The sequence below is a fragment of the Pseudomonas sp. PONIH3 genome, assembly GCF_002934345.1.
Lineage (GTDB): Bacteria > Pseudomonadota > Gammaproteobacteria > Pseudomonadales > Pseudomonadaceae > Aquipseudomonas > Aquipseudomonas soli.
Genome location: NZ_CP026386.1, coordinates 3027396 through 3084523 on the forward strand (window position 1 = coordinate 3027396; position 57128 = coordinate 3084523).

Here is a 57128-nt window from a genome sequence, read left to right on the forward strand (position 1 = left end):
GACAGCCGCCGGATACACTTGCTGCGCCTGACACCGATCAACCGTTAAGGACGAACATGCGCTGGATCACCCGCCCCGGCTGGCCCGGTAACCTGCTGGCCATGGCGGCCGGCGCTTCCACCCTGCTGGCCCTGGCCCCCTTCGACATCTGGCCGCTGGCCCTGCTGTCCCTCGCGCTGTTCTATGCAGGGCTGCGCGAACTGAGCCCGCGCCAGGCGCTGGGCCGGGGCTGGTGCTTCGGCTTCGGCCTCTACGGTGCCGGCACCTGGTGGATCTACGTCAGCATGAACACCTATGGCGGCGCCTCGCCGCTGCTGGCAATCCTGCTGCTGCTGGCGTTTTTCGCCTGCCTGGCCTTCTTCTTCGCCCTGCCCGCCTGGCTTTGGGCACGCTGGTTGCGGCGTGACGAGGCGCCACTGGCCGACGCCTTGTGCTTTGCCGCCCTGTGGTTGCTGCAAGAAGCTTTCCGAGGCTGGTTCCTCACCGGTTTCCCGTGGCTCTACGCAGGTTACAGCCAGCTCGACGGCCCCCTCGCGGGCCTGGCGCCGCTGGGCGGTGTGTGGCTGATCTCGTTCGCTCTGGCGTTGACCGCGGCCCTGCTGTGCAACATCCATCGCCTTCGCGAGCGCCGCTCGTTCTTGGCCGTTGGTGTAGCACTGTTGGTGGCGCCTTGGATTATTGGCCTGGCTCTGAAGGATCATGCCTGGACGCAACCGGCGGGCGATCCACTGAAGGTCGCTGCCCTGCAAGGCAACGTCGAACAGGATCTGAAGTGGGACCCGGCACACGTGAATGCGCAACTGGCGCTGTATCGTGACATGAGCTTCAGCTCGAAGCCCGTCGATCTGCTGATCTGGCCGGAAACCGCCGTGCCGGTACTCAAGGACCAGGCCCAGGGCTACATCGACATGATGGGCACCTTCGCCGCCGAACGGCATTCGGCGTTGATCACCGGGGTGCCGGTGCGGCAGATGGTTCACCACCAACGCCGCTACTTCAACGGCATCACTGTGGCCGGCGAAGGCGACGGCACCTACCTCAAGCAGAAGCTGGTGCCCTTCGGTGAGTATGTGCCCTTGCAGGACATGCTGCGCGGCCTGATCGAGTTCTTCAACTTGCCGATGTCGGATTTCGCCCGTGGCCCCGCGGACCAGCCACTGCTGCAGGCCAAGGGGTACCAGGTCGCCCCGTACATCTGCTACGAAGTGGTCTATCCCGAGTTCGCTGCGAGCCTGGCCGCACGCAGCGACCTGCTGCTGACCATCAGCAACGACACTTGGTTCGGCACCTCGATCGGCCCGCTGCAGCACCTGCAGATGGCCCAGATGCGCGCGCTGGAGGCCGGCCGCTGGATGATCCGCGCCACCAACAACGGTGTGACCGCGCTGATCGACCCGTTCGGCAGGATCACCGCGCAGGTCCCGCAGTTCCAGCGGGCAGTCCTGTATGGCGAGGTGGTACCGATGCAGCAACTGACGCCGTACCTGCAATGGCGCTCGTGGCCGCTGGCGATCGTCTGCGTGCTGCTACTGGGCTGGGCCTTGCTGGCCGGACGCATCGCGCGAACCGTCTGAGGCACCCCTGGGGCTGCTACGCAGCCCCAGTCCTTAGTAGAACAGGCGATACCCCACCAAGCCCGCCGCCTCGTTGAGCAACTGCCCGCTCTGCCACATTGCCCGGGTTTCCGGCAGCAATCCCGCGAACGGCCGCGCATGATCCCTCCCCAGGAACCCCACCGGTGCCGGTACCACTTCGAACCCGGCCCGCTCGAAACTCCAGCGCGAGCGCTGCATGTGCCAGGCCTGTGTCACCACCACCACCCGCTTGATACCCAGCGGCTGCAACACCTTGGCGCTGAACTCGGCGTTTTCCCAGGTGGTGCGGCTGGCTTCCTCCTTCCAGGAAACCTTTACCGCAAAATCCGCCTCCAGGCGGTCAGCCATCAGCTGGGCCTCACTGGGCGGCGTGCCATAGTGCAAGCCACCGCTGGTCAGCACCGGCAGCCCTGAGGCCTTGGCCAGTTGCGCGGCGTAGCGCATGCGCTCGAGGGCGACGTAGGTTGGCTGATCAAGACCACCCCAAGCCGGATCGCCGCGCTCCCGCCCGGCACCCAGGACCACGATGGCGTCGGCCCTGGAGGCCAGGCCTGCCCACCCCTCGAGCGCCAACGCAGGCTCTGTTTCAAGGGTTCGGGCAACTTGCTCGACCGTCAGTGGCAAGCTCATCAGCCACAAGCCACCCAACCCCAGGGTGAAACAGGCCGCGGCCAGGCGTGGACAGCGACGGCGCCACCACCAAGCGGCAAGCAGCAACAGGAACAGGACGCCGGGCGGCATCAACCATTGTTTGATGAAAAAGCGCAGCGGCATCACACACCTCCATGGAAGGCGTGCAGCCTAAGAGGATCGGCGCCGGGCCTCAAGGGCAACCGGCGCCGATCGATGCGTGCATTGCGAAAACCGGCGCGTCGCCGCGCCTGCAACCCTGAACGGCTATCGGGACGGCAATGTCCTGGAGCTGGCTGGGGCGCCGGGGCGCCTGCGGTCCTTGAGCCAGACGATCCTGGCCGAGGACGGCTCCGGTTGCGGGTAGGCAACGGCACTGGCAAAGCGGCCGTCCGGGAGGGATTCCAGGTAGGCCTTGATGACTTCGAACTCGGCATGGCTCAGGCCACGCAACTCCAGTTCGGCAGGCATCTCGTCGCGCAATCGCACCGAGGTCCTGGCCACTTCCAGTGCCAGGCCCAGCCGGTCGATCAGGCGTTCGTATAGCTCCGGTTTGCTTGCGGTTAGTTGCGACTCTCCCATCCGTTCACCTCATTGAAGGTAAGAATATCTCCCCCCACAAATGAGCTTAGCGTCACTCGTAAAAGCGGCCGGGCGCCGCGACCAACGGCCCGCGCGGCGGGCGATGCAATCAGGGTTTCCCACGATGCGCGGCGCTCATGTATGCTACGGCGTTCACTCTTGCAGATCCCGGAGTGCCGGACGCAGCAAGCCCGAGCTGCCTGGAACATGTCTCTTATCTCTCAATACAAAGTAGCCATGCACGAACAATACACGCCCCGTGATGTAGAAGCCGCCGCCCAGAATGCCTGGGACGAGCAACAATCGTTCGCTGTCACCGAACAGCCAGGCAAAGACACCTACTATTGCCTATCGATGTTCCCGTACCCGAGCGGCAAGCTACACATGGGCCACGTGCGCAACTACACCATCGGTGACGTGATCGCCCGCTACCAGCGCATGCTGGGCAAGAACGTCCTGCAACCGATGGGCTGGGACGCCTTCGGCATGCCGGCGGAAAACGCCGCGATGAAAAACAACGTCGCCCCGGCCAAGTGGACCTACGAGAACATCGACTACATGAAGACCCAGCTCAAGAGCCTGGGTCTGGCCATCGACTGGTCGCGTGAAGTCACCACCTGCAAACCGGACTACTACCGTTGGGAGCAGTGGCTGTTCACCCGCCTGTTCGAAAAAGGCATCATCTACCGCAAGAACGGCACCGTGAACTGGGACCCGGCGGACCAGACCGTACTGGCCAATGAACAAGTCATCGACGGCCGCGGCTGGCGCTCGGGCGCGCTGATCGAAAAGCGCGAAATCCCGATGTACTACTTCCGCATCACCGACTATGCCGACGAGCTGCTGGAAAGCCTCGACGAGCTGCCGGGCTGGCCCGAGCAGGTCAAGACCATGCAGCGCAACTGGATCGGCAAGTCCCGCGGCATGGAAGTGCAGTTCCCCTATGACCAGGCGAGCATCGGTCATGAGGGCACCCTGAAAGTCTTCACCACCCGTCCGGACACCCTGATGGGCGCGACCTACGTGGCCGTCGCCGCCGAACACCCGCTGGCCACCCAGGCCGCCCAGGGCAATCCGGCGCTGCAGGCGTTCATCGACGAGTGCAAGAGCGGCAGCGTCGCCGAGGCCGACATGGCCACGCAGGAGAAGAAGGGCATGGCCACTTCCCTGTTCGTCGAGCACCCGCTGACCGGCGAGAAGCTGCCGGTATGGGTCGCCAACTACGTGCTGATGCACTACGGCGATGGCGCGGTCATGGCCGTGCCGGCGCACGACGAGCGCGACTTCGAATTCGCCCACAAGTACAACCTGCCGGTCAAGGCGGTGGTACGCACCAGCGTCGGCGACGAAGTCGGCAGCGAGTGGCTGGCCGCCTACGGCGAGCATGGCCAGCTGATCAACTCCGGCGAATTCGACGGCCTGGATTTCCAGGGTGCCTTCGACGCCATCGAGGCCGCGCTGATCCGCAAGGACCTCGGCAAGTCGCGCACCCAGTTCCGCCTGCGCGACTGGGGCATCAGCCGTCAGCGCTACTGGGGCTGCCCGATCCCGATCATCCACTGCCCATCCTGCGGCGACGTGCCGGTGCCGGAAGACCAGCTGCCGGTCACCCTGCCGGAAAACGTGGTTCCGGACGGTGCCGGTTCGCCCCTGGCACGCATGCCCGAGTTCTACGAGTGCACCTGCCCGAAATGCGGCACCGCGGCCAAGCGCGAAACCGACACCATGGACACCTTCGTCGAGTCGTCCTGGTACTTCGCCCGCTACGCTTCGCCGAACTACGACAAGGGCCTGGTCGATCCGAAAGCCGCCAACCACTGGCTGCCGGTTGACCAATACATCGGCGGCATCGAGCACGCCATCCTGCACCTGCTGTATGCGCGCTTCTTCCACAAGCTGATGCGCGACGAAGGCCTGGTCACCTCCAACGAGCCGTTCAAGAACCTGCTGACCCAGGGCATGGTCGTCGCCGAAACCTATTACCGCGTAGCCAGCAACGGCGGCAAGGACTGGTTCAACCCGGCCGACGTCGAGATCGAGCGTGATGCCAAGGCCAAGATTATCGGCGCTCGCTTGAAGACCGACGGCCTGCCGGTGGAAATCGGCGGCACCGAAAAGATGTCCAAGTCGAAGAACAACGGCGTCGACCCACAGTCGATGATCGAGCAGTACGGCGCCGATACCTGCCGCCTGTTCATGATGTTTGCCTCGCCACCCGACATGAGCCTGGAGTGGTCCGACTCCGGCGTCGAAGGCGCCAGCCGTTTCCTGCGCCGCGTTTGGCGCCTGGCCCAGGCCCACGTGGCCCAGGGCCTGCCGGGCACGCTGGACATCGCCGCCCTGAGCGACGAGCAGAAGGTCATCCGTCGCGCCATCCATGCTGCGATCAAGCAGGCCAGCACCGACGTGGGCCAGTACCACAAGTTCAACACCGCCATCGCCCAGGTGATGACCGTGATGAACGTGCTGGAGAAGGCGCCACAGGCCACCGCCCAGGACCGCGCCCTGCTGCAGGAGGGCCTCGAGGCCGTGACCCTGCTGCTGGCACCGATCACCCCGCACATCTCCCATGAGCTGTGGAAAGCACTGGGCCACGACCAGGCGGCGATCGACGCGGCCTGGCCGACGGTCGACGAGAACGCACTGGTGCAGGACACCGTGACGCTGGTGGTTCAGGTCAACGGCAAGCTGCGTGGCCAGGTAGAGATGCCGGCCGCTGCCAGTCGCGAGGAAGTCGAAGCCGCCGCTCGCAACAACGAGAATGTCCTGCGCTTCACCGACGGCCTGACCATCCGCAAGGTCATCGTCGTTCCGGGCAAACTGGTCAACATCGTCGCCAACTGATGGCAACGCCCGCCTGCATATCCTGCCGGCGGGCGTAATCGGTCCACGAGGGAGCAACACACATGATCAAACGCAATCTGCTGGTAATGGGCCTGGCTGTGCTGCTCAGCGCCTGCGGTTTCCAGCTGCGCGGCACCGGCACTACCGAACTGACCATCAAGGAGCTGGACCTCAGCGCCCGCAACGCCTATGGCGAGACCATTACCCAACTGCGCCGTACGCTGCAGAACAGTGGTGTCAAAGTGTACAACGGCGCCCCCTACAAGCTCGTGCTCACCAATGAGCAGGAGAGCCAGCGCGCCGCGACCTATACAGGTGGCAGCCGCTCAGCCGAGTACGAGCTGACCACTGTGCTGAATTACACAGTCGAGGGCCAGAACGACACGGTACTGCTGGAAGACAAGCTGCAGGTACAGAAGTACTACGTCTACGATGGCAACAACATCAACGGCTCGGGCCAGGAAGCCGTCCAGGTCCGTCAGGAAATGCGCCGTGACCTGGTCCAAGGCATGATGGTCCGCCTTCAGCAACTGACTCCGGTGCGCCTGCAAGACCTTCAGCACAAGGCCGACGAACGCGCCAAGGCTGAAGCCCGCGCCCTCCAGGAGGCACAGCGTATCCAGGACGAGACGCCCCAGCAGTCGCCGCTGGAAGTCCCGGCTCCCTGAGCCTGAACGGGGCACCTGAGGTGCCCCGCCCTTCGCCATGAAGCTCTCCCCCGCTCAACTCAACAAGCACCTGCAAGGCCAACTGGCGCCCGTCTACATCGTCAGCGGTGACGACCCGCTGCTGTGCCAGGAGGCCGCCGACGCCATCCGCAGCGCCGCGCGCCAGCAGGGCTACGACGAACGCCAGGTGTTCAGCGCCGATGCCAACTTCGACTGGGGCAATCTGCTGCTGGCCGGGGCAAGCCTGTCGTTGTTCGCCCAGCGCCGGCTGCTGGAGCTGCGCCTGCCCTCGGGCAAGCCCGGCGACAAAGGCGCTGCCGCGCTGATGGAATACTGCGCCAACCCGGCCGAGGACACGCTACTGCTGATCAGCCTGCCCAAGCTCGATGGCAGCGCGCAGAAAACCAAGTGGGGCAAGGCCTTGATCGAAGGCGCGCACTGCCAGTTCATCCAGATCTGGCCAGTGGACGCCCAGCAATTGCCGCAGTGGATCAACCAGCGCCTGTCCCAGGCCGGGCTGTCGGCCCAGCGTGACGCCATCGACCTGATCGCCGCTCGGGTCGAGGGCAACCTGCTGGCCGCCGCCCAGGAGATCGAGAAGCTCAAGTTGCTCGCCGAGGGCAACCAGATCACCGTCGAGACCGTCCAGGCCGCTGTTGCCGACAGCGCCCGCTTCGATGTGTTCGGGTTGGTCGATGCCATTCTAAATGGCGAAGCGGCCCATGCCCTGCGCATGCTCGAGGGGCTACGCGGCGAAGGTGTCGAGCCGCCGGTCATTCTCTGGGCCCTTGCCCGCGAACTGCGCCTGCTGGCCGGCCTCGCGCAGCAGTTCAGCCAGGGCGTGCCACTGGACAAGGCGTTCAGCCAGGCCCGACCGCCGGTGTGGGACAAGCGCCGTCCGCTGGTGAGCAAAGCCTTGCAGCGCCTCTCTGCGCAGCGCTGGGCCATGCTCCTGCAGGATGCCCAGCGTATCGATGCACAGATCAAGGGCCAGGCCGAGGGCTCGCCATGGACCAGTCTGGCGCGCTTGTCGCTGCTCATGGCCGGGCAGCGCCTGGCGCTGCCCGCCGAGTAAGGCTCATCGTGGGTCACGCCCGCGATGAGCCCTGACGCCATAAACACAATCAATTGGCTCACATAGCGCTACAGGCCTAGAGTGCGCCCGCAATCCACACAGATCGGGGATCCACCATGAGCAAGAAGCCGAAGAAGCACGGCCCCAACAAGGCCAAGTCGATCATCGCCCAACCACTGTTCCGCTGCCGCCAGGAACAGGCAGGAAAAGGCAAAGGCAGCTACCGCCGCGAAGCCTTCCAATCGAGAGATTGGGAGGCTTCCTGCTTTATGGCCGCCTGAAAAGGCATGAAATGCGCAGGCATGGTATGGTCGGCACCTGACCTGCAATTCTGGATCTGTGCATGCCCTCTCGTCTCACTCTCCGCTGGCAACCCCGCCAGCTGATCGCGGCCACAAGCTTCATCCTGCTCGTCGCCTGCGCCGAGAAACCCACCGCCGCCGATGCCCTGCCGCTGGCACCCGCCCAGCCTGCACCCGTCGTTACGCTACCCGGCGCCACGCCCGATAGCAGCAGCGAAATCCAGCCCCTGCAGACCTTCGCCCAATGGCAGGCCGGTTTCCGCGAGCAAGCCCTGCAAGCCGGGATCAGCGTCAGCCTGTTCGACCGCGCCTTCCTCGGCGTCACTCCGGACATGGACGTGATCAAGGCCGACCGCAGCCAACCGGAGTTCAGCCGCCCGGTCTGGGAATACCTGGACGGTGCCCTGTCGCCGCTGCGCGTACGCAACGGCAAGAAACTGCTCGAACAGAATGCCGAGCTGTTGACCCGCATCGAGCAACGCTACGGCGTCGACCGCCAGGTGCTGGTTTCGGTGTGGGGCATGGAGAGCAACTTCGGCCAGTTTCAGGGCAGCAAGTCGGTGATCCGTTCGCTGGCCACCCTGGCCTATGAAGGCCGCCGCCCACAGTTCGCCCAGGACCAGCTGATCGCCGCCCTGCAGATCCTGCAAAACGGCGACATCCAGCCTGACGCGATGCGCGGTTCCTGGGCCGGCGCCATGGGCCAGACCCAGTTCATCCCGACCACCTACCTCACTCACGCGGTGGATTTCGACGGTGATGGTCGCCGTGACATCTGGAACAGCACCGCTGACGCCCTGGCATCCACCGCGCACTACCTGCAGGCCTCCGGCTGGAAGCGTGGCCAACCTTGGGGCTTCGAGGTACAGGTACCTGCCGGTTTCGACTGGTGGCTGGCCGATGGCAGCCAGCGCAAGAGCGTCAGCGAATGGTTGCAGCTGGGCGTGAAACTGCCCGCCGGCACCGCATTGCCCGCTGGCAGCAACCAGCTGTCCGCTGCCCTGCTGCTTCCCGCTGGTGCCCGTGGGCCGGCGTTCCTGGTGCTGGACAACTTCCGCGCGATCCTCAAGTACAACAACTCGTCCTCCTACGCGCTGGCGGTGAGCCTGCTGGGGGATCGCTTCTACGGTTGGGGGTTCATTGCCGGCAGCTGGCCGAAAGAAGACCTGCCGCTAAGCCGCAGCGAACGTATCGAGCTGCAGACCTTGCTCAACGCCAGTGGCCATGAGGCAGGCAATCCCGACGGGATCATCGGTGCCAATACCCGCAAGGCCATTCGCAATGCGCAGCAGGCGCAGGGCTGGCCGGCGGATGGTTATCCGACGCACAAGCTGCTCGACAGCCTGCGTCGCTAGAACGTATCGGGGCCGCAAAGCGGCCCCAACTGTTTCAGGCTTTGAACAAGGCCTGTTCGAGCACCAGCCGCTTTTCTCCCGCTTCAAGCCTGACCCTCGCCCCCAACGGCAGGCACACATTCGGGTCACAATGCCCGCTACGCCACCCCGCCAGCACCGGCACCCCGAGCGGGCCGAAGATATCCAGCAGCAAGGGCGTCATGGCCGCGACCGTGATCCCGGCAAAATCCCCCACCAGTACACCACGCACGCCCGCGAGCTTGCCGGCCAGGCGCAATTGGGTCAGCAGGCGGTCGACACGATAGAGCGGCTCGTTGACGTCCTCGATGAACAGGATGCTGCCCTGAGTGTCGACTTCGCCCAAGGTCGCCAATGTTGCCCCAAGCACCGACAGGTTGCCGCCAACCAACCTGCCACTGGCCACTCCGGGAATGATTCCGGTCAGCGCAAAAGCCGCCGGATGGGCAATCTCGTCCCCCGCCACTACCTGCCCGCCAAGCTGGTCGAACAATGAGCGTACGGTCGGCTCCAGCTTCGCTCCCAGCAAGTCGGCATTGAGCATCGCCCCATGGAAGGTCACCAACCCCGCATGCCGGTTGATCGCCGTATGCAAGGCGGTGATATCGCTGTAGCCCACCAGTGGCTTGGGGTGACGGCGGATCAGGTCGAAGTCGATACGGTCCAGCAGGCGCATGCTGCCGTAGCCCCCGCGCATGCACAGGATCGCGTCGATGTCCGGGTCACGGAACGCGTCATGCAGGTCTCGCAGGCGCTGCTCATCGCTGCCCGCCAGGTAGCCGTCCGCCTGCAGCACCCCGGGGTAGATCCGGCACTGGTGCCCACGCTTCTCGAACCATTGGCGAGCCTTGTCGGTATCGAGCCGCGCCGGGCCAGCCGGGGCGATGATGGCGAAACGGGCGTTGCCAGGCAGTGCCTTGGGCAACAGGGGGTCAGCGGTCTCCAGGCAATTCATCGCGCCACTCCTTGCAGCTCGTCGCTTGAAACATGCAGCTCAAAAAAATGCCGATGCCGCCTTCCGGCGCGCATCGGCATATCCCGCTCAAGCCCGACTCAGAGCTTGATCTTGGCTTCGTGAGCCTGCTGGTCGGCGTGGTACGACGAGCGTACCAGAGGACCGGAGGCGACGTTCTTGAAGCCCATCTTGTAACCTTCCTCGGCGAACCAGGCGAAGGTGTCCGGGTGCACGAAGCGCTGTACTGGCAAGTGGTTGCGCGACGGCTGCAGGTACTGGCCGAGGGTGAGCATGTCGATATCGTGCTCGCGCATGCGGTGCATCACCTCGATGACCTCCTCGTCGGTCTCGCCCAGCCCCAGCATCAGGCCGGACTTGGTCGGTACGTGCGGGACCATTTGCTTGAACTTCTGCAGCAGGTCCAGCGACCAGTCGTAGTCCGAGCCCGGGCGTGCCGCCTTGTACAGGCGCGGCACTGTCTCGAGGTTGTGGTTGAATACGTCCGGCGGGGTCTGTGCGGTAATTTCCAGCGCCACGTCCATACGGCCGCGATAGTCCGGCACCAGGGTCTCAAGCTGCACGCCCGGCGACAGCGCGCGGATCTCGCGGATGCAGTCGGCGAAGTGCTGGGCACCGCCATCACGCAGGTCGTCGCGGTCCACCGAGGTGATCACCACGTACTTCAGGCGCAGGTCGGCGATGGCCACGGCAAGGTTCTTCGGCTCGTCGACATCCAGCGGCTTCGGCCGGCCGTGACCGACGTCGCAGAACGGGCAGCGGCGGGTGCAGATGTCGCCCATGATCATGAAGGTGGCGGTACCGCCAGAGAAGCACTCACCCAGGTTCGGGCAGGAAGCTTCTTCGCATACGCTGTGCAGCTTGTGCTTGCGCAGCAGTTGCTTGATGCGGTCGACTTCCGGGGAAACCGGAATGCGCACGCGGATCCAGTCGGGCTTTTTCGGCAGCTCTTCGGTGGGGATGATCTTCACCGGGATACGTGCCACCTTGTCGGCACCACGCAGCTTCACGCCGGCTTCCACTTTCTTGGGAGCAGGGCGCGGGGTGACGTCTTGCGTCGAGATCAGGTTCGGCACGGTTTCTTGCACAGTTGTCATAATCAGTCGATTCCGCCCGTCAGGGTCGTCTGCTCAGCATAGTCGAGGTGCTTGACCAGCTGTCCGCGCAGCCTTGTCCTGACCTCAGTGAGTTCGATCGGACCTGCCAGGTCGCGCAGCTGGGTCATGGCCAGCCCCGCATACCCACAGGGGTTGATTCGGCGGAATGGCGCAAGGTCCATGTCCACGTTCAGGGCAAGGCCGTGGAACGAACGGCCATTGCGGATTCGAAGGCCAAGGGACGCGATCTTCGCGCCATCGACATAGACGCCCGGAGCGTCGGGTTTGGCCACCGCTTGCACGCCATAGCTGGCGAGCAGGTCTATGAGGGTCTGCTCGATGCGACTGACCAGCTCGCGTACGCCGATACTCAGGCGGCGCACATCCAGCAGCAGGTAGGCCACCAGCTGGCCGGGGCCATGGTAGGTGACCTGTCCGCCGCGGTCGGTCTGCACCACCGGTATCTCGCCGGGCACCAGTAGGTGTTCGGCCTTGCCGGCCTGGCCCTGGGTGAACACCGGAGGATGCTCGACCAGCCAGACTTCGTCCAGGCTGTCCGGGCCGCGCTGCTCGGTAAAGCGACGCATGGCCTCCAGCACCGGTTCATAGGGCTGCAGGCCAAGATCGCGAAAACCGAGGCAAGCGGGCATCACAGCACCATTTTCACGATGCCGGTAGCGCGCAAGGCGCTGTTGATGTCGTGCAACTGGTCCTCACCGGTGGCAACGATATGCAGTTGCACCGTGGTGTACTTGCCTTCCTTGCTCTGGCGTTCGGCCAGCGTCGAGAGGTCGACCTTGGCGTACTTGCTGAGAATTTCGATTACCGTGTCCTTGAAACCGACAACGGTGTCACCGATCACCTTGATCGGGTAATCCTCGCAGGGGAATTCGATCTTGTGCGACTTGACGTCTTCTTCGCTCATGGCGGAAACGGCCTCGTAAGCCGTGGCAGCAGCGCCCCCGCCTGGTTCACGGGGGCGTGCAAGTCACGTATCAGTTGAACAAACCGTAGAAGAACAGGCGGATGCTGTCCCACATGCGGCCGAAGAAACCTGCTTCCTCGACGCCGTCCAGGGCGATGAGGTCGGCACTGTGAACCACTTTCTCATCCAGTTTGACTTCCACTTTGCCGATGACGTCACCTTTGGCAATCGGAGCGGTCAGTTGCGGGTTCATGGTCATCGACGCCTGGAGGCGTTTCAATTGGCCTTTAGGCATGGTCATGGTCAGGTCGTTGGCCAGGCCGGCCTTGACCTGGTTGGTCGCGCCTTTCCAAACCTGGGCTTGAGTCAGCTCGGTACCCTTCTGGTAGAAGGTCTGGGTTTCAAAGAAGCGGAAACCGTAGGTCAGCAGCTTCTGGGTCTCGGCGGCGCGGGACTGCTCGCTGTTGGTGCCAAATACCACGGCGATCAGGCGCTGGCCGTCACGCACAGCCGAGGCGACCATGCAGTAGCCGGCTTCGTCGGTGTGGCCGGTCTTCAGGCCGTCGACGGTCTTGTCGCGCCACAGCAGCAGGTTGCGGTTAGGCTGCTTGATGTTGTTCCAGAAGAACTCTTTCTGCGAATAGATGGCGTAGTGCGCCGGATCTTCGTTGATGATCGCGCGCGCCAGCAGGGCCATGTCGTGGGCCGAGGAGTAGTGCTCCGGGTTCGGCAGGCCGGTGGGGTTCATGAAGTGGCTGTTGGCCATGCCCAGGTCGGTGGCGGTCTTGTTCATCATGTCGGCGAAGGCATCTTCGCTGCCGGCGATGTGCTCGGACAGGGCGACCGATGCGTCATTGCCGGACTGGATGATGATGCCGTGCAGCAGGTCGCTGACGGTCACCTGGCTGCCAACCTTGATGAACATGCGCGAACCGCCGGTGCGCCAGGCGTTCTCACTGACGGTCACCGGGTCGTTCTCGCCAATCTGGCCACGACGAATGTCCAGGGTGGCGATGTAGGCGGTCATCAGCTTGGTCAGGCTGGCTGGCGGCAGGCGCTCGTCACCGTTGTTCTCGACCAGCACGTTGCCGCTGGACGCGTCCATGAGTACGTAGGACTTGGCGGCCAGTTGCGGTGGTGCCGGCATCATCTGCTCCGCTGCGAAGGCAGCAGGCGTGATCATCAGCAGAACAGGCAGGCAAAGTCGTTTGGCAAGGTTGGTGATGTTCATCCGTCTCTCGTAAATCGCTAATGGTCTGATGTTCCGTGGGCAAGTTCATTTGCCCAGCGCCCCGTCAGTCTAGTTTTATGGCCTGTGGCCTGGCCCAGAAAGTGCGGCGTAATGCCGCTGCGGGCAAAAGCGGCATTGTACATACCTACGACCGGCAATTCATGAACAAACCGACAGGTCGGTGTGCTGATTCATTGCGGGGCATACCCGCTCCCACGCCGTTCGGACCACCTGGCATGGGCGCGGGTTCGCTGCGCGATGCCGCTCAGTCAGTCACGACTTTCGCCTGGCCTAGATTGGCCAGGCGAATGCTGTCCTGTGCCTGCTGGATCTCGCCCTGGCTGTTGATCGGCCCCAGGCGCACTCGATGCAGGGTCTGCTGGTTACGCACCACGGAGCTGATGAATACTGGTGCGCTGACCATGGTGCTCAGCTTCGAGCGGAGCAATTCAGCGGCGTCCGGGTTGGCGAACGCGCCCACTTGCAAGATGCTGCCGCCGCTGGCATTCGGCACATTGTTTCCGCCCACCTGCACCGGCACCACGGGCGCCGCGTGTTGCTGCGGCGGCGGGGTCCACTGCTCGACACGCCCGGTGCTGGCGGGAATCGGCTGGGCCTGAGCGACCTGCGGCTCCTTGAGCACCATCGGCGGCTGCTGGCCACGCTGGGCCCACCATTGTTGCGGGTCGATGCCCTCGACGCGCACGTGGGCGGTGCCGATCTCGGCATAGCCAAGCTTCTTCGCCGCCGCGTAGGACAGATCGATGATCCGGTCGGAGTAGAACGGACCACGGTCGTTGACTCGCAGAATCACACTACGCCCGTTGGCCAGGTTGGTCACCCGCACGTAGGCCGGCAGCGGCAGGGTCTTGTGCGCCGCGCTCATGCCGTAGAGGTCATAGAGCTCGCCGTTGGCAGTGTTCTGGCCATGGAACTTGGTGCCATACCACGACGCGGTACCCTCGGCGCGGTAGTTGCGCGAGTCCTGCATCGGGTAGTAGGTCTTGCCCAGCACCGTATACGGGTTGGCCTTGTAGTTGCCGGTGTGCACGGTCGGCGTGGCGTCGGGGATCTTGTTGACGTCCACGTCCCACCAGGGCGCGCCATCCTTGTGGGCACGGTTGATGTCCAGGCCCGGTTGCGCACGCACGGTGTTGCCGCTCTGCGGGGTGGAGGGCCGGCTCGACGAGCAACTGGCCAGCACCAGGCCGACGGCGACGCAGGTCAGCAGTTTTGCGGTATTTACAGTGAAGATTTCGCGCATTTACTTGACGCCCCGTGCCAGAACCAGCTGTTCCGAAAGCTGATGCACCGCCATGGCATACATCACGCTGCGGTTGTAGCGAGTGATCGCGTAGAAATTCTTCAGGCCCATCCAATACTCAGGGCCGTATTCACCTTCCAGGCGGAAGGCGGTGACCGGCAGATCATCGCGCAGCGCATCATGACTCGACCAGCCCAGCGCCCGCAACTGCGCGACCGTCTTCACCGGCTCGATGCCGCTGGTCAGGCCTTCGTCGGCGCGCTCGCCACGCACGGTGGCACGGCTGACCACAGGCTCCCCGGCCACCCAGCCGTGGCGCTTGAAGTAGCTGGCGACACTGCCGATGGCATCGTCCGGGTTGTTCCAGATATTGATGTGCCCGTCGCCGTCGAAGTCCACGGCATAGGCTCGGAAGCTGCTCGGCATGAACTGCGGCAGGCCCATGGCGCCGGCGTAGGAGCCCTTGAGCGTGAGCGGGTCAAGTTGCTCTTCGCGGGCCAGCAGAAGGAATTCGCGCAGCTCCTTGCGGAAGAATTCGGCGCGTGGCGGGTAATCGAAGCCCAGCGTGGACAGCGCGTCGATGACGCGATAGTTGCCGGTATTGCGGCCGAAGAAGGTTTCCACCCCGATGATCGAGACAATCACCTGCGCCGGCACGCCGTATTCCTGCTCGGCGCGGGCCAGCACGGCCTCGTGCTGGCGCCAGAAGTCCACGCCACGGGCGATGCGCGCATCGGTGATGAACATCGGGCGGTATTCCTTCCACGGCTTGACCCGTTCGGCCGGCCGCGAGATCGCGTCGAGGATCGCCTGCTTGCGCTGCACCTCACGGAACACATCCATCAGTTGCTCGCCGGCAAAGCCGTAGTCGCGAGTCATCTCGCCAACGAACTCGGCCACTTGTGGCGAACCATCATAGTCACCGGCATTGGCCTGCTGGACTGCGCCGAGCAGACCCAACGCGCCGAACCACGGCGCCAGGCGGGCAGCCCAGCCACGCACTGCTTGCATGAAATTCTTCACCTTTTTCAAACCTGTGCGATCCATTTGCGGTGCGTATGGATCGACATCAGAACGCCAAACGCTGACAGCAGCGTCACCAACGAAGTTCCGCCATAGCTGATAAAGGGCAGCGGCACGCCCACCACGGGCAGAAGGCCGCTGACCATACCGATATTGACGAACACATAAACAAAGAAGGTCATGGTCAGGCTGCCCGCGAGCAGCTTGCCGAACAGGGTTTGGGCCTGGGCGGTGATCATCAGCCCGCGGCCGATCAACAGGATGTAGATCAGCAGCAGCAGGCAGATGCCAACCAGGCCGAACTCCTCGCCGAGCACGGCGATGATAAAGTCGGTGTGGCTCTCGGGCAGGAAGTCCAGGTGCGACTGGGTGCCCAGCAGCCAGCCCTTGCCGAACACGCCGCCCGAACCGATGGCCGCCTTCGACTGGATGATGTTCCAGCCGGTGCCCAGCGGGTCGCTTTCCGGATCGAGGAAGGTCAGCACGCGCTGTTTCTGGTAGTCATGCATGACGAAGAACCACATTGCCACCGCCACCGGCACCGCCGCCGCGATCACGCTGACGATCCAGCGCCAGCGCAGCCCGCCCATGAACAGGACGAAGGCGCCGGAGGCGAGGATCAGCAGCGCCGTGCCCAGGTCGGGCTGACGCACGATGAGGATGAATGGCACGCCGATCAGGATCAGGCTGATCGCCACATGCTTGAGGTGCGGCGGCAAGGTGCGCTTGGACAGGTACCAGGCGATGGTCGCCGGCATGATGATCTTCATGAATTCCGAGGGCTGGAAGCGGATCACCCCGGGAATGTTGATCCACCGCGTGGCGCCCATGGCGTTGTGGCCCATGACGTCAACCACGATCAACAGGAATACCCCGGCCAGGTACGCCAGCGGCACCCAACGCGCCATGAAGCGCGGCTCGAGTTGGGCGATGATGAACATCGACACCAGGCCGATGCCGAATGAGCTGGCCTGCTTCATCAGCAGGTCCCAGTTCTTGCCGCTGGCCGAATACAGCACGAACAGGCTGCCGGCGGCGAGCGTCAGCAGGATAAGCAGCAAGGGACCGTCGATATGGATGCGCTGCAGGAAGCTGGCGCGCCTGCGCATCACGTCCTCGCTGGAGAGCATGCGGTCGAAGTTGTTCTTCACGGGGCCGATTCCTGGGCGACTGTGGCGGGGGCGAACTCGGGCTTGAGCCGGCCATTCTCGTCAAGCAGCCAGGCATCCATGACCTGACGTACCACGGGGGCAGCGACGCCGGATCCGGACTCGCCGTTCTCGACCATCACCGAGACCACGATCCTGGGGGCGTCGGCCGGGGCGAAGGCGACAAACAGGGCGTGGTCGCGGTGGCGTTCCTGGAGTTTGTTGCGGTCGTACTTCTCGCCCTGCTTGATCGCCACTACCTGGGCGGTACCGCTCTTGCCAGCGATGCGGTACTGAGAGCCGATTGCGGCCTTGCGGGCGGTGCCGCGGGCGCCGTGCATCACCTGCTCCATGCCATGGGTGACCCGGGCCCAGTCGGACTTGTCGCGCAGTACGATGTTTTCCATGGGGTTCTCGTCCACCGGCGGTTGGCCTTCGATGGTCTTGGCCAGGTGCGGGCGGTTCCACACGCCCTTGTTGGCGATCAGCGCGGTGGCCTGGGCCAACTGCAGCGGCGTGGTCTGCATATAGCCCTGGCCGATGCCGAGGATCAGCGTTTCGCCGGGGAACCAGGCCTGGCGGCGGGTCGCGCGTTTCCACTCACGAGACGGCATCAAGCCGGGCGACTCCTCGAACATGTCCAGGGCGACCTTCTGCCCGATACCAAACTTGTTCATATAGCTGGACAGCCGATCGATGCCCATTTTGTGTGCAAGATCGTAGAAATATGTGTCATTTGACCGCATGATCGCCACATCCAGGTCAACCCAGCCATCGCCGGTACGGTTCCAGTTGCGGTATTTGTGATCGTAGTTGGGCAGTTGGTAGTAACCCGGGTCGAACACCCGGCTGCCCGCCGTCACCACGCCACTGTCGAGCCCGGCGATCGCCACCGCCGGCTTGATGGTCGAGCCCGGCGGGTAGAGGCCGCGCAGCACGCGGTTGAACAGCGGCCGGTCGATCGAGTCGCGCAGTTCGGCGTAGGCCTTGAAACCGATGCCGGTAACGAACAGGTTGGGGTCGAAACTCGGCTGGCTGACCATCGCCAACACTTCGCCGGTGCGCGGATCGAGGGCGACGATGGCGCCACGGCGCCCGCCCAACGCCTGCTCGGCGGCCTCCTGCAGCTTGATGTCGAGGCTCAGGACAATATCCTTGCCCGGCTTCGGATCGGTGCGTTTGAGCACCCGCAGCACCCGGCCCCGAGCGTTGGTCTCGACTTCCTCGTAGCCCACCTGGCCATGCAGTTCGTCTTCGTAGAAGCGCTCGATGCCGGTCTTGCCGATATGGTGGGTGCCGCTGTAGTTCACCGGGTCGAGGGTCTTGAGTTCCTTCTCGTTGATTCGCCCGACATAGCCCACCGAATGGGCGAAGTGCGCGCCCTGGGGATAGTGACGAACCAACTGCGCCGCCACCTCTACCCCAGGCAGGCGGAACTGGTTGACCGCGATGCGGGCGATCTGCTCTTCATTGAGCTCGAACAGGATCGGCACCGGCTCGAACGGCCTGCGCCCCTGCTTCATGCGCTTCTCGAACAGGGCACGGTCGTCAGGGGTGAGCTCGAGCACCTCGACGATCACGTCCAGCACATCCTGCCATTTGCCCGCGTTGCCAGCGCGTTCGCGGGTCATCACCAGGCTGAAGCTGGGGCGGTTGTCGGCCACCACCACGCCGTTGCGGTCGAAGATCAGCCCGCGTGTCGGCGGGATCGGCTGCACATGCACCCGGTTGTTCTCCGACAGCGTCGAGTGATAGTCGTACTGGATGACCTGCAGGTAATACAGCCGGGCGATCAATACGCAGACGAGCAGCACCACCGCCACGGCGCCCACGACGACGCGGTTGCGCACCAGGCGGGCGTCTTTCTCGTGGTCCTTGAGGCGGATCTGCTGCGGCATCGGACAGGCTTACAGGTTCATTTGTGGTAGGGATGCCCGGACAACACGGTCCAGGCGCGGTAGATCTGCTCGCCGATGAGTATCCTTACCAACGGGTGCGGCAATGTCAGCGGCGACAACGACCAGCGCTGCTCGCTGCGTGCGCAGACTTCCGGCGCCAGCCCTTCCGGGCCGCCCACCATCAGGTTGACCGTACGCGCATCCAGGCGCCAACGGTCCAGCTCGCCCGCCAGTTGCTCGGTACTCCAGGGCTTGCCATGGACCTCGAGGGTGACGATGCGTTCCCCGGGCTGCACCTTGCTCAGCATCGCCTCGCCCTCCTGACGGATCAGGCGGGCGACATCGGCGTTCTTGCCGCGGGTGTTCAGCGGGATTTCCACCAGCTCCAGCGCAAGCTCCGGGGGCAGGCGCTTGGCATATTCATGCCAGCCTTCCTCGACCCACTTGGGCATGCGCGAGCCGACCGCGATCAGGCGCAGACGCACGACGCTTCCTTATTCCCGGTCCTTGAGCTTGTCGGAGTACTCGTGAGCGTGCTCCGGGCTGTGGTGCTTGCCGTCGTTGGCGCGGCTCTGCTCGGCGCCCAGCCACAGGCGTTCCAGATCGTAGAACTGGCGGGCGGCGGCGGTCATCATGTGCACGATGACGTCGTTCAGGTCCAGCAGCACCCAGTCGCTGTCGCCCTTGCCTTCTTCGCCCAGTGGCTGTGCGCCCTTGGCCTTGACCGCTTCACGGACCTTTTCCAGCATCGCGTTGATCTGGCGGTTGGAAGTACCGGTGGCGATGATCATGTAGTCGGTCAGGCTGTGCTTTTCACGCACGTCGATGACCTGGATGTCCTGGGCCTTGACGTCTTCCAGCGCGGCCTTGGTCAGTTCGACCAGTTCTTCGCCGCTGATGCCGTTGATTTTCTGCTTGGTCATATAAAACTCGTTCAACTCATTGATTGAGGCGCCCATGGGCGCCGTCAGTTGGACGCACGATACAGGTCGTGCGCCTCGATATAGGCCAGTACTGCGTCCGGCACCAGAAACCGCACCGACTTGCCGCTGGCCAGCAGCTGTCGGATCTGCGTGGCGGACACCGCGAGCGGGGTCTGCCAGACGAACGAAATATGCCCCGCCGGGCCGGACATGGCGGTGGGATCGCTCTCCGAGCGCGCCGCCAGAAGGTTGCGCAGCTCGTCAGGGGGTTCGACATCGGCATCCGGGCGTTGCAGCACCAGGATGTGACAGTGTTGCAGCAGCTCTTCCCAGCGATGCCAGCTGGGCAGGCCGCAGAATGCGTCCCAGCCCAGCACCAGGAACAACTGGTCGTGCGCGTTCAGTTCGCCGCGGATCGACTCCAGCGTGTCGATGGTGTACGACGGTTTGTCGCGGGCCAGCTCGCGGGCATCCACGCTCAGGCGCTCGACGCCCTGCACGGCGCCGCGCACCATGGCCAGGCGATCCTGCGCAGCCACCAGCGGAGTGTCGCGGTGCGGCGGCCGGGCGTTGGGCAGCAGGCGCAGTTCGTCCAGGCACATGAATTCGGCCACTTCCAGCGCACTGCGCAGGTGACCGATATGCACCGGGTCGAAGGTGCCGCCGAGAATGCCGACGCGCCGGACTGCGACAGGGTTGCTCAACTCAGCACGGCTCCTGGCCGCGCAGCTGGCCATCGCCGATCACCACGTACTTCTCGCAGGTCAGGCCTTCCAGGCCGACCGGGCCGCGGGCATGCAGCTTGTCGGTGGAGATACCGATTTCCGCGCCCAGACCGTATTCGAAGCCGTCGGCGAAGCAGGTCGGGGTGTTGAGCATGACCGACGCCGAGTCGACCTCGGCCATGAAGCGCCGGGCCTGGCCCTGGTGCTCGGTGATGATCGAATCGGTGTGGTGCGAGCCATAGTGGTTGATGTGCTCGATGGCCTGTTCCAGGCCGTCGACCACGCGAATCGACAGGATCGCGTCGAGGTATTCGGTGTGCCAGTCGTCTTCGCTGGCCGGCTTGGCGTCGATGAACGCCCGGGTGCGCTCGCAACCGCGCAGTTCGACGCCCTTGTCCTGGAAACGGCGGGCCATTTCCGGCAGGAAGCGCTCGGCCACCGACTGGTCCACCAGCAGCGTCTCCATGGCGCCGCAGATACCGTAACGGTAGGTCTTGGCATTGAAGGCAACGCGCCAGGCCTTGTCCAGGTCGGCGTGGGCATCGACGAAGATGTGGCAGATACCGTCCAGGTGCTTGATCACCGGTACACGGGCATCGCGGCTGATGCGTTCGATCAGGCCGCGGCCGCCACGAGGCACGATGACATCGACGAATTCCGGCATGCTGATCAGCGCGCCCACGGCTTCACGGTCGGTGGTCTCGACCACCTGCACCACTGCCGGCGGCAGGCCGGCCTCGGCCAGGCCGCGCTGGATGCAGGTGGCGATGGCACGGTTGGAATGGATGGCTTCGGAGCCGCCGCGCAGGATGGTGGCGTTCCCCGACTTCAGGCACAGGCTTGCGGCGTCGATGGTCACGTTGGGGCGCGACTCGTAGATGATGCCGATCACCCCCAGCGGCACGCGCATCTTGCCGACCTGGATCCCCGACGGGCGGTGGCTCATGTCGCGGATGGCGCCGACCGGGTCCGGCAGGCTGGCCACCTGGCGCAAGCCAGTGATCATGCCGTCGATGCGTGCCGGGGTCAGCGCCAGGCGCTCGAGCAGCGCGGGTTCCAGGCCGTTCTTGCGGCCATTGGCCAGGTCCTGTTCGTTGGCTGCGGTGAGCGCGTCGCGGGCCGCGTCGAGAGCGTCGGCGGCGGCCTGCAGGGCGCGGTTCTTCTGCGCGGTGCTGGCACGGCCGATCACCCGCGAGGCCTCACGGGCGGCGCGACCCAGGCGGGTCATGTAGTCAAGAACGGACTCGGTCATGGGTTCGGTGTCTTGGCAAAGGGGAAATCGGCTGATTATAACTGGAGCGCTCGGGTACGCCCAGCGGCGGGTGGCGGATGGTAGAAAATGGCTGCCGCCAATACGTAGGAAAGATGTAACCACCCGTATCGAAACACACCTCAGCGTCATCGCGGTGCAAACCCGCTCCCACGCCCTACGGGGCATGCAGCCATTTCCGTGGGAGCGGGCTTGCCCCGCGACAGCGTCAACTTGATTCAGCCTCGATTAAGCCATTCATTGCTATCATCCCCGCCTTCACAGCCACGAACCGCCCGTATGTCCGCCCCAGCCCCCTGCCCGGCCCGCGCCCTGCCCGACAGTTTCTTCGATCGCGATGCGCAGACCCTCGCCCGCGACCTGCTGGGCAAGGTCATCCGTCACCGCCAGGGCGACCTATGGCTGGCGGCGCGCATCATCGAAACCGAGGCCTACTACCTCACCGACAAGGGCAGCCATGCGTCCCTGGGTTTCACCGAGAAGCGCAAGGCGCTGTTCCTCGATGGCGGGCATATCTACATGTACTACGCCCGCGGCGGCGACTCACTGAACTTCAGCGCCCAGGGCCCGGGCAACGCGGTGCTGATCAAGTCCGCCTACCCCTGGATCGACACCATCTCTGATGCCAACAGCCTGGCCCGGATGCAACTGAACAACCCCGACGCCAGCGGCAACCTGCGCCCGCCCGAACGCCTGTGCAACGGCCAGACCCTGCTGTGCCGCGCCATGGGCCTGAAGGTGCCGCACTGGGATGCCCGGCGTTTCGACCCCGAGCGCCTGTACGTCGAGGATTGCGGCATCGCGGTCCCCCGGGTGATCCAGACCACCCGCCTGGGCATACCCCATGGCCGCGACGAACATTTGCCCTACCGCTTCGTCGATGCCGATTACGCCCGCCACTGCACCCGAAACCCGCTGCGACGCGGCCAGGTCGAAGGGCAAGACTTCTTCATGCTTGAACAAGGAAACTGAACCATGGGCCAATGGCTGGACAGCCTGACCACCTGGCTTGGCGCCAACCCTCAGTGGCTGGGCCTGGCAATCTTCCTCGTGGCCTGCGTCGAATGCCTGGCCATCGCCGGCATCATCGTGCCCGGCACCGTACTGTTGTTCGCGGTCGCCGTGCTGGCTGGCAGCGGCACCTTCAGCCTGGGCGAAACCCTATTGCTGGGTTTCCTCGGCGGCATGCTCGGCGACGCGATCTCCTACGCCATCGGCAAGTACTTCCACCAGAACATCCGCCGCCTGCCGTTGCTGCGCAGCCACCCGGAGTGGATCGGCAGCGCCGAGGCGTACTTCCAGCGCTATGGTATAGCAAGCCTGCTGGTTGGCCGCTTCATCGGCCCGCTGCGGCCCATGCTGCCGATGGTCGCCGGCATGTTCGACATGCCCCTGCCGCGCTTCATCGCCGTTAGCCTGGTGGCCGGCGCCGGCTGGTCGGTGGCCTACCTGCTGCCCGGCTGGGCCACCGGCGCGGCGATGCGCCTGCCACTGCCGGAAGGCTTCTGGCTGGACGCGGGGATTGTCATGGGCACCCTGGCGGTGCTGATCGGCCTGAGCCTGAGCACCAGCATCCGCGATCAGCGTCACGGCACCCGCCTGATCGCTGCCCTGAGCGGCCTGGCGGTAGCCGCGCTGTTCATCGGCTGGCGCTACTTGAGCGAATTCGACCAGGGCGTCATGACCCTGGTCCAGGAGCACCGCAGCCAGGCCATCGACGGCGCCGTGGTGGTGATCACCCGCCTGGGCGACTTCCGCACCCAGTTCTTCCTCGGCGGCTTGCTCACGGGCCTGCTGCTGCTGGCCCGGCAATGGCGCCATGCGCTGTTCGCCGGCGCGACGCTGATCGGCACAGCCCTGGCCAACGGCACGCTGAAATGGTTGTTCGCCCGCGCCCGCCCCGAGGTGCTGACCGACCCGCTGACCAGCTACAGCATGCCCAGCGGGCATAGCTCGGCATCGTTCGCCTTCTTCCTGGTGCTGGCGGTGCTGGCCGGGCGTGGCCAGCCGCCGCGCATGCGCCTGACCTGGGTGCTGCTGGGATGCATTCCGGCCCTGGCCATCGCGCTGTCGCGGGTATACCTGGGCGCGCACTGGCCGACCGATATCCTCGCCGGCGCGCTGCTGGCATGCTGCGTGTGCGCGCTGAGCCTGACCCTGGTGCAATATCGCCAGCCACTCACCGCGCTGCCGCAGCGGGTATGGTGGCTGGTATTGCCAGCGTGCATCGCGTTGCTGACATTCTTTGCCCTGCACGCGCTGCCCAAGGCGTTGCTGCGCTACCAATACTGACGGCCATCACTGGGCAACCCGCTCCATCGGAGCGGGCCTGGATGGTTCAGGCGAACAACTCGCCCTGGATCCGCTCCAGCAATGCCTGGATCGCTTCCAGCCTCAACTGCGGCGAGTCGATGGCCAGCAGGTCGAGCTTGTCCTCTTCCACGAACGGCAACAGGTAGGCCAACTGGTTGGCCAACGCCTGTCGCCCGTCGACATCCCGCGGCATGTCCAGCGCCTCGACCATCGGGTGCTCGCCCAGGGCCAGCAGCAGCGCCAGCAGGTCATCGTCCTGCTCCTGCAGCGGTCCGTCCGCCAGCTCCGACAGCCACTGCACCTCGCCGATCATCAACTGGTCCTTCTGCACCTCGGTGCGCTCGACACGAAAACGCCGCAGGCCCTCAACGCGAATGCCCAGCAGGCCGTTGTCCTGCTGCACGAAGTCGCGGATCAGTGCCTCGCAGCCGACCGACGCCACCACTGGCGCCGCCTTGCCCACCTGCTCGCCTTCCAGGATGCATACCACGCCGAAGCCTTCACCCTGCTTCATGCAACGGCCGATCATGTCCAGGTAGCGCGCCTCGAAGATCTGCAGATCGAGCAGGCAACCGGGGAACAGCACGGTATTGAGGGGAAACAGCGGTAATGTCATCTCGATTCCTCAAGCCACCAGGCTGACCGCCAACGGCAGGAACACCGCCGTGGCCACCCCCATAAGGCTCATCGCCAGCGCGGCGAAGGCGCCGCATTCGTCACTTTCCTGCAAGGCCACCGACGTGCCCACCGCGTGAGCGGTGACGCCCAGCGCCATGCCCCGGGCCTCGGGGCTGAGTACGCCGAAGCGGCTCAGCAGCGCCGGGCCGAAGATCGCGCCGATCACCCCGGTGATCAGCACGAACACCGCAGCGAGGGCCGCCACACCACCAATCTGCTCGGCCACCAGCATGGCGATCGGCGAGGTGACCGACTTCGGCGCCATGGTCATCAGGATCATGTGCTCGGCGCCAAACCACCAGCCCAGCGCCAGGCATGCCACGGTGGCGAACAGGCCTCCGACTACCAGCGTAGTAAATGTCGGCCAGAACAGCTGACGGATCCGCCGCAGGTTCAGGTAGAGCGGCACCGCCAGGGCCACGGTGGCGGGGCCCAGGAGGATGTTCATGATCTCGGTGCTCTTGCGGTACTCGGCGTAGTCGATGCCGCAGACAAGCAGGATGCCGATCACCACCAGCATCGACACCAGCACCGGTTGCAGGAAGATCCAGCGGGTTTTTTCATACCCTGCCAGCACCAGCTGGTAGGCGGCCAGCGTGATGCCGATACCGAACAGGGGATGGTGGATGACCGCGTCGAGCGCGCCGTGCCAATCGAGGGTCATGGCTGCTCCTCTTGCTTGCCCTGGCGGTGGATCAGTCTCTGCATCAGCACCCCCACGAACACCAGGGTCGCCAGGCAAGAGATCAACAGCGCCCCGACGATCGCCCAGAAGTCGGCGGCGATGTCCCTGGCATAGACCATCACCCCCACCGCCGGCGGCACCAGCAGCAGCGGCAGGTAGCGCAGCAGGCTGCCGGCGGCCTCGTTGAGCGGCTGGCCGACTTCGCCACGAACCATCAGGAACACCAGCAGCAGCAACAGGCCGATGATGGGCCCGGGCAGGATGTGCAGGAACAAATGGTTGATCGCCGTTCCCAGCAACTGGAACAGCACCAGCCAGGTCAGACCACGCAACAGCATAGGGACCTCCGTCAGAACATGGCGGTCATTATAAGCACGCTAAGCAATTGCCTATAAGGCGATATTCGGCGAAAAGCGGGCAACTTGACTGAAACGGTGCTGCGTGCTGATCTTGAACATTCGTACCAAATGACAATCTGGAGATGTCGCGATGCCCTATGTACCCGTTACAGAGCTTTCGCAGTACGTTGGCAAGGAGCTGGGCCGTTCCCAATGGCTGAAGATCGACCAAGAACGCATCAACCTGTTCGCCGAAGCCACCGGCGATTTCCAGTTCATCCATGTCGATCCTGTGAAAGCGGCCAAGACCCCGTTCGGCAGCACTATCGCCCATGGTTTCCTTACCCTGTCGCTGATCCCCAAGTTGATGGAGGACATCCTCGTGCTGCCCGAGGGGTTGAAGATGGTGGTCAACTATGGCCTGGACAGCGTGCGCTTCATCCAGCCGGTGAAGGTCGACAGCCAGGTACGACTCAAGGTCGACTTGACCGACGCCACCGAGAAAAAGCCCGGGCAATGGCTGCTCAAGGCCACGGTAACCCTTGAAATCGAAGGCGAAGAGAAACCGGCCTACATCGCCGAACCACTGTCACTCTGCTTCGTCTGACCACCACGCCGCGCCTGGAGCAGACGCACGGGGCGCGCAGCGCCCCAATTCACGGCCTGGCGTATTCTGCGGCATACTCGGGGCATCGTTTTCCGCGGAAGCCGCCATGCGCCCCCTGCTCCCCCTGACCCTGATCCTGCTGCTCGCCGCCTGTGGCGAAGGCGAATCCCTGTCTCCGCCGGACGCGCGCCTGCCCGATGGCGGCCGCTACCGTGGCCAGGTGGTGAATGGCCTGCTACAGGGCGAGGGGCGCATCGACTATCCCAACGGCAGCTGGTACGCCGGCAGCTTCAAGGATGGCCAATGGCACGGCCAGGGTGAGTGGCATGGCAGCAACGGCGAGGTCTACCGTGGCCAGTTCAGTGAAGGCCTGTTCCAGGGCCTGGGTGACCTGACCACGCCCGGCAGCCACTACGCCGGCACCTTCAAGCATGGCCGCCGCGATGGCGAAGGCACCCTCAAGCAAAACGACCAGACCTACCGCGGCCAGTTCAAGGACGACCAGTACGATGGCGCGGGGCAACTGGAACTGGCTGACGGCAGCCGTTACCAGGGCCTGTTCGCCAAGGGCAAACCGAACGGTGCCGGGGTGCGCAGCGATGCCAGCGGCAACCAGTTCAGCGGGCACTTCATCGATGGCCAGCTACAGGGAGCCGGCACCTACGACAGCGCCGACGGCGAACAGTACATCGGCGAGTTCAAGGACAATCGCCTCGAGGGCCGTGGCCGCTACGAGAGCGCCGACGGCGACGTCTGGATCGGCGACTTCAAGGACGGATCGCTGGCCGGCCAGGGCGAACTGCTGGGTAGCGATGGCAGCCGCTACAAGGGCGGTTTCCGTGACTGGCGCTTCGCTGGCACCGGCACCTTGCAACTGGCTGACGGTAGCCAGTATATCGGCGGTTTCGCCGACGATGCCTACCACGGGCGTGGCAAGCTGACCCACCCGGACGGTCGCAGCGAAGCCGGTACCTGGGTCAACGGCGTGCGCGTGCGCGACGCCCAGGGCAAGCTTTTGCCCGACCCGCTCGACCTGGCCCTGCTCAACCAGGGCAAAATGCTGGCCGATGCGCTGGCCAAGGTGCCTGCGTCGGTCCCACCCGTGCAGTTGTACAGCCTTGTGGTGGCCGGCGACGGCCAGCAAAGTGTGTTCCTGCGTGAGGCCGACTATGTCAGCAATATGCTCAAGGTGCGTTTCGGCGCCCTCGGCCAGATCACCTTGGTCAACCATCGCGATCATCTGGCCGACCGGCCCATGGCCACCCGTGAGAGCATCACCCGCGCTGCCCGCACCTTGGCCGAGCGCAGCGGCCCCGAGGACCTGGTGTTCATCTACCTGACCAGCCATGGCAGCCACGACCACCAACTGGTGCTCGACCAACCACGCCTGCAACTGGCCGACCTCTCCGCCGACGAGCTGGCCAGCGCCCTCGCCCCGCTGAAGGACCGCGACAAGGTGATCGTCATCTCCGCCTGCTATTCCGGTGGCTACATCGCCCCGCTCAAGGACGACCGCACCCTGGTCATGACCGCCGCCCGGCCAGACCGGGTGTCATTCGGCTGTTCGGAAGAAGCCGACTTCACCTACTTCGGCGACGCCCTGTTCGCCCAAGCGTTGAACCAGACCGACGATCTGAAACAGGCGTTTGAACTGGCGCGGCAAAGCGTTGCCGAACGAGAACGAAGGGAAGGTTTCGAAGCCTCTGAGCCGCAGCTCTGGGCGCCGCCGGCGGTAATCAGCCATTGGCAGCGCCTGCGCCGCCAACAAGCCGAGCAAGCCTTGCGCAATGAAGCCCAGCCAGCTTCGGAGGAACAGGCAAAAACACCTGGCGCCCACTAAGCTGTGTAGTAACGAGGGAGAAACACCATGTACCTGACGCCTCAGCATGTCCTGCTTGCCGGTGCCACGGGTCTGACAGGAGAACACCTGCTCGACCGCCTGCTCAACGAGCCCACTATCAGCCGCGTGCTGGCGCCAACGCGCCGCCCGCTGGCCGAGCATCCGCACCTGGAAAACCCAGTGGGTGACCCGGCCATGTTTCTCCCGCAACTGGCTGGCCGTGTCGACATAGCGTTCTGCTGCCTGGGTACCACCCTCAAGCAGGCCGGATCTGAAACGGCCTTCCGCGCCGTGGACCTGGATATGGTCGTGGCCTTCAGCAAGCGCGCCAGGGAGATGGGCGCCCGCCATCTACTGGTGATCAGCGCGCTCGGCGCCGATCCGAAGTCTTCGATCTTCTACAACCGGGTCAAGGGCGAGATGGAGGAAGCGCTAAAGCAGCAGGATTGGCCGCAATTGACCATCGTGCGGCCTTCGCTATTGCTGGGCGAGCGGATCCAGCCACGGCTGGGTGAGCGCATGGCCGCACCCTTCGCCCGCCTGATACCGGGCAAGTACCGCGGCATCGAGGCCTGCACCCTGGCCCGGGCGCTGTGGCGGCTGGCGTTGGAGGAGGAGGATGGAATTCGCGTGGTCGAGTCGGACGAGCTGCGCAAGCTAGGCAAGAAGTAAGGCATCAAGCCCATCGCGGGGCAAGCCCGCTCCCACGCTACGGGCTATCGCTCAAGGACGTGGGAGCGGCGGTTCGCCGCTGCGACTTGCCCCGCGATGCTGTTACAACCCACCGGTAGCGTTGAACCCCACCCCCGCCGCCGTCAATAACGACAACGGCAGCAGCAGCGTATCGAGCAACGCGCTCCCAGGAAGGTCCAGCCCCGGATAGGCCGGCGCCTCGGCCCCGAACCGATCTTCTGGACAGCACCCACCATTGATCACGTACAGGTCAAGCCGTGTCCCGGCATACACCACCGGTGCCCCGGGCTTGTTGGCATCCAACGTGCGGACCGTGGCGCAGCCACCGAGCTGGGCCAACACCAGCAGCCCCAGCACAAACCGCCTCAATCATCGACCCCATGATGATGCTCGCCCCAGCGCGGCAGCATGTCCTGCGGGATATTCAGCAGGTTCAGGATGCGTGCCACGACGAAGTCGACCAGGTCGTCGATGGTCTGCGGCTGGTGGTAAAAGCCCGGTGCCGCCGGCAGGATCACCGCGCCCATCTGCGACAGCTTGAGCATGTTCTCCAGGTGGATGGTCGAGAATGGCGCCTCCCGCGGAACCAGGATCAACTGACGACGCTCTTTGAGGGTCACGTCGGCCGCCCGCTCGATCAGGTTGTTGCAGGCACCGGTGGCAATCGCCGACAGGGTGCCGGTGGAACACGGCACCACCACCATCGCCGCCGGCGCGCCGGAGCCCGAGGCCACCGGCGACATCCAGTCCTCCTTGCCATACACGCGGATCTGCCCGTCGGCCGCGCCGGTGTACTCGGTCAGGAACGCCTGCATGGCCTGGGGCTTGGCTGGCAACACCACGTCGGTCTCTGTAGCCATTACCAGTTGCGCGGCCTTGGAGATGAGGAAATGCACCTCGCGGTCTTCGCGCACCAGGCAATCGAGCAGGCGCAGGCCATACTGCGCCCCGGAGGCGCCGGTCATGGCCAGGGTGATGCGTTCCGGCCCGCTCACTTCAGCGCCTCGGCCAGCTTGCCGTGCAGGCCGCCGAAGCCGCCGTTGCTCATGATCACCACATGGGTACCCGGGCGGGCCTGGCCCTTGATCCGTTCGATGATCGCCTCGAGGCTGTCGGCGACCACACTCGGCACCTTGCACTGCGCGGCGGTGCCGGCCAGATCCCAGCCCAGGTTGGGCGGCGCGTACCAGATGACCTGGTCGGCGTCGTTGACGCTTTCCGGCAGGCCGTCGCGGTGCGCGCCCAGCTTCATGGAGTTGGAGCGCGGCTCGATCACCGCGATCACCGGCGCCTCGCCTACGCGCTTGCGCAGGCCATCGAGGGTAGTGGCGATGGCGGTCGGGTGGTGGGCGAAGTCGTCATAGATGGTCACGCCCTGAACCTCGGCAACCAGTTCCATGCGGCGTTTGACGCTCTTGAAGGCGCTCAGGCCTTCGATACCCATGGCCGGCGCCACGCCGACATGGCGGGCGGCAGCCAGGGTGGCCAGGGCATTGGCGACGTTGTGTTGGCCGGTCAGCGCCCAATCCACCACTCCTTGCGCCTGACCTTCGAACAGCACTTCGAAGCGCGAGCCATCGGCGCTGAGCAGGCGCGCCTGCCACTGGCCACCCTCGCCCGTGGTCTGCACCGGGGTCCAGCAGCCCATGCCGATGACGCGCTCCAGCGCCTGCTCGGTGGTCGGGTGAATGACCAGGCCCTCACTGGGAATGGTGCGAACCAAGTGGTGGAACTGCCGCTCGATGGACGCAAGGTCGGGGAAGATGTCCGCGTGATCGAACTCGAGATTGTTGAGGATCGCAGTACGCGGATGGTAGTGCACGAACTTGGAGCGCTTGTCGAAGAAAGCGCTGTCGTATTCGTCGGCTTCTACCACGAAGAACGGCGTATCGCCCAGGCGCGCCGACACCGAGAAGTTCTGCGGCACGCCGCCGATCAGGAAGCCCGGGCTCATGCCGGCGTGTTCCAGCACCCAGGCCAGCATGCTGCTGGTAGTGGTCTTGCCATGGGTACCGGCCACGGCCAGTACCCAGCGGCCCTGCAGCACATGGTCGGCCAGCCACTGCGGGCCCGATACGTACGCCAGGCCCTTGTTCAGCACATACTCCACCGCCGGGTTGCCCCGCGACATGGCGTTGCCGATCACCACCAGATCCGGTGCCGGCTCCAGCTGGGCCGGGTCGTAGCCTTGGGTCAGCTCGATGCCCTGGGCTTCGAGCTGGGTGCTCATCGGCGGATACACGTTGGCGTCGGAGCCGGTGACACGGTGGCCAAGGTCCTTGGCCAGCACCGCCAGCGAACCCATGAAAGTGCCGCAAATACCGAGAATATGAATGTGCATGATCGACCTCGCAAAACGTCGAGGCAGGGTAGCCCAGGGCGAGGGAAATCGCACCCGCTGTTTCGCTCAGCAGGCCCTGGCTATGCCATGTTTGCGCAGTTTTCGATACAAGGTATTGCGGCTGATGCTCAGGTGCTCGGCGACGCGGGTCATGTGCCAGTGGTTTGCCTCCAGGGCGCTGAGCAAGGCCTGGCGCTCGGCATCGCCAAGACACACACGACCATCGTGGGAGCGAGCCTGCCCCGCGATGGCGTTGGCAGGACCCACTCCCACATTGCGCACCATTTGCGGGAGGTCCGGATACTCGATCCGCCCCTCCTCGCACAACGCCACCAACGTGCGCAGCACATTGCGCAACTGCCGCACGTTCCCTGGCCAGGCAAAGTCCAGCAACGCTTGTCGTGCTTTCGGTTCGATTTCGATGACCTGTCCTTCGGCCTCCTGCGCCAGCAGGAAGTCCAGCAGCGGCGCCTTGTCGCTGCGTTCGCGCAACGCCGGCAGGGCCACCTCCAGGCCATTGAGGCGGTAATAGAGGTCTTCACGGAACCCGCCGTGCGCCACCCGCTCCAGCAGGTCACGGTGGGTGGCGCTGATGATCCGCACATCCACCGCCTGCGGCTCACCACCGATCGGCACCACCTGGCGCTCTTCCAGTACCCGCAGCAAGCGAGTCTGCAGCGCCAACGGCATGTCGCCGATCTCGTCCAGCAGCAAGGTGCCGCCATCGGCCTGCAGCAGCTTGCCGCGCATGCCTTCCTTGCGCGCACCGGTGAAGCTGCCACCGCGATAGCCGAACAGCTCGCTCTCGATCAGGCTCTCCGGGATCGATGCGCAGTTGATCGCCACGAACGGCTTGTCACGGCGTGCGCTGGCTTGGTGCACCGCCTGGGCAAAAGCCTCCTTGCCGCAACCGGTTTCGCCGCGCAACAGCAGCGGCACGTCACGCTCGAACACCCGCACGGCGCGACGGAAGTCCTCGCGCAAGGCCGGATCGAGCAGGCAGATGCCCGGCGCAGCGGTCTGGGGCAAGGCCACCGGCACCGACCACACCGGCGCCCGTGCCTGGCCGCGCAGGCTGGCGAATACCTGGCGACCGTCGCGGGTGTGCAGCGGCCAGGCAGTACTGCCCTGGAGAGTGGCGCGGCTGAACATTTCATCGTGGCTGCAGGCGAAGAACCTGTCCAATGGCTTGCCCAGCACTCCGCCGCGGATGGTCCCCAACAGGTTCAAAGCACTCTGGTTGGCGGCGCAGATCCGCCCGTCGCCATCGAAGGCCAGCAGGCCCTCGCTGAACAACCCGACCGACTCGGCCTGCAAGTGAAAACGCAGTAGCCATTGCTGCTCGAAGTGGCGCAGGAAGTAGCAGCTCTCGATCATCTTCGCCGACAGGTTGACCAGCGCCATGGTGTGGAACTGGCTCTGGCGCGAGACATCGGGCCGCGCCGACGACACATCGAGTACCGCCAGCAACTCGCCGTGTGGGTCGAATACCGGGCTGGCCGAGCAGGTCAGCCCGGTATGGCGACCACGGAAGTGCTCGTCCTGGTGAATGGTCAGGGCTTGGCGCTCGACCAGGCAGGTACCGATACCGTTGGTGCCCTCGCGGGCCTCGCTCCAGTCGGCGCCGAGCCACAGCCCGGCACGCTCGAAGATGCGCCGCTCGCTGGGCGCGGTGACGCAGTTGAGGATCACCCCGCGAGCATCGGTCAGCAGCACCGCGTGCCCGGCACCGGACAACTGCTGGTGCAGGCTGTTCATCTCGTTGTCGGCGATCTGCAGCACCTGGCGCAGGCGCTCGCGGCTCTCCAGCAGGCGGCCGTGTTCGAGCACCACCGGTGCCTGGACCCGCGCGGGGTCGAGGTGGTAGTCCTCCAGGCAACGCAGCCAGGAGCGGGCGATGGACGGGTCGCTGCCCGGCCCGCTGGTCTGGCCCTGGGCGACCGTGAGCACTTGCTGGGCATGGCGGCTGAACGGATTGCTCTGCATTTCTTGTTGTTCTCCGCAGATAGAGCGTGCCGTCAGCATCCTCCAGGCGTGAACGCTTTGCAACGTTGCACCGACCCTGCGGTCACGGCCTGTGTCGCAACGGGTACAAAATGTCACCCTGGCCGTGCCGAGGCTGGCACAGGTCATTTCAATCGCGGCGCCGCACTTGACCCAAGTCATTGATAAACAAGGGCCTCCAGGCGCTGGCCCGACCTTTGCTCTACGCTTGGTAACTCCGCAACAATCACAACGACCAGGAGACACATCATGCGTTATGCACATCCCGGCACCGAAGGCGCGAAGGTCAACTTCAAGAGCCGCTACGGCAACTACATCGGTGGTGAGTTCGTGGCGCCGGTGAAGGGGCAGTATTTCGAGAACACCTCCCCGGTCAACGGCAAGCTGATCGCCGAGTTCCCCCGCTCCACCGCCGAAGACATTGAAAAGGCCCTCGACGCGGCCCACGCGGCCGCCGATGCCTGGGGCCGCACTTCGGTGCAGGACCGATCCAACGTCCTGCTGCGCATCGCCGACCGCATCGAGCAGAACCTCGAGCTGCTGGCCATCACCGAAACCTGGGACAACGGCAAGCCGATCCGCGAAACCCTCAACGCCGACATCCCGCTGGCGGTCGATCACTTCCGCTACTTCGCCGGCTGCATCCGGGCCCAGGAAGGCGGCGCCGCCGAGATCAACGAAACCACCGTGGCCTACCACATCCACGAGCCGCTGGGCGTGGTCGGGCAGATCATCCCGTGGAACTTCCCACTGCTGATGGCCGCCTGGAAGCTCGCCCCGGCCCTGGCCGCCGGCAACTGCGTGGTACTCAAGCCCGCCGAACAGACTCCACTGGGCATCACCGTGCTGATGGAACTGATCGGCGACCTGCTGCCCAAGGGCGTGCTCAACGTGGTGCAAGGCTACGGCCGTGAAGCGGGCGAGGCCCTGGCCACCAGCAAGCGCATTGCCAAGATCGCCTTTACCGGCTCTACCCCGGTCGGCGCGCACATCATGAAATGCGCCGCCGAGAACATCATCCCCTCCACCGTCGAACTGGGCGGCAAGTCGCCGAACGTGTACTTCGAGGACATCATGCAGGCCGAGCCGAGCTTCATCGACAAGGCGGCCGAAGGCATGGTGCTGGCCTTCTTCAACCAGGGCGAAGTGTGCACCTGCCCGTCGCGTGCCCTGGTGCAGGAATCGATCTACCCGCAGTTCATGGGAGTGGTGATGAAGAAGGTGCTGCAGATCAAGCGCGGCGATCCACTGGACACCGACACCATGGTCGGCGCCCAGGCCTCGCAGCAGCAGTTCGAGAAGATCCAGTCCTACCTCAAGATCGCCCAGGAAGAGGGCGCCGAGTTGCTTACCGGCGGCAAGGTGGAGCAGCTCGAAGGCGCGCTGGCCAGCGGTTACTACATCCAGCCGACCCTGCTCAAGGGCAACAACAAGATGCGCGTGTTCCAGGAGGAGATCTTCGGCCCGGTGGTCAGCGTCACCACCTTCAAGGACGAAGCCGAGGCCCTGGCGATTGCCAACGACACCGAATTCGGCCTGGGCGCCGGCGTGTGGACCCGCGACATCAACCGCGCCTATCGCATGGGCCGCGGAATCAAGGCCGGCCGCGTGTGGACCAACTGCTACCACCTGTACCCGGCGCATGCCGCGTTCGGTGGCTACAAGAAGTCCGGCGTCGGCCGTGAAACCCACAAGATGATGCTCGACCACTACCAGCAGACCAAGAACCTGCTGGTGAGCTACGACATCAACCCGCTGGGCTTCTTCTAAGCACGAATCATCGCGGGGCAAGCCCGCTCCCACGTGGGAGCGGGCTTGCCCCGCGATGAGGCCGATCAACCAAGCGCGGTTGCCGTGCAGCAACCGCTCTGGCTCGCTTCCTGCAGTACCTATCACCATCGGCCCGAAACCCTTCCGGCCACCAAGAAGAAAAACAGGTGAATCCATGCCAAGCGATCATTCCGCCGGCGCGCCGGCAAGCTCCTCCGTCGACTTCGAAAAGGTCAATTCCGAGTATTTCCAGCAACGTGAACTGAAAAAAGGTGCCGCCGGCTGGGTGCTGCTGGTGGGCCTGGGCGTGGCCTACGTGATCTCCGGCGACTACGCCGGCTGGAACTTCGGCCTGGCCCAGGGCGGCTGGGGCGGCATGTTCCTCGCCACCCTGCTGATGGCCACCATGTACCTGTGCATGTGCTTCTCCCTGGCGGAACTGTCGTCGATGATCCCCACGGCCGGCGGCGGCTACGGCTTCGCCCGCAGCGCCTTCGGCCCCTGGGGCGGCTTCCTCACCGGCACGGCGATCCTCATCGAGTACGCCATCGCGCCCGCAGCCATCGCCGTGTTCATCGGTGCCTACTGCCAGTCGCTGTTCGGCATCGGCGGCTGGATGATCTACCTGGCCTTCTACATCGTGTTCATCGGCATCCACATCTTCGGCGTCGGCGAGGCGCTGAAGCTGATGTTCATCATCACCGCGGTTGCCGCCATCGCCCTGGCCGTGTTCCTGATCGGCATGGTGCCGCATTTCGATGCAGCGAACCTGTTCGACATCGCCAAGACCGACGCCGTCGGCGCCAGCAGCTTCCTGCCTTTCGGCTATGTCGGTGTCTGGGCGGCGATCCCCTACGCGATCTGGTTCTTCCTCGCGGTCGAAGGCGTACCACTGGCCGCCGAAGAGACCAAGAACCCGAAGCGTGACCTGCCCCGTGGCCTGATCGGCGCGATGTTGGTGCTGCTGGCCTTCGCCTTGTTGATCCTGGTGGTCGGCCCCGGTGGCGCCGGTTCCGAAGCCCTCAAGGCCTCAGGCAACCCGCTGGTCGAGGCGCTGTCGAAGGCCTACGGCGGTTCGACCTGGATGGGCGGCTTCGTCAACCTGGTGGGCCTGGCCGGCCTGATCGCCAGCTTCTTCTCGATCATCTATGCCTATTCGCGGCAGATCTTCGCGCTTTCCCGCGCCGGCTACCTGCCACGCAAACTGTCCGAGACCAACAAGAGCAAGGCCCCGGTACTGGCCCTGGTGATCCCCGGGATCATCGGCTTCGCCCTGTCGCTGACCGGCCAGGGCGACCTGCTGATCCTGGTGGCGGTGTTCGGCGCCACGCTGTCCTACGTGCTGATGATGGCCGCGCACATCACCCTGCGTATCCGCCGCCCGAAAATGGAGCGTCCGTACCGCACCCCCGGCGGCATCTTTACCTCGAGCGTGGCCCTGGTACTGGCCTGTATCGCCGTGGTCGCCGGCTTCCTGGTCGATCCGCGGGTGGTGATTGGCGCCGCGGTGATCTATGCAGTATTAATTGCCTACTTTGCGTTCTACAGCCGCCACCACCTGGTGGCCGGTACACCGGAAGAGGAATTCGCCGCGATCCAGAAGGCCGAAGAGGCCCTGCACTGATTGCCGACTTGCGCCGCAGGCCAGCCCTGCGGCGCCCTGGAGATTCTGTATGGCAAGTTTCACGCATACCGTGGGCCACCAGGTCTACCGCTTCGACAGCCTCAAGGAGGTGATGGCCAAGGCCAGCCCGGCACGCTCGGGGGACTACCTGGCCGGCGTCGCCGCCAGCAACGACGGCGAGCGGGTGGCCGCGCAGATGGCCTTGGCCAACATCCCGCTCAAGCACTTTCTCAGCGAAGCGCTGATCCCCTACGAACAGGACGAAGTCACCCGCCTGATCATCGACACCCACGATGCCGCGGCCTTCGCCGCGGTCAGCCACCTGACCGTCGGCGGCTTGCGCGACTGGCTGCTCAGCGACCAGGCCGACGAACACAGCCTCAGGGCCCTGGCCCCCGGCTTGACGCCGGAAATGGCCGCCGCAGTGTCGAAGATCATGCGCGTGCAGGATCTGGTGCTGGTGGCGCAGAAGATCCGCGTGGTCACCGCGTTCCGCGGCACCATGGGGCTGCGCGGGCGGCTATCGACGCGCCTGCAGCCCAACCACCCCACCGACGAGCCGGCCGGTATCGCCGCGAGCATTCTCGACGGCCTGCTGTACGGCAACGGTGATGCGATGATCGGCATCAACCCGGCCACCGACAGCATCGCCTCGATCTGCGCGCTGCTGGAAATGCTCGATGCGATCATCCAGCGTTACGACATCCCCACCCAGTCCTGCGTGCTGACCCACGTCACCACCTCGATCGAGGCGATGAACCGCGGCGTGCCGCTGGACCTGGTGTTCCAGTCCATTGCCGGCACCGAAGCGGCCAACGCCGGCTTCGGCATCAACCTTAACGTGTTGCAGGAGGGCTACGAGGCCGGCCTGTCACTCAAGCGCGGCACGGTCGGGCAGAACCTGATGTACTTCGAGACCGGCCAGGGCAGCGCCCTGTCGGCCAACGCCCACCACGGCGTCGACCAGCAGACCTGCGAAACCCGCGCCTATGCGGTGGCCCGGCACTTCAAGCCGTTCCTGGTCAACACCGTGGTCGGTTTCATCGGCCCGGAGTACCTGTACAACGGCAAGCAGATCATCCGCGCCGGCCTCGAGGACCACTTCTGCGGCAAGCTGCTGGGCGTGCCGATGGGCTGCGACATCTGCTACACCAACCACGCCGAAGCCGACCAGGACGACATGGACACCCTGCTGACCCTGCTGGGCGTGGCCGGGATCAACTTCATCATGGGCATCCCCGGCTCCGACGACATCATGCTCAACTACCAGACCACCTCGTTCCACGACGCGCTCTATGCCCGCCAGACCCTGGGCCTCAAGCCCGGGCCGGAATTCGAGGCGTGGCTGGAACGTACCGGTATCTTCACCCAGGCCGATGGCCGTATCCGCTTCGGCGACAACCTGCCGGCGGCCTTCCGCCAGGCCCTGGCACAGCTGGCCTAGAGGTGAGCATGGAACGACACACCCCCACCCCCGACAACCCCTGGCTGGCCCTGCGCAACCTGACGCCAGCACGCATCGCCCTGGGCCGCACCGGCATCAGCCTGCCGACCGGCGCCCAACTGGACTTCCAGTTCGCCCATGCCCAGGCCCGCGACGCCGTGCACCTGCCCTTCGACCACGTCGGCCTGCGCCAGCAACTCAGCGAGCGCGGGCGCGACAGCATGCTGCTGCACAGCGCCGCCAGCGACCGCCACCAGTATCTGCAACGCCCGGACCTGGGCCGACGCCTGCACGAGGGCTCGGCCCAGTGTCTGCGCGAGCACGCCCAGGCCAACCCTGGCGGCGTCGACCTGGCCATCGTTGTTGCCGATGGCCTGTCGGCGCTGGCCGTGCACCGCCACACCCTGCCCTTCCTGAGCCGCTTCGAGGAACAGGCCGCCGCCGATGGCTGGAGCAGCGCCCCGGTAATCCTGGTGGAGCAAGGCCGGGTCGCGGTGGCCGACGAAGTGGGTGAGCTGCTCGGCGCACGCATGACGGTGATGCTGATCGGCGAACGCCCAGGCCTGAGTTCACCCGACAGCCTGGGCCTGTACTTCACCTACGCGCCGAAGGTCGGCCTGACCGACGCCTACCGCAACTGCATCTCCAATGTGCGCCTCGAAGGCCTGAGCTACGGCATGGCCGCTCATCGCCTGCTGTACCTGATGCGCGAGGCCTGCAGGCGCCAGCTGTCGGGGGTGAATCTGAAGGACGAAGCCGAGGTCCCTAGTATCGACAGCGAAGATTCTGCCGGGAAAAACGGAAACTTCCTGCTCGGTGAAGGGTAAAAAACATGTCACCGAAGGCGGATTGCGCTTCTAGCCTGCTTTAGGCAGCATGCCAGTGGACGCTGCTGGCAATCCGCCGTATTCCCAATGGACTCAGAGGCCCGCCCATGCGCATCATCCAGGCAACCTTGGAACACCTTGACCTGCTCACCCCATTGTTCGTGAAATACCGCGAGTTCTATGGGCAACTGCCTTACCCGGACAGTTCGCGGGCCTTTCTCGAAAAACGCCTCAAGCGCAAGGAATCGATCATCTACCTGGCCCTGCCGGATGATGGCGATGACCGCCTGATGGGCTTCTGCCAGCTCTACCCGAGCTTCTCATCGCTGTCGCTCAAGCGCGTGTGGATCCTCAACGATATCTATGTGGCCGAAGACTCGCGGCGCATGCTGGTGGCCGACAACCTGATGCGCGAGGCCAAGAAGATGGCCAAGAAATCCAACGCCGTGCGCATGCGCGTGTCCACCAGCAGCGACAACGAGGTGGCGCGCAAGACCTATGAATCCATGGGCTTTCGCAAGGACACCGAGTTCGAGAACTACATCCTGCCGATCAGCCAGGATTGAAGTCCGTACGGAAAATTTCGCCCAGAGCCTGATCGATACGTCGGCATATCGTGCAGTGTGGGAGCGGGTTTGCCCCGCGATTGCCAGGACGCCCCTATCGCAGGGCAAGCCCGCTCCCACGAAACCGTATGCCCCCATATTGTCGTAACCCCCCGCTACAAACTCTCCGGGCACAATCCGGACTTCGCCGTATAATCCCCCTCCTGTCATGTGCGAAAAGTTACCGGCACAACCGGTAAACCTCCCCAACCATGGCACTGTCCGTCATCGCGTGCCCGTAGAAGCGGGTCAAGAACACAGGTGCTGTACATGGATTTCAACCCGCTGGACCTCATCCTGCATCTCGATGCCTACCTCGATCTGCTGGTCAACAACTACGGTCCCTGGATCTACGCCATACTCTTCGCCGTGATCTTCTGCGAGACCGGCCTGGTGATCATGCCGTTCCTGCCGGGTGACTCGCTGCTGTTCATCGCCGGCGCCGTGGCCGCCGGTGGCGGGATGGACCCGGTACTGCTGGCCGGCCTGCTGATGGCCGCGGCAATCCTCGGCGACAGCACCAACTACGTGATCGGGCGCACGGCGGGCGAACGCCTGTTCCGCAACCCCAACTCGAAGATCTTCCGCAAGGACTACCTGCAGCGCACCCACGAGTTCTACGAGCGCCATGGCGGCAAGACCGTCACCCTGGCGCGCTTCCTGCCGATCCTGCGTACCTTCGCGCCGTTCGTCGCCGGTATCGCCCACATGCACTACCCGCGCTTCCTGGCCTTCAGCGTAGCCGGCTCGCTGCTGTGGGTGGGCGGCCTGGTGACCCTGGGCTACTTCTTCGGCAACGTGCCGTTCATCAAGCAGCACCTGTCGCTGATGGTGGTGGCGATCATCCTGCTGTCGCTGATACCGATGATCCTTGGACTGCTGCGCGGCCGTTTCGGTCGCACGGCCAAGGCCCACTGACCTGGGCATGTGGTCGTTCAGCGCCTGGCGGCGCCGGCGCACCCTGGCCCGCTATCCGGTCGATCCACAGCTGTGGCAGGTGATCCGTGATCGCCTGCCGCTGCTCGACGGCATCAGCGACGAAGAAGACCGCTGGTTGCGTGACGCCTGCGTGCTGTTCCTGCACGACAAGCACCTGACCACCCTGCCCGGCGTCGAGCTGGACGACGAGCAGCGCCTGTTCCTCGCCGCCCAGGCCCAGTTGCCGCTGCTGCACCTGGGCGAGCTGAACTGGTACCAGGGCTTCCACGAGATCATCCTCTACCCCGACGACTTCAAGAGCCCTCAGCGCCACCGCGACAGCAGCGGGGTCGAGCATGCCTGGGACGCCGAGCACAGCGGCGAAGCCTGGCAGCAGGGACCGGTGATCCTCGCCTGGCCCGGCGTCCTGAGCAGCGGCGGCTGGGAAGCCTACAACCTGGTCATCCACGAACTGGCGCACAAGCTGGACATGCTCAACGGCGATGCCAACGGCCTGCCGCCCTTGCACAGCGGCATGCGCGTGGAGGACTGGGCCCAGGCCATGCAGCAGGCCTACGACGACCTGAACCGCCAGCTCGACGCCAACCCCGACGCCGAGACGGCCATCGACCCCTATGCCGCGGAAAACCCGGCCGAGTTCTTCGCCGTCACCAGCGAATACTTCTTCAGCGCACCCGACCTGCTGCATGAGGCCTACCCGAAGGTCTACCAGCAGCTGTCGCTGTTCTACCGCCAGGATCCGCTGGGCCGCCTGGCACGTCTGCAGGCCGAGCACCCGGACTACCGCGCCAGCCACGGCTGAAAGCCGCACATCAGGCCGGGCGTGGCACCCACTGTGGGAATGTGCCTATAATCGCCGCCACTTTTTTGATCAAACACGGGGGCATTGCCCAATGAGCTACAGCAAGATTCCAGCCGGCAAAGACCTGCCGAACGACATCTACGTCGCCATCGAGATCCCGGCCAACCACGCGCCGATCAAATACGAGATCGACAAGGACAGCGACACCCTGTTCGTCGACCGTTTCATGGCCACCCCTATGTTCTACCCGGCCAACTACGGCTTCATCCCCAACACCCTGGCCGACGACGGTGATCCGCTGGACGTGCTGGTCGTGACCCCGTACCCGGTCGCCCCAGGCTCGGTGATCCGCGCCCGTCCCGTTGGCGTGCTGAACATGACCGACGACGGTGGCGGCGACGCCAAGGTCATCGCCGTTCCTCACGACAAGCTGTCGCAGCTGTATGTCGACGTGAAGGAATACACCGACCTGCCTACCCTGCTGATCCAGCAGATCGAGCACTTCTTCGCGAACTACAAGGATCTCGAGAAGGGCAAGTGGGTCAAGATCGAAGGCTGGGAAGGCGCAGACGCCGCCCGCGCCGCGATCACCAAATCGGTCGCAGCCTACAAGGGCTGAACCTGACACGAAGAAAACCCTGCTCCGGCAGGGTTTTTTTTATGGACATTCGCCGCAGCCTGGCGGCCTATCGACTTATCCTACGCAATCCTAAGGCGCACCCTACAATTCAACACGTTTCCTACAGATCACTTCGACATCGGGTTGATTTCCACGCACTTCAAGGAACTATAGACTCGCTGTCATGAAAACATCCGGCGACCGTCTCAAAGCCCTCCTTTTGGAGTGCAACCTGACCCCTTCAGACTTTGCCGCCCAGCGCAAGATCACGCCGCAGCACGTCAACAACTGGTTCAAACGCGGCGTGCCCCAAGCCCGACTCGAGGAGATAGCCGATCTGTTCTGCGTCCGCATGCGCTGGCTGCGCAGTGGCGAAGGCCCGAAGCATCCGACCCCGCTTCGCCCCGTCCGATCTACCTGTTCTGCCAGTCCCTTGCCGCCGCCACTGCTGGCCTTGGACACGGACATGGCGCATTTGCCCCTGCATCACCTGGAGCAGGGCCGTCTGCAAGTTCTGCCCGGGCACTACCAGCCGGTCCCCCGCCGGGCCCTGGAGGCCCTGGAGGTCACAACGGCAAACGCCATCTGCCTCGGCATGCCATGCAACAGCATGGCCCCCCTGCTGCCCGAAGGCGCCCTGCTGGCTATCGACTGCGGCTTTACCCGGGTCGTGGAGGGCGAGTGCTATGCGCTGCTGCACAATGGCCGTCTGCGAGTGCAGCGTCTCTCCGTTGGCCACAACGGCACGCTGTGCCTGCACAGCCATGACCGCCTCAACCACCCCAGCGAACGCTACACAGCCTATCAACGTCGCGTGCAGAAGCTGGAAATCCTCGGCTGGGTGTTCTGGTGGTCATGCCTGCGCCCTGTGCGTCCGGGCTGAAACACCTCGCACCACTTTTTGCTGGGCAGGGACCCCGCACACGGGTATGCTACGCGGCACATCATGCCCCCTGATGGTGCAAGCCGCATTCCAGAGGGCCTGGCGACGCCTCACACAGCCGTCCGCCATCTTTTTCCGGCCATGTTGCCAACCGTTTAAGGCGGTTGCGGCTTATCAAAAATGAGCCAAGACCGTCCCCGAGAAGCCGGCCACAAGCCGGCTTTTTAATGCCTGTCGACAAGCAAGGCCCCCCTCAGAATCGCGCCACCATCCCCACCCGCCAAGTCCGTCCAGGTGCCGGCATGAAGCTCTGCGCCAGCGGATCCAGGTAGTAGCGGTCCGTCAGGTTCTGCACCGACACGTTCAGTTCGGTGTGCTCCAGCACCTTGTACTTGAGGAACAGGTCGAACAGCGCCACCGAGCGATAGTCGATCTGCGGTGTGGTGGCGCCGGTCTGCCAGGGCTTGTCCATCTGCGCGGTGGGCCCCGAGGTATAGGTCATGCGCCCGCCCACGGTCAGCGCCTCGTCGAAGAAGCGCAAGCCGGTGAGCAGATTGGCCGAGAAGCGTGGCGGGTTCTGCGTGTTGGTGTATGAGCCCATGTAGCTGCCCGGCGTGCAGTCCGGGGTGTCGTGGGTACGTTGGTACTGATTGGCGCTGGCGCGCAGCTTGCCGGCAAAGGCCGCGTCGCAGGTCTCGGTCATCAGGTAGTAGGTGGCCGACAGGTCGGCGAACACCCGTCCGGCATCGTAGTGCGACTGCAACTCCAGGCCGCGGGTGTGGAAGCTGTCGGTGTTGCTGAAGGTCATTTGCCCCCACAGCCCCGGGCTTGGGTCATAGTAGCGGGTGATGTAGTTCTTGATGTCGTTGTCGAACCAGGCCAGCTTGGCCGACGCCTCGTCACCCGCGGTCAGCAGGTCGCTGCGCAAGGCACTCACGCCCACTTCCCAGCTGCGTGAGCGCTCGGGCTTGAGGTGCTTGCCCGGGGTGACCTGCTGGGTACCCTGGCTGGTCTCGAACAGCGAAGGCAGGCGCAGGCCCTGGGTGTAGGACGCGTACACGAAAGTGTCGGGGAGGAACTCGACATTGATGCCGAAGGCCGGCGAGAAACCACCGCCGCTGCTCTTGCCCTGTGGGGTGTAGTCATAGCCGGTGACCACTCGGTTTACACCTTCAGGATGGACAACCACATTGGTCGCGCCGGACTCATTGAACGGCACGCCATTGAACGGCTCGTTGCTGTTTTCGAAGACAATGCCGTTGTTCAGGCGCGGGTCGGTGGCGTCGGTGTACTGGCCGTTCTGGTCCGGGAACCATATCATGCTGCCCCAGTGCCCCGGGCTGCTGGCGGTGATCCAGCGCATTTCGCGCTCCTCGCGGCGCGCCTCGGCCAGCACCGTGTTGTCCTTGGTTCGGTAGTGGGCATAGCGGCCGCCGCCCCACAGCGTCACCGTCTCGACAGGCTTGTACTCCAGGTTGCCGTTGAAGCTGAACTCCTGACGCGAGGCATCGCGCAACATGCGGTTGGCGTTGATGTCGTGCTGGGTGGCCACGACGCTTTTCTGCGGCTGCAGGTCCTCGAGCTGGAAGGCACCGCCCAGGTCGAGCTTGAAATCGCCATGGGCGGTGGTGAAGCGCGACACGTTGCTCAGGTCGCCGCCGATGCGGCGGTTGTCCTGGCGCGACCAGGCGCGGTCGGTGCGGAACAGCTGCGACTTGGGCGCCATCCAGGCCGCGCTCAAGGTGCTGGTCTTCGAGTCGGTCATCCACAGGTTGCTGGTGAGGTCCACCCACGGATTGCCCTCGGGCAGGTAGTGATAGCGCGCGGTGTACGTGTCGATCTCGATTTCGCTGGTGGGGTACTGGTAGATGCCGGCGGTGCCGTAGCGGAAGATGTCCGACGGCATGATCTCGCCCATGTGCCCGTCGAAGCGCCGGTAGCCGAGGTCCAGGGTGTGGTCGTCGGCCAGCCGCCAGGTGGTCTTGAGCAGGTAGGAGTCGGTCTCGAACGACGAGTTGAGCACTTCCTCGCCGGCATTGTAGGTGTTGGCGACACTGGCCTGCTCCTCGCCCCAGCGATCATAGAGGCGGTAGCGGTCCTGGCCCTTCTTGCCGGAGAAGTAGTTGCCCTGGTTGCGGTGCGCATAGGCCGCCACCAGGTCGAAGCGCTCGTGGGAATAGGCGAAGGCGGCGCTGCCGGACTCGGCCTTGGAGCCGAACAGGCTGCCGCGCTCATCACGCGGCGCCGCACTCAGGTCCTCGTCGCGGGAATGGCGGTTGCGGTGCTCGGGTTCGACGCCGTTGTTCCACAGGTTGCCGGTCAGGCGCACGCCGACGTCCTTGCCATCGACCAGGATGTCATCCACGCCGATGGTCTTCATCTCCACCGAGCCGCCAATAGCCCCCGATCGGGTACTGGGGCCCTTGTTCACGGTGACGCTGCTGATCAGGTCGGGGTCGATGTAGCTGCGCTGCTGGGTGCCGCCGTAGCCCCGGTAGACATCCACCGCCTGCTCCGAGCCATCGACCCTGACCGCCACCCGGCTCTGCCCCTGGATGCCGCGAATGTTGACGTCCAGCGCGCCGCCGTTGCGGCTGTCGCCCACCTGCACGCCGGCCACGCCCTTGAGCATGTCGCCCACCGACACGGTGCTGAAGCGGTCGAGGTCTTCACGCGACAGGTGCACCGTCGAACGCGGCGCGCGGTAGGTGTCACGCTGCGGGTCGACCATTTCGCTGGAGGCGACCACGGTCGGTGTCAGCTCGGTTGCCGTCGCCGATGCCTGGGCCTGGGCCTGGGCCTGGGCCTGCGGGATGAGGATGTATGCCCCCCGTGAGGTGGGCAGCAGTTGCAGGCCGGTATTGGCCAGCAGGCGGCGGGCGCCCTCCTGCACGGTGTAGCGGCCCTTGAGCGCTGGCGCGGCGCGGCCGCGGGTCAGGTCGGGATCGTAGGACAGCAACAGCCCCGATTGCTTGGCGAACACGCCCAGCGAAGTGCCCAGCGGCCCCTGGGCGATATCGTAGTCGCGGCGCGTGGCGTCGTCGGGTCGGCTGTTCTCGGTTGCCGCCGGGGCGGCCTGGGCCAGGCTTGCGCCAGAGCCCAGCAAACAGCCGAGCACCGCGCAGCGCACGGCGAAGCTGATCGGGGACAAGCGTTGCGATGGGCGCGAAACAGGGGGAAGCCGATAGCTGGCGGGCATGTTTTTCTCGCTCGTGAGGTCAGTGCCCGGCACTCGATGCGGGCTTGCACCTCTTCTGTCGCACGACAGCGAAAAAGGTATATGCGTGCGATTCGCATTTTCACTTGATCTTGTGATTTAGCCAAATCTAGTGATAATTGTTTGCATTTACGCCCTTGACCCCGCTGCCCATGACCCTCTTCAAGAACCCACCACGGCACATCCAGCACTGCGCCGTGACCGCGCTGTACGTCGAGCACCACGCCTGGTTGCGCGGCTGGCTGGCGTATCGCTTGCGCTCCTGGGGGCGTGGCGTGGCCGATGACCTGGCCCAGGACATTTTCGTGCGCGTGCTGGCCAGCCGGGACACCACCCAGCCCGATACCCTGCGCCAGCCACGTGCCTACCTGGCCCGTATCGCCAATTGCGTCCTGGTCAGCTGGCGTCGGCGGCATTCCCTTGAGCAGGCCTGGCTCGAGGCCCTGGCGTTGGTGCCCGAAGTCGAACATCCGGCGCCCGAGCAGCAGAGCGTGATTCTCGAGACCCTGCACGAGATCGATGCCGTGCTCGACAGCCTGCGGCCACGGGTCAGGCAAGCCTTCCTGATGGCAACACTGGACGGCATGAAGCAGAAAGACATCGCCCAGGCACTGAACATCGCCTTGCCGACGGTGAAGAAATATATTCACGAGGGCTACGTCGCCTGCCTGAGCCAGATGCCCGATGAGTGACCAGCCCCCCATCGCCCAGGCCATTCTCGCCCAGGCCGCCGCCTGGCTGCTGTTGATGCAGGAAGGGCCGCTGACGCCGGCACAACAGCTCGAACTGGAGCACTGGCGATACCGCGACGCCGAGCACGAACGTGCCTGGAACCGGGCACAGCGCCTGCTCACCCGCCTCGGCACCCTGCCTCCCACCCTGGCCCGACAGACGCTGGTGCGCCCCGACAGCAGCCGGCGCACCGTGCTGCGCAGCCTGCTGGTGTTGCTGGGCGCGGCACCACTGGGCTGGTGGGCATGGCGGCGCAATGAAGGTGGCACCGAGTACTTGACCGCCTTGGGCGAACGCCGGGATGTGCTGCTGGCCGACGGCACCCAGGTTTCCCTCAACAGCCACAGCGAGCTGAGGGTGCGCTTCACGGCCGAGCAGCGCCTGCTGCACTTGCGCCGGGGCGAGATATACATCGTCACTGCGGCGGACCCGTCGCGGCCTTTGCGGGTGCGGACCGGGCAAGGCCTCATGCAGGCGTTGGGCACCCGCTTCAGCGTGCGCCAGTTTCCCCAGGAGACCCTGCTCGCGGTGTACGAAGGCGCCGTACAGGTCCAGCCCGAAGCCGCCGGCGGTGTCATCGTCCAGGCAGGCTCGCAGCTGCGCTTCAGCCGTGATCGATTCGATCCACTGGAGGATGCACGCGACGCCCAGCTGGCCTGGCGCAATGGCCTGCTGATAATCGACGAGATGCCGTTGTTGCAATGGACCCAGGAACTGATGCGCTACAGCGACCAGCGCCTGGTCTGCGACCCGGCGTTGGCCAAGTTGCGGGTTTCGGGCAGTTTCCCGATCGATGACCTGCCCCTGGCCCTGGCCATGTTGGCCCAGAGCCATAAGCTGCGTACCCGCAGCGAGGCCGGCGGGATATTCATCAGCCGCTGACATCCCGCAAGCCCCCCAGCAGATACCGTGTAACGCGAAGAAATGCCAGCACCTGGCTATTGCCCCGGCACCGCCGCCAATCGGAGTGTTCGTATTGCAATGAATTCTCATCAAGGCAATCCCATGCCCCCAAGCTTTTCCTCACCGGCCGACGATAGTGGCAGAGCCTCGCCGGCACACTGGCGCAGGCTCGCTATGAACGCTTCCCGAGGCTGGGACACGGCCCGATGCTGGCAGCCTCGCTGCATAGGGTGGTGGAAGGGATGTACAGCAAGGGCCGCCCGCAGGCGCCGGCCAATCACTTGGCCCGCGCCTCACGCATCAGGCCTGGCGAGCGGGCTCGGACGCTGGCCGGACCGGCGTCTCGATGAGGCTTCTCCAATGCTCGATGATGGTTTCCGGCACACCCAACGACTTGCGCAGCGCCTCTACACGCTCCACCGGGTAATTCGCGAAACGCTCGTTCATGAAGTCGAGGTTGGGATTCTTGCCACTCTTGTCACCATCGCAGACGCGGTACAGCGTAACCTTGGTTTTCCGGGTGCACGGCAGCAGCACGTTACGCTCGAGTTCATCGTCGAGCCACCCATAGCGGTGGCAGCTGGTACCCCCGGTATCCCCCGGGGCGCACATATCGCGCACATCATGGCTGATCTTCGCTTCACGGTCCTTGATGATCCGCTGCCACAGCTCGGCGGCGAAATCGGCGTACATCTTCGCGGCCCTGGCAACTGTGCCGGTCCCAGGCTGGCCATAACTGGACTGCAGCGGGCTGCGTAGCGTGCCATCGCGTCCCAGGCCCTTCGGATCGACAAAAGCCATCTCCTGGAACAACGCAAGTTGTACACCGGCAGCAATCAGGAACACGCCGAAACCGAGCTTGGCGTACTTCTCGTTCATCAGCGTGCCCAGCATTCCCCCCGGGCCCGAGAGGTAAGTGGTCTCGTACTTCTGCAAAAGCGCGTACAATTGCTGGCGATCTTCCGGCAGCGTGAGATCGAGTGATTCCTTGGCCGGCAGGTATTCGGTCTCCAGGTGCTGCTGGATGCTCTTGATCGAGCCGTCGATGCTATCGATCAGGCTTTGCTGCAATTCACCACCGACAATCCTTTTGAGCTCAACATAGACCTGGTCGAAGTAGCTCGGCACGCCTAGCGGAAAGGCCTGTTCGAACAGTGCCTTGCCAATTGCACCACCAACAGCGGAGGCCAGTGACGAGGCAAGCTTGCCACCGAGCTCACCGAATGCCGCTGCAACGACATCCGTCGAGCTCAGTTCCAGATCCGCTGCTGGAGAGTTCACCTGGCCAACTGCCTCGATGAACAGCAACTGGCCATCCTGCCCCACCACCACATCCTTGAACAGGTACACCAGCTGCCCGTAGTTGGTAGTGCGCAACAGTGCCACCGAACGGACACGACAGCCGTTGTACGGTTTGCCGAGAAACGCAAAGCTCTCCTCCTGCAAGGTTTCGCCTTCCAGCAATGGCGTTTGACGCTCCACAGCCTGGCGGATACAGGCAGTACGCGCGGCATGCTGCCTGAGCACCGAATCGCGCAACGTCGGCAAGGTATCGGCCGAGGTGAGCGGGATAGCGGACATCAGCCTGGTCATCTGCTGCAGACGCTCTTCATCCACGTCCTGCTCGCCATACTGTGCGAGGTAACGCAGCAGGTGTTGACGGGCATAGTCCGGGGGCGCCTCGGCCTGCACTTTGGCAATGCCAAAGAGGAAACTCACGTTGGTGACCTGATCGAGCTCTTTCGCTGCCTGCATGACGACTCCTGTGTCACTTCAATCAACCGGGTGGGTGCGGAAAATCGTGAACTGCTGGGGTTCGAGTGGCACGGTCGGGCCGTGAACGGCTGACCGGAAAGCAAATAGATATCAAAGCGCCATCATGAATACCGCAATCCGTTTGAGTCGGCAATACGCCTGTGACACTCGGTCGAGCACTCGAACAGCTGCTCCAGAGCAGCCCAGTCGCCCGCTTCAACCTTTCACACACACCACCTGCCGCAGGGTGTGCACCACTTCGACCAACTCACGCTGGGCCTGCATCACTGCATCGATATCCTTGTAGGCCATCGGGATCTCGTCGATCACATCCTTGTCCTTGCGGCACTCCACGTGGGCAGTGGCGCGCTGCTGGTCTTCGACCGTAAAGCGGCTCTTGGCCTTGGTGCGGCTCATCACCCGCCCCGCACCATGGCTGCACGAGCAGAACGATTCCTCGTTGCCCAACCCACGCACAATGAAACTCTTCGCGCCCATGGAGCCAGGGATGATGCCCAGCTGGCCCTTCTGCGCCGACACCGCGCCCTTGCGGGTCACCAGTACCTCGCGGCCGAAGTGCTGCTCTTTCTGCACATAGTTGTGGTGGCAGTTGACCGCCTCGAGGCTGGCCTCGAACGCTTTGCCCAGCACCTTGCGGGTGGCGGCGACCACCGCCTGCATCATCAGTTCGCGGTTGTGCCGGGCGAAGTCCTGCGCCCACTCCACCGCCTCGACATAGTCGGCGAAGTGCCGGCTGCCTTCCTCGAAATACGCCAGGTCACGGTCCGGCAGGTTGACCATGTGCTGACGCATGTCGGCCTGCGCCAGTTCGATGAACAGGTTGCCGATTGCGTTGCCGACGCCACGCGAGCCGCTGTGCAGCATGAACCAGACGCGGTCGGCCTCGTCCAGGCAGACCTCGATGAAGTGGTTGCCGCCGCCCAGTGTCCCCAGGTGTTGGCGGTTGTTGGTCTTCTCCAGGCGCGGATGCTTGTCGGTGATTGCCTTGAAGCGCCCGGCCAGGCCGCTCCAGACCTGGTCGGCCTGGTTCGGCACGTTGTCCCAGGCCCCCTGGTCGCGACGGCCGAAGGTCTTGCCATGGGGCACGGCCTTCTCGATGGCTGTACGAAGGCCATGCAAGTTGTCCGGCAGGTCACGGGCATGCAGCGAGGTACGCGCGGCGATCATGCCGCAGCCGATGTCCACGCCCACCGCCGCCGGGATGATCGCGCCCACGGTGGGGATCACGCTGCCGATGGTCGAGCCCTTGCCCAGGTGCACGTCCGGCATCACCGCCAGGTGCTTGAAGATGAACGGCATCTTCGCCGTGTTCATCAGTTGCTTGCGGGCGTCGTCCTCGACCGGCACACCGTCGGTCCACAGCTTGATCGGCTTGCCGCCCGCCACTTCGAGTATGTTCATTACCTTGTTCCTTGTTGCGTTACGTCGTGTCGCACAGGGTCAACCCGCCTTGAGGCTGACCATGCCATTCAATACCTGATCCAGGCCACCGAACACCGAAATCCGGTCGATGCGCTCGGCCACCCGCTCCAGGGTTTCCAGCTCTTTCAGGCGCAGGGCCGTCGGGTTGCCTTCCATCACCTTGGCAGTGTTGAGCAGCGAGCGGGTCGCCTGGGTTTCCTCACGCCGCCGGATCACGTTGGCCTGGGCTGCCTTCTCTGCCTCCACCACCTGCGCCAGCAGGGTTTTCATTTCGCCCGGCAGGATGATGTCGCGCAGCCCGAGGCTACCTACTTCCAAGCCACTGCCCGGCAACTGCGCCTGCAGGCGCTCGGTAACGCTGTCGTCGATCAGTTGTTTGTTCTCCAACAGCTCATCGAGGGTCCGGGTGCCCACCGCCGCACGCAGGCCGAACTGCAGCTCGCGGTACAGGTGCTCAACCGGCTTGCTCATCTGCCCATGGGCACCGAGCACGTCGGTATAACGCCAGTTGGCCACCAGACTCAGGCGCAGGTTGACCTTGTCGCGGGTGAGAATCTCCTGGCCGCTCACCTCCAGTGCCTGCAGGCGGGTGTCGACCATCTCCACCGCTACCTGGCTGCCGCAACGCCAGTAGCCATGCTGTCCGGGCTCGAGCACCCCGGCCACCACGCCGTCGATCTTCAGCACGCCGACATGGAAGGCCGGCACCAGCGCCAGCAGCACATGGTCCATGCCGGCGATACCCGGGCGATTCAGGCGGGTCACCAACTCGGCGTCCAGGCACTGGCCATGGGTCAGGTCGAGACGTTGCAGCTCGTGCCTGGCCTGGTCTTTCCAGTAGGCACGGCGGCTGTCCGGCGGCAGCACTTCGACCAGCTTGCCGTCCTCGAAGCGCAGCCCGACCTCATGCTCGCTCAGGTCCATGCACACCAGGTGCTGGTCCATGCCACGGGCGAGCAACTCCCGGACGTTGACGTCCGAAACAGGGCGACGCGTATCCACCGTGTCCACCACTACCTGGGCGCCGCAGCGCCAGAATCCATGCTGCCCGGCCAGCAGCAGGTCGACCACGACACCATCGATGCGCAGCACACCGACGCTGAAGGTCGGCACCGTCACCAGCAGCACGTTGTCCATGCCGGCGATTCCCGGCTTGTTCAGGCGTGCCAGCAGCTCGGCGTCCAGGCGCCGCCCCTGGGCCAGATCGATCCGCGTCAGGCTCTGCCGGGTCTGACCTTTCCATTGCAGGCGGCGGCTGTCAGTTGCCAACAGTTCCTTCAACTGACCATCCTCGAAACGCAGGCCCACTTCGTTTTCGGCCATGTCCAGGGTAAGGAAATACTGCTCGACCAACGCCGGCTCATGTTGGCGCAGATAGCGCTCGAGGGGATAGTCGTGCAGCGGGGAATCCTGGGGGCAGGTCTTCAGCGTCAGCCGCCCCTGCCAATCGAAACGCTTGTACTGGCCCGGCTCGAGGATCGCCTCGAAATCGCCATCGTTCAGCAACAGGCCGTGTTCGTTCTTCTTCACTACAAAGCGCTTCAACATGTTCATCTTGCTCATCCTTTGTTCAATGTCCTTGGTTGCCGGGGTCGCCAACCCATCGGGCGTCGCGAGCGAAGCCTGGCGGAGTCCGGGGCCGGGAGCATTGCTCCAGCGGCCACCATCGTTGCGCCAGGCCCGGCCGGCGAGCCGGGTGGGCCAGCGGCGGGCCAGGCGTCCTTCGCAGTGACGGGCCGTCCTGGCCCTGCTTGCGTTGCCTGTGCCCACCCGGCGGGTGTTGCGGTTACAGCTACCTTAGGAGGGTAGTGCCGGGGCTTTGCCCGGCGAGCGTCTGCGCCGGCCTTTCCAGGGGCCCAGCGCAGCAATGACCGGTCGTTGCGGCGGCGGCATGCACGACACCGACACCTGAAGGTGGGTACGTGCACCGGCGGGGGGTTCCCCTGTCCCGAGGGCCTGCCTGGCGATGCGGTCGAGAGGGATATAGCGAGCGGCGTGCCAGGTTTTCATTCGTTCTTGAAAAATCTTTTAATTATCTGATTTATAAGAATTTATTTTTTATTGCGCGTTAAGCTGCACATTGCAACGTGTCATACCTATTTCACTTTTCGTATATCCTGAGATACATATTTATCTTTTTGGATAATCACGGATGACCAAGCCCCTCGTTGCCATCGGTTTTCTCGGCACCACCCTCGACCGCAACGGCAAGGGTGCGGCGCGCTGGAACAGGTGGCGGCCAACCATCGGCCTGTGCCAGCAATCCGACCTGCCCCTGGACCGCCTGGAACTTATCCACGGCCCCGACGCACGCGACCTCGGCCTGGCCGAGCGCATCCGCGCCGACATCCAGCAGGTCTCGCCCGGCACCGAGGTGCGCCTGCACCCGCTGGCGCTGCGCAACCCGTGGGATTTCGAGGAGGTCTACGGCGCCCTGCACGACTTCGCCAGCGGCTACAGCTTCGACACCGAGCACGAGGACTACCTGGTGCATATCACCACCGGTACCCACGTCGCGCAGATTTGCTGGTTCCTGCTCACCGAGGCGCGCTACCTGCCGGCGCGCCTGGTGCAGACCTCGCCCTCGCGCAAGCACGACGAAAACAGCGACCCGGCCGGCATCGCCACGCTGATCGACCTCGACCTGTCGCGCTACGACCCGATCGCCTCGCGCTTTCGCCGCGAACAGGTCGAGGGGCAGTCGCTGCTCAAGTCAGGCATCGCCACGCGCAACCCGGATTTCAACCGCACCATCGAGCAGATCGAACGGGTCGCCCTGCGCTCGAAGGCGCCGATGCTGCTGGTCGGCCCGACCGGCGCCGGCAAGTCGTTCCTGGCCCGGCGCGTCCATGAGCTCAAGCGCGGTCGTCACCAGTTGGGCGGTCGCTTCATCGAGGTGAACTGCGCCACCCTGCGCGGTGACGGCGCCATGTCGACCCTGTTCGGCCACGCCAAAGGCGCCTTCACCGGCGCGCAGAACGCCCGCGACGGCCTGCTGCGCGCCGCCGACGGCGGCATGCTGTTCCTCGACGAAATAGGTGAGCTGGGCGCCGACGAACAGGCCATGCTGCTCAAGGCCATCGAAGAAAAGCGCTTCTTCCCGCTGGGCGCCGACCGTGAGGTGGAAAGCGACTTCCAACTGATCGCCGGCACCCACCGCGACCTGCGCGCCAAGGTCGCCGACGGCTCGTTCCGCGAAGATCTGTTCGCCCGCATCAACCTGTGGACCTTCGCCCTGCCGGGCCTGGCCCAGCGGCGCGAAGACATCGAGCCGAACCTGGATTTCGAGCTGCAGCGCCACGCCCGTGAGCAAGGCCGCCAGGTGCGCTTCAACCTCGAAGCCAAGCGCCGCTACCTGGCCTTTGCCCACGCCAGCGAAGCACGCTGGGCCGGCAACTTCCGCGAGCTGTCGGCATCGATCACGCGCATGGCGACCCTGGCCGACAGCGGGCGCATCGACGAGGCACTGGTCGAGGAAGAGATCGAACGGCTGCGCTATGCCTGGGGCCTGGAATCGGCAACCGAGCCGCTGCTGGACGGCCGCGAACTGGACCTGTTCGACCAGGTGCAACTGCAGGCGGTGATCGATGTGTGCCGCCGCACCCCTAGCCTGTCCGAGGCCGGGCGCCAGCTGTTCGCGGTGTCGCGGCAGGAGAAGGCCAACCCCAACGACGCCGACCGCCTGCGCAAGTACCTGGCGCGGTTCGGACTCGACTGGCAGCAACTAAAGTCGTAGGGCTTGCCAGCAGTCCGCCACCGTGGGGTATGCTTGCCCGGTCTTCAGGGCGGGGTGAAAGTCCCCACCGGCGGTAAATCGAAAGATGAGCCCGCGAGCGCCCCGGCCATGCCGGGGGTCAGCAGATCTGGTGAGATTCCAGGGCCGACGGTCATAGTCCGGATGAAAGAAGGCGTTTGGCAGGGGCCGCCCAGGCGCCCTTGCGCGCGCATTTTGTTCGCCCCGAGACGTTCATCGATCATTCACGAGGAGCGTTTCATGTCCACCCCGCTTAACAAGCAATTCCCCAACGTCAGTGCCGCCATCGCCGCCTTCCAGGCCGGGCGCCCGGTGCTGCTGCTCGACGACGACGACCGCGAGGACGAAGCCGACATCGTCGCTGCCGCCGAGAACCTGTCGCTGCAGACCATGGCCATGATGATCCGCGATTGCAGCGGCATCGTCTGCCTGTGCCTGGACGAAGCCACCGTCGACGCCCTGCAGCTGGCGCCGATGGTGCAGAACAACCAGGCCCGCCACGGCACCGGCTTCACCGTCACCATCGAAGCCGCCGAGGGCGTCAGCACCGGCGTGTCGGCGCAGGACCGCATCACCACGATCGAAGCCGCGCTGCGCTCCACCGCGCAACAGCGCCACATCGTCAGCCCCGGCCATGTATTCCCGCTGCGCGCCCGTGACGGCGGCGTGCTGATCCGTCGCGGCCACACCGAAGGCTCGGTGGACCTGGCCCGCCTGGCCGGCCTGCGCCCGGCGGCGGTGCTGTGCGAGTTGATGAACCCCGATGGCAGCATGGCCCGCGGCGAACAGGTGGCGGTGTATGCGCGGCAGTACAACCTGCCGGTGCTAACCATCGAGGAGCTGGCGCGCTATCGCGAGGCGATGGTTGAGCTGGAGGCCGAGCCGGCCTGATCCAAAGGCATCGCGGGGCAAGCCCGCTCCCACGCCAAGTACCAAGGTGCTTCGTGGGAGCGGGCTTGCCCCGCGATCAGGCCAGGCCTCAACGCAACCCCAACGGTCCCTTCAGAAACTCATACAAGCCCGCCGCACTCTTGCGATAGCCATCGGCTGTCAGATGGACAAGATCAGGCCGCGCCAGCCCCTGCGCCTGCCAGCCGGCGATCGAGCACGGCCCGCCCATGAACCCCTGCCAATCCCAGAACAGCGCCTTGTGCTTGCGCGCCATCTGCTTCTGGATACGGATCACCGAGGCCAGCGGTTGCGGCTGGCGCGCCGCGCAACTGCGCGCCTTGCGCTGCTTGATCGAGTCCGGTGGGCCGACCAGCAGGATCGCCGTCTGCGGCAGGTCCTTGCGCAAGCCCGTGAGGGTCGCCTCCAACTGCGTCTGGTACAGCGCCAGGTCGAGCTTGTCGTCGAACGCCTCATTGGTGCCGTAGGCCAGGATCACCAGGTCCGGCCGCACGGCCTTGAGGCTGTCGCGCCAACCCGCCTGCCACTTGTCCACCACCTCCAGGCGCGCGCCGTTGATGCCCAGCGTCGAATAGGTCACACCGGCATTCTTCTGCCCCTGCAGGTACCAGCCACCCAAGGCGACGCCACGGCCACCCTCCATCGTCAGGTGCACCGGCAGGCCGACATTGGCGAACGCCGGGCTGAAGCGCCACTGGCCATTGCTGGCCGGCAGCACCCGACGCTGGCCGCCATTGACCAGCAGGCTGGCAGTCCCGCTGGACTGGTACAGCGCCGAGACCTTGTAGCGCTGGCGGTCCTCGTCACGCGCCTGCAGCATCACGCTGGAGCGGTTGGCCTGCGGCAGCGACAGGTAGCCACCCAGGGGAAACTGCTGGCTCTGCTGGTTGCGCGCCGACACCAGCTCCCACTGGCGCTTCTCGCTCTTGATGATCACCCGGTCGTTGCGAATCCCCGGCACCGGCGAGGCTGGCACCAGGCCGATGCCGCCATCGCCGTAGCGCGCCTGTAACAGCTTGCGCAGTTCGCCGCTAAACAGGTCGGCGGCGGTATGCGAGTCACCCAGCTGGACGATGCCGACCGGGGCACGCCTGGCATTGCGCAGCTTGCTCGCGAGCAGGGCGACGTTGCCGTCCTGGCGAGTGACGGGCGTGGCGGTGGGCCGCGCCGCGGGCTGGGCGCTCACGCTGTTGGCGCCGGTGCTGCAACCCGGCGCGGCGCTGATCAGCAGGGCCAGGCCCAGCAGGTGATGCCATTGGCGCATCTCAATGTCCTGTTACGGTCAGGCCAGGGAAGCTGATCAGCGACAGTACCTGTTCGGCGATCATCTTCTGGCCTGTGATGGTGAAATGAATGCCGTCGTCGACCCGCACCTTCACCCGCTTGCCCTGCGCGGTCTGCACCGTGTACGAGAAGCTGGCGTCGGCGTAGCCGAGGATCGGGTTGGCCGACACGTAGTGCTGGCCGTACAGCGCGGTCTGCTCCTGATAGAGCCCGCTGAGGTAGCCCATGGCGGTGGACAGCCGCGCCTTCTCCATGTTCGGCGGCCCGACCCAGATAACCTGCACGTTATGCGAGCGGGCCTGTTCGAGGATCGAATCGATCCGCGCGCGATAGGCCACCTCCCATTCCGGCGACTTGAAGCGCAGGAACGGCTTGCCCTTGCCCTGAGGCATGTCCCACGGGTCGTTGGGGCCGAGGAACACCACCATCAGGCGCACGTTCGGTTCGTGGTCGAGGGTCTCGGCCACGGTCTTCGGCCAGTTGAAGAAGCCCGGGTAGGCAAGGCCGGTGCTCTGCTTGCTGAGGTTGACGGTGCGGATCTGGTAGCGCTTGCGCAAGCTGTTGGCCAGGTGC

General features: G+C 64.7%; 52 protein-coding genes, 1 pseudogene and 1 riboswitch (2 of these 54 cut by a window edge). Of the genes and pseudogenes, 25 read left to right on the top strand and 28 right to left on the bottom strand.

The window, feature by feature from the left end; translation table 11 throughout:
• Both C3F42_RS14000 and lnt read left to right on the top strand, forming a co-directional pair.
• On the top strand, window positions 1–48 hold the 3' portion of the coding sequence (locus tag C3F42_RS14000) for an HlyC/CorC family transporter (protein WP_023630352.1). 792 nt of this gene lie to the left of the window's left edge; the window shows 48 of its 840 coding nt (coding positions 793–840); its start codon lies beyond the left edge, outside the window; its stop codon occupies window positions 46–48.
• A gap of 8 nt (window positions 49–56) precedes the next feature.
• Window positions 57–1574, top strand: a complete 1518-nt coding sequence (lnt, locus tag C3F42_RS14005) for an apolipoprotein N-acyltransferase (RefSeq protein ID WP_104444554.1) — start codon at window positions 57–59, stop codon at window positions 1572–1574.
• A gap of 33 nt (window positions 1575–1607) precedes the next feature.
• Here lnt and C3F42_RS14010 read toward each other — a convergent pair whose 3' ends face one another.
• Together C3F42_RS14010 and C3F42_RS14015 are read right to left on the bottom strand one after the other, a co-directional pair.
• A complete protein-coding gene (locus C3F42_RS14010) occupies window positions 1608–2369 on the bottom strand; it encodes a YdcF family protein (RefSeq protein ID WP_104444555.1) in 762 nt (253 codons plus the stop codon).
• A 123-nt stretch (window positions 2370–2492) separates the two neighbouring features.
• On the bottom strand, window positions 2493–2807 hold the full coding sequence (locus C3F42_RS14015; protein ID WP_104444556.1) for a hypothetical protein: 315 nt from the start codon (window positions 2805–2807) through the stop codon (window positions 2493–2495).
• A 237-nt stretch (window positions 2808–3044) separates the two neighbouring features.
• Here C3F42_RS14015 and leuS point away from each other — a divergent pair, with 237 nt between their 5' ends.
• The 5 genes from leuS (at window position 3045) to C3F42_RS14040 (ending at window position 9051) form a co-directional block, all read left to right on the top strand.
• The gene (gene leuS, locus C3F42_RS14020; RefSeq protein ID WP_094012284.1) at window positions 3045–5651 is read left to right on the top strand and encodes a leucine--tRNA ligase; all 2607 of its coding nucleotides are present in this window, start codon (window positions 3045–3047) and stop codon (window positions 5649–5651) included.
• A gap of 62 nt (window positions 5652–5713) precedes the next feature.
• Complete coding sequence (lptE, locus tag C3F42_RS14025; RefSeq protein WP_094012285.1) at window positions 5714–6319, top strand: LPS assembly lipoprotein LptE; 606 nt, start codon at window positions 5714–5716, stop codon at window positions 6317–6319.
• Window positions 6320–6356: 37 nt separating this feature from the next.
• Window positions 6357–7394, top strand: a complete 1038-nt coding sequence (gene holA, locus C3F42_RS14030) for a DNA polymerase III subunit delta (protein WP_094012286.1) — start codon at window positions 6357–6359, stop codon at window positions 7392–7394.
• A gap of 116 nt (window positions 7395–7510) precedes the next feature.
• Window positions 7511–7675, top strand: coding sequence for an alternative ribosome rescue factor ArfA (gene arfA / locus C3F42_RS14035; RefSeq protein WP_023630277.1), 165 nt, complete (start codon window positions 7511–7513; stop codon window positions 7673–7675).
• Window positions 7676–7737: 62 nt separating this feature from the next.
• Window positions 7738–9051, top strand: a complete 1314-nt coding sequence (locus C3F42_RS14040; RefSeq protein ID WP_023630276.1) for a lytic murein transglycosylase — start codon at window positions 7738–7740, stop codon at window positions 9049–9051.
• A gap of 34 nt (window positions 9052–9085) precedes the next feature.
• Here the strand turns inward: C3F42_RS14040 and C3F42_RS14045 are convergent, their stop codons facing one another.
• The 13 genes from C3F42_RS14045 to C3F42_RS14105 all read right to left on the bottom strand — a co-directional run bounded on the left by C3F42_RS14045 (window position 9086) and on the right by C3F42_RS14105 (window position 21528).
• On the bottom strand, window positions 9086–10024 hold the full coding sequence (locus C3F42_RS14045; RefSeq protein ID WP_094012287.1) for an LD-carboxypeptidase: 939 nt from the start codon (window positions 10022–10024) through the stop codon (window positions 9086–9088).
• 98 nt (window positions 10025–10122) lie between these two features.
• Window positions 10123–11139, bottom strand: coding sequence for a lipoyl synthase (gene lipA / locus C3F42_RS14050; protein ID WP_023630274.1), 1017 nt, complete (start codon window positions 11137–11139; stop codon window positions 10123–10125).
• Window positions 11140–11141: 2 nt separating this feature from the next.
• Window positions 11142–11789: a lipoyl(octanoyl) transferase LipB gene (gene lipB, locus C3F42_RS14055; protein ID WP_023630273.1), complete on the bottom strand. Its 648-nt coding sequence runs from the start codon at window positions 11787–11789 to the stop codon at window positions 11142–11144.
• On the bottom strand, window positions 11789–12064 hold the full coding sequence (locus C3F42_RS14060) for a DUF493 domain-containing protein (protein WP_023630272.1): 276 nt from the start codon (window positions 12062–12064) through the stop codon (window positions 11789–11791). The genes lipB and C3F42_RS14060 overlap by 1 nt, the downstream gene beginning before the upstream one ends.
• Window positions 12065–12134: 70 nt before the next feature.
• On the bottom strand, window positions 12135–13295 hold the full coding sequence (locus C3F42_RS14065) for a D-alanyl-D-alanine carboxypeptidase family protein (protein ID WP_023630271.1): 1161 nt from the start codon (window positions 13293–13295) through the stop codon (window positions 12135–12137).
• Between the two features lie 265 nt (window positions 13296–13560).
• Window positions 13561–14559 (bottom strand): septal ring lytic transglycosylase RlpA family protein, encoded by a 999-nt coding sequence (locus tag C3F42_RS14070; protein WP_038707279.1) that lies wholly within the window; start codon window positions 14557–14559, stop codon window positions 13561–13563.
• Entirely contained in the window at window positions 14560–15570 is a 1011-nt protein-coding gene (gene mltB / locus C3F42_RS14075) for a lytic murein transglycosylase B (protein WP_094012327.1), read from the bottom strand.
• Between the two features lie 17 nt (window positions 15571–15587).
• Window positions 15588–16691 (bottom strand): rod shape-determining protein RodA, encoded by a 1104-nt coding sequence (rodA, locus tag C3F42_RS14080; RefSeq protein WP_052062270.1) that lies wholly within the window; start codon window positions 16689–16691, stop codon window positions 15588–15590.
• A 38-nt stretch (window positions 16692–16729) separates the two neighbouring features.
• Entirely contained in the window at window positions 16730–18628 is a 1899-nt protein-coding gene (gene mrdA / locus C3F42_RS14085) for a penicillin-binding protein 2 (protein WP_104444557.1), read from the bottom strand.
• A gap of 17 nt (window positions 18629–18645) precedes the next feature.
• Window positions 18646–19113 carry a 23S rRNA (pseudouridine(1915)-N(3))-methyltransferase RlmH gene (gene rlmH, locus C3F42_RS14090; protein WP_023631106.1) on the bottom strand — a complete coding sequence of 156 codons (468 nt, stop codon included), beginning with the start codon at window positions 19111–19113 and terminating at the stop codon, window positions 18646–18648.
• A 9-nt stretch (window positions 19114–19122) separates the two neighbouring features.
• Window positions 19123–19551, bottom strand: a complete 429-nt coding sequence (gene rsfS / locus C3F42_RS14095) for a ribosome silencing factor (RefSeq protein WP_031315360.1) — start codon at window positions 19549–19551, stop codon at window positions 19123–19125.
• Window positions 19552–19595: 44 nt separating this feature from the next.
• Window positions 19596–20288 (bottom strand): nicotinate-nucleotide adenylyltransferase, encoded by a 693-nt coding sequence (nadD, locus tag C3F42_RS14100; RefSeq protein WP_046857282.1) that lies wholly within the window; start codon window positions 20286–20288, stop codon window positions 19596–19598.
• Window positions 20257–21528 (bottom strand): glutamate-5-semialdehyde dehydrogenase, encoded by a 1272-nt coding sequence (locus C3F42_RS14105; RefSeq protein ID WP_038707277.1) that lies wholly within the window; start codon window positions 21526–21528, stop codon window positions 20257–20259. Before C3F42_RS14105 ends, nadD begins: the two co-directional genes overlap by 32 nt.
• Window positions 21529–21825: 297 nt before the next feature.
• On the opposite strand from C3F42_RS14105, the gene C3F42_RS14110 reads away from it, so the two are divergent.
• Together C3F42_RS14110 and C3F42_RS14115 are read left to right on the top strand one after the other, a co-directional pair.
• The gene (locus C3F42_RS14110; protein WP_104444558.1) at window positions 21826–22518 is read left to right on the top strand and encodes a DNA-3-methyladenine glycosylase; all 693 of its coding nucleotides are present in this window, start codon (window positions 21826–21828) and stop codon (window positions 22516–22518) included.
• 3 nt (window positions 22519–22521) lie between these two features.
• Complete coding sequence (locus C3F42_RS14115) at window positions 22522–23838, top strand: bifunctional DedA family/phosphatase PAP2 family protein (RefSeq protein ID WP_094012291.1); 1317 nt, start codon at window positions 22522–22524, stop codon at window positions 23836–23838.
• A gap of 46 nt (window positions 23839–23884) precedes the next feature.
• Here C3F42_RS14115 and C3F42_RS14120 read toward each other — a convergent pair whose 3' ends face one another.
• The 3 genes from C3F42_RS14120 to C3F42_RS14130 are packed head-to-tail and all read right to left on the bottom strand — an operon-like array spanning window position 23885 to window position 25560.
• Complete coding sequence (locus C3F42_RS14120) at window positions 23885–24475, bottom strand: LON peptidase substrate-binding domain-containing protein (protein WP_104444559.1); 591 nt, start codon at window positions 24473–24475, stop codon at window positions 23885–23887.
• Window positions 24476–24484: 9 nt separating this feature from the next.
• Complete coding sequence (locus tag C3F42_RS14125) at window positions 24485–25201, bottom strand: LrgB family protein (RefSeq protein WP_023631659.1); 717 nt, start codon at window positions 25199–25201, stop codon at window positions 24485–24487.
• A complete protein-coding gene (locus C3F42_RS14130) occupies window positions 25198–25560 on the bottom strand; it encodes a CidA/LrgA family protein (protein WP_023631660.1) in 363 nt (120 codons plus the stop codon). The genes C3F42_RS14125 and C3F42_RS14130 overlap by 4 nt, the downstream gene beginning before the upstream one ends.
• A 151-nt stretch (window positions 25561–25711) precedes the next feature.
• Between C3F42_RS14130 and C3F42_RS14135 the strand changes: the two genes are divergently transcribed.
• The 3 genes from C3F42_RS14135 (at window position 25712) to C3F42_RS14145 (ending at window position 28679) form a co-directional block, all read left to right on the top strand.
• Complete coding sequence (locus C3F42_RS14135; RefSeq protein ID WP_023631661.1) at window positions 25712–26167, top strand: MaoC family dehydratase; 456 nt, start codon at window positions 25712–25714, stop codon at window positions 26165–26167.
• Between the two features lie 106 nt (window positions 26168–26273).
• Window positions 26274–28007 (top strand): C13 family peptidase, encoded by a 1734-nt coding sequence (locus C3F42_RS14140; RefSeq protein WP_104444560.1) that lies wholly within the window; start codon window positions 26274–26276, stop codon window positions 28005–28007.
• A gap of 27 nt (window positions 28008–28034) precedes the next feature.
• Entirely contained in the window at window positions 28035–28679 is a 645-nt protein-coding gene (locus C3F42_RS14145) for an oxidoreductase (RefSeq protein ID WP_023631663.1), read from the top strand.
• 102 nt (window positions 28680–28781) lie between these two features.
• Here C3F42_RS14145 and C3F42_RS14150 read toward each other — a convergent pair whose 3' ends face one another.
• From C3F42_RS14150 to C3F42_RS14165, 4 genes are all read right to left on the bottom strand, one after another.
• On the bottom strand, window positions 28782–29069 hold the full coding sequence (locus C3F42_RS14150) for a YceK/YidQ family lipoprotein (protein ID WP_038707275.1): 288 nt from the start codon (window positions 29067–29069) through the stop codon (window positions 28782–28784).
• Complete coding sequence (ubiX, locus tag C3F42_RS14155) at window positions 29066–29695, bottom strand: flavin prenyltransferase UbiX (RefSeq protein ID WP_011532009.1); 630 nt, start codon at window positions 29693–29695, stop codon at window positions 29066–29068. Before ubiX ends, C3F42_RS14150 begins: the two co-directional genes overlap by 4 nt.
• Window positions 29692–31041, bottom strand: a complete 1350-nt coding sequence (gene mpl, locus C3F42_RS14160; protein ID WP_038707274.1) for a UDP-N-acetylmuramate:L-alanyl-gamma-D-glutamyl-meso-diaminopimelate ligase — start codon at window positions 31039–31041, stop codon at window positions 29692–29694. The genes ubiX and mpl overlap by 4 nt, the downstream gene beginning before the upstream one ends.
• Before the next feature lie 66 nt (window positions 31042–31107).
• Window positions 31108–33027 carry a sigma-54-dependent Fis family transcriptional regulator gene (locus C3F42_RS14165; protein ID WP_094012294.1) on the bottom strand — a complete coding sequence of 640 codons (1920 nt, stop codon included), beginning with the start codon at window positions 33025–33027 and terminating at the stop codon, window positions 31108–31110.
• A 267-nt stretch (window positions 33028–33294) separates the two neighbouring features.
• Between C3F42_RS14165 and C3F42_RS14170 the strand changes: the two genes are divergently transcribed.
• The 9 genes from C3F42_RS14170 (at window position 33295) to C3F42_RS14210 (ending at window position 42558) form a co-directional block, all read left to right on the top strand.
• Window positions 33295–34815: an aldehyde dehydrogenase family protein gene (locus tag C3F42_RS14170; RefSeq protein ID WP_104444561.1), complete on the top strand. Its 1521-nt coding sequence runs from the start codon at window positions 33295–33297 to the stop codon at window positions 34813–34815.
• A gap of 175 nt (window positions 34816–34990) precedes the next feature.
• Window positions 34991–36439 carry an ethanolamine permease gene (gene eat, locus C3F42_RS14175; protein WP_023631529.1) on the top strand — a complete coding sequence of 483 codons (1449 nt, stop codon included), beginning with the start codon at window positions 34991–34993 and terminating at the stop codon, window positions 36437–36439.
• A 49-nt stretch (window positions 36440–36488) separates the two neighbouring features.
• Complete coding sequence (locus C3F42_RS14180) at window positions 36489–37883, top strand: ethanolamine ammonia-lyase subunit EutB (RefSeq protein ID WP_104444562.1); 1395 nt, start codon at window positions 36489–36491, stop codon at window positions 37881–37883.
• A gap of 8 nt (window positions 37884–37891) precedes the next feature.
• Window positions 37892–38710: an ethanolamine ammonia-lyase subunit EutC gene (gene eutC / locus C3F42_RS14185; protein WP_094012295.1), complete on the top strand. Its 819-nt coding sequence runs from the start codon at window positions 37892–37894 to the stop codon at window positions 38708–38710.
• A 107-nt stretch (window positions 38711–38817) separates the two neighbouring features.
• On the top strand, window positions 38818–39276 hold the full coding sequence (locus tag C3F42_RS14190) for an N-acetyltransferase (protein WP_023629652.1): 459 nt from the start codon (window positions 38818–38820) through the stop codon (window positions 39274–39276).
• A 309-nt stretch (window positions 39277–39585) separates the two neighbouring features.
• Window positions 39586–40233, top strand: coding sequence for a DedA family protein (locus tag C3F42_RS14195; RefSeq protein ID WP_094012296.1), 648 nt, complete (start codon window positions 39586–39588; stop codon window positions 40231–40233).
• Between the two features lie 7 nt (window positions 40234–40240).
• Entirely contained in the window at window positions 40241–41056 is an 816-nt protein-coding gene (locus tag C3F42_RS14200; RefSeq protein ID WP_094012297.1) for a zinc-dependent peptidase, read from the top strand.
• Between the two features lie 91 nt (window positions 41057–41147).
• The gene (gene ppa, locus C3F42_RS14205) at window positions 41148–41675 is read left to right on the top strand and encodes an inorganic diphosphatase (RefSeq protein ID WP_104444563.1); all 528 of its coding nucleotides are present in this window, start codon (window positions 41148–41150) and stop codon (window positions 41673–41675) included.
• Between the two features lie 184 nt (window positions 41676–41859).
• Window positions 41860–42558, top strand: coding sequence for an XRE family transcriptional regulator (locus C3F42_RS14210; protein ID WP_023629649.1), 699 nt, complete (start codon window positions 41860–41862; stop codon window positions 42556–42558).
• Between the two features lie 253 nt (window positions 42559–42811).
• On the opposite strand, the gene C3F42_RS14215 is transcribed toward C3F42_RS14210, so the two are convergent.
• Window positions 42812–45757 (bottom strand): TonB-dependent receptor, encoded by a 2946-nt coding sequence (locus C3F42_RS14215; RefSeq protein WP_104444564.1) that lies wholly within the window; start codon window positions 45755–45757, stop codon window positions 42812–42814.
• A gap of 170 nt (window positions 45758–45927) precedes the next feature.
• Between C3F42_RS14215 and C3F42_RS14220 the strand changes: the two genes are divergently transcribed.
• Complete coding sequence (locus tag C3F42_RS14220; RefSeq protein WP_023629462.1) at window positions 45928–46467, top strand: sigma-70 family RNA polymerase sigma factor; 540 nt, start codon at window positions 45928–45930, stop codon at window positions 46465–46467.
• On the top strand, window positions 46460–47389 hold the full coding sequence (locus C3F42_RS14225) for a FecR domain-containing protein (protein ID WP_094012299.1): 930 nt from the start codon (window positions 46460–46462) through the stop codon (window positions 47387–47389). The genes C3F42_RS14220 and C3F42_RS14225 overlap by 8 nt, the downstream gene beginning before the upstream one ends.
• 321 nt (window positions 47390–47710) lie before the next feature.
• Here C3F42_RS14225 and C3F42_RS14230 read toward each other — a convergent pair whose 3' ends face one another.
• The 3 genes and pseudogenes from C3F42_RS14230 to C3F42_RS30280 all read right to left on the bottom strand — a co-directional run.
• Window positions 47711–49165, bottom strand: a complete 1455-nt coding sequence (locus C3F42_RS14230) for a hypothetical protein (RefSeq protein ID WP_104444565.1) — start codon at window positions 49163–49165, stop codon at window positions 47711–47713.
• A gap of 216 nt (window positions 49166–49381) precedes the next feature.
• Complete coding sequence (locus tag C3F42_RS14235; protein WP_038707268.1) at window positions 49382–50587, bottom strand: RtcB family protein; 1206 nt, start codon at window positions 50585–50587, stop codon at window positions 49382–49384.
• 39 nt (window positions 50588–50626) lie between these two features.
• Window positions 50627–51553: pseudogene (locus tag C3F42_RS30280) on the bottom strand (slipin family protein); the annotation flags it as partial.
• A gap of 1207 nt (window positions 51554–52760) precedes the next feature.
• Here C3F42_RS30280 and rtcR point away from each other — a divergent pair.
• On the top strand, window positions 52761–54344 hold the full coding sequence (rtcR, locus tag C3F42_RS14245) for an RNA repair transcriptional activator RtcR (RefSeq protein ID WP_094012301.1): 1584 nt from the start codon (window positions 52761–52763) through the stop codon (window positions 54342–54344).
• 36 nt (window positions 54345–54380) lie between these two features.
• Window positions 54381–54522, top strand: a riboswitch (FMN riboswitch).
• 80 nt (window positions 54523–54602) lie between these two features.
• Window positions 54603–55253, top strand: coding sequence for a 3,4-dihydroxy-2-butanone-4-phosphate synthase (gene ribB / locus C3F42_RS14250; RefSeq protein WP_094012302.1), 651 nt, complete (start codon window positions 54603–54605; stop codon window positions 55251–55253).
• An 88-nt stretch (window positions 55254–55341) separates the two neighbouring features.
• Here the strand turns inward: ribB and C3F42_RS14255 are convergent, their stop codons facing one another.
• A complete protein-coding gene (locus C3F42_RS14255; RefSeq protein ID WP_094012303.1) occupies window positions 55342–56535 on the bottom strand; it encodes an SGNH/GDSL hydrolase family protein in 1194 nt (397 codons plus the stop codon).
• Window position 56536: 1 nt separating this feature from the next.
• Window positions 56537–57128: the 3' portion of an SGNH family hydrolase gene (locus C3F42_RS14260; protein WP_232888215.1), read on the bottom strand. The gene runs 572 nt beyond the window's last position; 592 of the gene's 1164 nt are visible here — the last part of the coding sequence; the start codon falls outside the window, past its right edge; the stop codon is at window positions 56537–56539.

Coding starts and splice junctions, on each gene's coding strand:
- lnt (WP_104444554.1), top strand. CDS start 57: ATGCGCTGGATCACCCGCCCCGGCTGGCCCGGTAACCTGCTGGCCATG.
- C3F42_RS14010 (WP_104444555.1), bottom strand. CDS start 2,369: ATGCCGCTGCGCTTTTTCATCAAACAATGGTTGATGCCGCCCGGCGTC.
- C3F42_RS14015 (WP_104444556.1), bottom strand. CDS start 2,807: ATGGGAGAGTCGCAACTAACCGCAAGCAAACCGGAGCTATACGAACGC.
- leuS (WP_094012284.1), top strand. CDS start 3,045: ATGCACGAACAATACACGCCCCGTGATGTAGAAGCCGCCGCCCAGAAT.
- lptE (WP_094012285.1), top strand. CDS start 5,714: ATGATCAAACGCAATCTGCTGGTAATGGGCCTGGCTGTGCTGCTCAGC.
- holA (WP_094012286.1), top strand. CDS start 6,357: ATGAAGCTCTCCCCCGCTCAACTCAACAAGCACCTGCAAGGCCAACTG.
- arfA (WP_023630277.1), top strand. CDS start 7,511: ATGAGCAAGAAGCCGAAGAAGCACGGCCCCAACAAGGCCAAGTCGATC.
- C3F42_RS14040 (WP_023630276.1), top strand. CDS start 7,738: ATGCCCTCTCGTCTCACTCTCCGCTGGCAACCCCGCCAGCTGATCGCG.
- C3F42_RS14045 (WP_094012287.1), bottom strand. CDS start 10,024: ATGAATTGCCTGGAGACCGCTGACCCCCTGTTGCCCAAGGCACTGCCT.
- lipA (WP_023630274.1), bottom strand. CDS start 11,139: ATGACAACTGTGCAAGAAACCGTGCCGAACCTGATCTCGACGCAAGAC.
- lipB (WP_023630273.1), bottom strand. CDS start 11,789: ATGCCCGCTTGCCTCGGTTTTCGCGATCTTGGCCTGCAGCCCTATGAA.
- C3F42_RS14060 (WP_023630272.1), bottom strand. CDS start 12,064: ATGAGCGAAGAAGACGTCAAGTCGCACAAGATCGAATTCCCCTGCGAG.
- C3F42_RS14065 (WP_023630271.1), bottom strand. CDS start 13,295: ATGAACATCACCAACCTTGCCAAACGACTTTGCCTGCCTGTTCTGCTG.
- C3F42_RS14070 (WP_038707279.1), bottom strand. CDS start 14,559: ATGCGCGAAATCTTCACTGTAAATACCGCAAAACTGCTGACCTGCGTC.
- mltB (WP_094012327.1), bottom strand. CDS start 15,570: ATGCAAGCAGTGCGTGGCTGGGCTGCCCGCCTGGCGCCGTGGTTCGGC.
- rodA (WP_052062270.1), bottom strand. CDS start 16,691: ATGCGCAGGCGCGCCAGCTTCCTGCAGCGCATCCATATCGACGGTCCC.
- mrdA (WP_104444557.1), bottom strand. CDS start 18,628: ATGCCGCAGCAGATCCGCCTCAAGGACCACGAGAAAGACGCCCGCCTG.
- rsfS (WP_031315360.1), bottom strand. CDS start 19,551: ATGACCAAGCAGAAAATCAACGGCATCAGCGGCGAAGAACTGGTCGAA.
- nadD (WP_046857282.1), bottom strand. CDS start 20,288: ATGGCCAGCTGCGCGGCCAGGAGCCGTGCTGAGTTGAGCAACCCTGTC.
- C3F42_RS14105 (WP_038707277.1), bottom strand. CDS start 21,528: ATGACCGAGTCCGTTCTTGACTACATGACCCGCCTGGGTCGCGCCGCC.
- C3F42_RS14110 (WP_104444558.1), top strand. CDS start 21,826: ATGTCCGCCCCAGCCCCCTGCCCGGCCCGCGCCCTGCCCGACAGTTTC.
- C3F42_RS14115 (WP_094012291.1), top strand. CDS start 22,522: ATGGGCCAATGGCTGGACAGCCTGACCACCTGGCTTGGCGCCAACCCT.
- C3F42_RS14120 (WP_104444559.1), bottom strand. CDS start 24,475: ATGACATTACCGCTGTTTCCCCTCAATACCGTGCTGTTCCCCGGTTGC.
- C3F42_RS14125 (WP_023631659.1), bottom strand. CDS start 25,201: ATGACCCTCGATTGGCACGGCGCGCTCGACGCGGTCATCCACCATCCC.
- C3F42_RS14130 (WP_023631660.1), bottom strand. CDS start 25,560: ATGCTGTTGCGTGGTCTGACCTGGCTGGTGCTGTTCCAGTTGCTGGGA.
- C3F42_RS14135 (WP_023631661.1), top strand. CDS start 25,712: ATGCCCTATGTACCCGTTACAGAGCTTTCGCAGTACGTTGGCAAGGAG.
- C3F42_RS14140 (WP_104444560.1), top strand. CDS start 26,274: ATGCGCCCCCTGCTCCCCCTGACCCTGATCCTGCTGCTCGCCGCCTGT.
- C3F42_RS14145 (WP_023631663.1), top strand. CDS start 28,035: ATGTACCTGACGCCTCAGCATGTCCTGCTTGCCGGTGCCACGGGTCTG.
- mpl (WP_038707274.1), bottom strand. CDS start 31,041: ATGCACATTCATATTCTCGGTATTTGCGGCACTTTCATGGGTTCGCTG.
- C3F42_RS14165 (WP_094012294.1), bottom strand. CDS start 33,027: ATGCAGAGCAATCCGTTCAGCCGCCATGCCCAGCAAGTGCTCACGGTC.
- C3F42_RS14170 (WP_104444561.1), top strand. CDS start 33,295: ATGCGTTATGCACATCCCGGCACCGAAGGCGCGAAGGTCAACTTCAAG.
- eat (WP_023631529.1), top strand. CDS start 34,991: ATGCCAAGCGATCATTCCGCCGGCGCGCCGGCAAGCTCCTCCGTCGAC.
- C3F42_RS14180 (WP_104444562.1), top strand. CDS start 36,489: ATGGCAAGTTTCACGCATACCGTGGGCCACCAGGTCTACCGCTTCGAC.
- eutC (WP_094012295.1), top strand. CDS start 37,892: ATGGAACGACACACCCCCACCCCCGACAACCCCTGGCTGGCCCTGCGC.
- C3F42_RS14190 (WP_023629652.1), top strand. CDS start 38,818: ATGCGCATCATCCAGGCAACCTTGGAACACCTTGACCTGCTCACCCCA.
- C3F42_RS14195 (WP_094012296.1), top strand. CDS start 39,586: ATGGATTTCAACCCGCTGGACCTCATCCTGCATCTCGATGCCTACCTC.
- C3F42_RS14200 (WP_094012297.1), top strand. CDS start 40,241: ATGTGGTCGTTCAGCGCCTGGCGGCGCCGGCGCACCCTGGCCCGCTAT.
- ppa (WP_104444563.1), top strand. CDS start 41,148: ATGAGCTACAGCAAGATTCCAGCCGGCAAAGACCTGCCGAACGACATC.
- C3F42_RS14210 (WP_023629649.1), top strand. CDS start 41,860: ATGAAAACATCCGGCGACCGTCTCAAAGCCCTCCTTTTGGAGTGCAAC.
- C3F42_RS14215 (WP_104444564.1), bottom strand. CDS start 45,757: ATGCCCGCCAGCTATCGGCTTCCCCCTGTTTCGCGCCCATCGCAACGC.
- C3F42_RS14220 (WP_023629462.1), top strand. CDS start 45,928: ATGACCCTCTTCAAGAACCCACCACGGCACATCCAGCACTGCGCCGTG.
- C3F42_RS14225 (WP_094012299.1), top strand. CDS start 46,460: ATGAGTGACCAGCCCCCCATCGCCCAGGCCATTCTCGCCCAGGCCGCC.
- C3F42_RS14230 (WP_104444565.1), bottom strand. CDS start 49,165: ATGCAGGCAGCGAAAGAGCTCGATCAGGTCACCAACGTGAGTTTCCTC.
- C3F42_RS14235 (WP_038707268.1), bottom strand. CDS start 50,587: ATGAACATACTCGAAGTGGCGGGCGGCAAGCCGATCAAGCTGTGGACC.
- rtcR (WP_094012301.1), top strand. CDS start 52,761: ATGACCAAGCCCCTCGTTGCCATCGGTTTTCTCGGCACCACCCTCGAC.
- ribB (WP_094012302.1), top strand. CDS start 54,603: ATGTCCACCCCGCTTAACAAGCAATTCCCCAACGTCAGTGCCGCCATC.
- C3F42_RS14255 (WP_094012303.1), bottom strand. CDS start 56,535: ATGCGCCAATGGCATCACCTGCTGGGCCTGGCCCTGCTGATCAGCGCC.